Origin of the sequence: Variovorax sp. dw_308, assembly GCF_019207085.1 — a bacterium.
In the GTDB taxonomy this organism is placed as follows: domain Bacteria; phylum Pseudomonadota; class Gammaproteobacteria; order Burkholderiales; family Burkholderiaceae_C; genus Variovorax.
In genome coordinates, this window is record NZ_JAATOM010000014.1 from 112,803 (window position 1) to 158,159 (window position 45,357).

The following is a 45,357-nucleotide window of genomic DNA, read 5'->3' on the forward strand; positions in this document are numbered from 1 at the left end:
CGACTTGGTCAGCCCGATGACGCCGTGCTTCGATGCGGAGTAAGCCGCCGTGCCCACGCCGCCCTTGGTGGCCATGATCGACGCGGTGTTGACGATGGCGCCGCCGCCCGAGCGCTTCATCGCCGGGATCTGGTGGCGCATGCAATAGAAGACGCCGCTGAGGTTGATGTCGATCACACGCTGCCATTCCACGGGCGTCTGGTCCGCCGTCATCGCGGGCGCGCCGAAGATGCCCGCGTTGTTGAAGGCGACATCCAGGCGTCCGTAGTGCTCGAGCGCGCGCGCCACCAGGGCTTCGCAATCGGAGTCATGCGACACATCGGCGCGCATGGACACGGCCTGCCCTCCAGCGTCGATGACCAGTCGCGCCGTTTCGGCCGCGCCAACTTCATTGACGTCGCTGGCCACCACCTGGTGGCCGTATGCCGCCAGCAGCAGCGCGGTTGCGCGCCCGATGCCCGAGCCTGCGCCCGTGACGATGGCGACTTTCTTGTTCTCTTTCATGTTGACTTTCATTGGGTAGTGTTCAGGGGGAGCCGAGGAGTTGCGGCTTGGGAAGGGTCCACGCACCGGTGATGGCCTCGGCGCGCGGGCGATACAGACGCACGGTGTAGTTCCAGCCGTCGGTGGTCGGCAGGCAGTTGGGCGTGTCGTCCGCGCATCCGCCGAACTGGACGACCACGCGGCCTTCGGGGCTCTTCTTCGCGGTGACGTTGTTGATGGCGTAGGCGTTGCGCGCGTTGGGCTCGAAGTAGCCCTTGGCGTTGTAGACGCTGATCGACCAGAAGCCATCGGCGGGAACATCGCCGACATCGAGCCGGTAGACCGCCTTGCCGTCGTTGCTGGACGGCATGAAGTTCAGGTACAGGGCTTCCTGCTCGGGCAGGCCGCCCCACAGCGTGGCCGAGCCGATCAGGTGGCGCACCGGGTCCAGCTGGGCGGCGCGACCGCCGAACATGCGGCGCGAGTCCGGGATCGCCGAGCCCAGCACCAGCAGCGCGTCGCGAACCCTCTTCTGGCTCTCGGCGTCCCAGGACACAGCGTCGTACGTGCCCGGCGCCTTCTGGGAAACCTGCACTGCGTCCTGCAGCACATTGCCCTTGCGGATGTCCTCCGCATCGTTCGCGTCGACCAGCACGCGAATGCCGATCACGGCGTAGCGGGTGCCGACCTGCTCGCGCGTGATGGTGTGGGTGCCCGGCGCGCGGAAGGCCGGCAGCGTGTAGTGGTCCTGGCTCACGACCTGCATCGACAGGTAGCGCGCGCCGGTATCCGGCAGCGTGACTGTCACCGGGCCCGCATCGAGGTCGAAGACGCCTGCGCCGTACAGCGTGTCGCGGTTCATGCGGATCACGGTCTGCCGGCCGATCGGTGCCAGCGCGCGGGTGAACTGCAGCTTGCCGAAGCCGTTCCGGCCGGCGACGCTGGCGAAGTAGCGATCGCTTTCGGCGCGGATGAAGTTGTCGACCGTGACGAGCGCGGCCTTGGGGTTTTCGTTGCTGCCTTGCGCGTGCGCCGAGGCACCGAGCAAGGCCATGGTGGCGATGACTGCGGTCGTGGTCTTCATGTGGTTGGTCTCCTTCGTGGCGGCGGATCGTAGAGCGCGAAGCGGCCTCGTGGCGCACCGGCAAATTGCAAATCACCCGTTCGGACGAGGGACTGAACCCCGTGGGCCAAACGGGACGAATCCGACGAATCACCCGTTAAGACGATGTCCCGGGGATCACCTGCGTCGAACAATTCCGACCTGACTGAACGCGACTGCCGCCTCTTGCGGCATTCGAACGGCACACGTCGCCCGCAGGTAGCCCCATGACTCCACAACATCCAGATCTACAACGACAACCGGCGCAAGCCACGGCCATCGAGAGCCCTCGAACTGCTTCCGATTCAGGCATGCCGCGCATGCTGCGTGCGAGTCGGCCGGACCGTGCGGCGCGCGCAGTGCTGCGACTCGTCAACATGGCCCAGCGTGCCGCAAGCGCGGACGGCATGTCGTTGCGCCGGCAGCGCGAGGTGTGGCGCATCGTGGCGCTGGCCATGGGGCGCAGGCCCCCGGTCTTGCGTGTCATCGAACGCACGATCGACGGGCCGGGCGGGCCCATCGCTTTGCGCGTCTTCGTGCCGACGCGCGCTCAATCACGACGGCCTGCCTTCCTGTGGTGCCATGGTGGCGGCTTCATCGTCGGTGGCCTGGACACCGGCGATTCGATCTGCCGCCATGTCGCACTGGCCGCCGACTGCATCACGATCGCGGTGCGCTATCGCCTTGCGCCCGAGCACGATCTGCGCGCCTGCCGCGAGGACTTCCTGGCCGCCCTCGAATGGGTCGCAGGCAACGGCGCCGAGTTCGGCATCGACACGACGCGCCTTGCCATCGGCGGCGACTCGGCGGGTGGCAACATCTCCGCCGCGGTGGCGCAAGAGGCCTTGCGCCGTGGTGGCCCGGCCCTGCGCCTGCAGGTGCTGGCGTACCCGGCCACCGACCTGGTGAAGGAGTTCCCCTCGCTGGTGGAGAACGCGCACGGGTACTTCCTCACGCTCGATACGATCGAACAGATCAAGCGCCAGTTGGGCAACAGGATCGAAGTGGGCGACGATCCCTGGCTGTCTCCCAGCCACAGCCGCGACCTGCGCGGCTTGCCGCCGGCACTCATCGTCAGCGCCGGCTTCGACCCGATCCGCGACGACGGGCTGGACTACGGCGAACGGCTTCGCGCCGCGGGCGTGCCCGTGGAACTGCTGCACTACGCGGGCCAGTTCCATGGTTTCCTGAACTTCGACGCGGTGATCGATGCGAGCCGCGATGCACTGCAGCGCATCGGCGACGCCCTCGCCGCAGCATTCCGTGACGACGCAGCGGTCGACCGCACCGTCGAGATCGCCGACGTGCCAGCGGCACAGCCATCCGCGCTCACAGGCACGGTGAGCGAAGTGCTGAGCACGACGCGCTTCACATGGATCGCCCTCGAGCGCTACGCCGATACCTTCCTGGGCCTGTTGGCGCCACGCACAACCCGGGCGACGCGACACATGCTGCGGCCCCTGTTCGCGCCCGCTCGACTGGTGCGCCACACGGTGGCCCGGCGCATCGATCGCCTCGCGGCGCACCAGACGCACCCGCGACCCTGACGACGAAATCCTCACGCGACCCATGCGGGACGCGCCACACCAGCAACAGGCCTGCTGCAGAACGGCCATCAAAGAAAGCGAGACAAGATATGGATATGGGCGCAATGCTCAATGGACAGCATGTCCTCGTCACCGGCGCGTCGTCCGGCCTGGGGCAGCACTTTGCCCGGCTTGCCGCGCGCTGCGGCGCCAGCGTGGTCATCGCCGCACGTCGCAAGGATCGCCTCGACGCATTGGCTGCAGAGCTGGGCGCCCTGGGCGCAACGCAGGCGACGGCGATCGAGCTGGACGTCGCTTCGGAGGCCTCGGTGGCCAAAGCCTACGCAGAGATGGCCGAGGCAGGCGTGCTGCCGGATGTCGTCGTCAACAACGCCGGCATCGCGGCCCACACCGCGGCCATGAAGCAGTCGATGCAAGCGTTCGACGACACGATCGCGACCAACGTGCGCGGCGTGTGGATGGTTTCCACCGAAGCCGCGCGACGCTGGAAGGCTGCAGGTCGCGGCGGCGTCATCGTCAACATCGCGTCCGTCATGGGCCAGCGCGTACTGCCGGGCACCGCCGCCTATGCGGCTTCGAAGGCGGCCGTCATCCACATGACGCGTGCCCTGTCGCTCGAATGGGCGCGCTTCGGCATTCGGGTGAACACGCTGGCGCCGGGCTACATCGACGCCGGCATCGCCGAAGGCGTGGGACAGACGCCCGAACAGATCGCATTCGTGCAGCGCATACCAATGCAGCGCCTGGGCCAGGCCGAAGACCTCGATGGTGCGCTCCTGCTACTGGCCACACCCGCGTCCTCGTGGATGACGGGTGGGCTGATCACCGTCGACGGCGGGCATCTCGCCGCTTCGCTCTGATCCACGACTCACTCCTCACAAGAAAGGTCACCGCCATGGTGAGTTCCAAGATTCCCGATCCCCTCGAAATGTGGCGCAGCGCGCTCACCCGGATGGAGGCGACCGTCAACGAAATGTTCGCCCGCCAGGTCTCCAGTTCACCGCAGATTGCCAAGGTGCTCGACCGCTCCACCAAGGTCACGCTCGGCCTCCAGCACGTGACCGACAAGGCGCATGCGAAGGCACTCGCCCGGCTGGAACTGCCCAGTCGCAGCGAAGTGCAGGCGCTCGCCGCGGCCGTCCAGCGCGTCGAGGACAAGCTCGACCAGTTGATGCCTGCAACAGCCTCCCGCCCGGCGCGCCCGCCGCGTACGCGCCGCCCTGCGCCGGTTGCAGCCGTTGCGACCCTCGCGCTCGACGGAGTGAAGCCAGCGCAGGCGCCAAAGACCGCCAATGCCCCGGCGCGCCAACCGGCCGCAGAGCAGCCACGCAAGGGAGCCTGACGATGGCTGCCCAACAACAGCAACAACAACAACGCCAGGCCAAGCCTGCCGATCCGGCGCCGGGCCAGCGCCTGCGCATCGAAGTCGATCGCATGATCCAGCGCAGCCTCAAGGGCCTCGCCTTCCTGGGCTCGCCCTCGCCAGCGGTCGGCGTGAGCCCGCGCACGCTGCTGCATCGCCGCGGCACGCTCAGCCTCTACCACTACCACGCCACCAGCGCCGAGACCTACCGCGTCCCGCTGCTGCTGGTGATGGCCACGAGCAACAAGGCTGCCGTCTTCGACCTGGCCAAGGGCCAGAGCCTGATCCAGTACATGCTGGCGCGCGGCTACGACATCTATGTGATGGACTGGAACGCGCCCACGCGCGAGGAAAGCCACCTGCGCATCGAGGACTACGTGCTGGACTTCATCCCGGACTGCATCCGCCGCGTGCAGCAGGACTGCGGCGAGGACGACGTGACGGTGATCGGCTACTGCATGGGTGGCGTGCTGTCGACGATCTACGCGGCGTTGCATCCGGACGGGCCGCTGAAGAACCTGGTGCTCTTCACCACGCCCACCGACTGGCGCAAGACCCAGATGTCGATGTCGATGACCGACAAGAGCCACTTCGACGTGGACCGTCTGGTCAACTCGCTCGGCCTGATTCCGCCCGAAGCCATCATCACCGCCATGGACCTGCAACGCCCCGCGAGCCGGGTCGTCGGCCAGATCCGGCTGTGGGACAACATGTGGAACGACGACTACGTCAAGGGCTACCGCATGATGGACCGCTGGGGCGCGGACACCTTGCCCATGGCAGGCGAGTACTTCCGCCAGCTCATCAAGGAGTTTGTGTGGAAGAACGGCCTGCACGAAGGCACCCTGCGCATCGGCGGCCAGCCGGTGCTGCTGAAGAACATCAAGGTGCCGCTGCTGCACATCATCGCGCAGCACGACCACCTCGTGCCGCCCGCCTGCGCGCAGCCGCTGGCCGCCGCGGTGAGCTCGCAGGACAAGCAGGAAGTCATCCTTCCGGGCGGCCACGTCAGCCTGGTCGCCGGCCCGAACGCCGTCAAGCGGATGTGGCCCGCACTCGATCAATGGCTTGGAGAAAGATCCGTATGAATACCCCCATTTATTCGCGCCCGTACCCGCGCACCTTGTCCCTCGGCGCAGCGAGCGTCGAGATCTGCCCGATGACAGCTGCCAACGCCGGCGCGTTCGGCCGGTTCATCCAGGGCATGCCGGAGCACGACCTGCTGTTCGTGCGCCGCGACATCCGGCACCCCAAGGTGATCGCCGCCTGGATGGACGCCCTCGAACACCGGCGCTTCGTCAGCCTGGCCGCCTGGGAAGACGATGCAATCGTTGGCTGCGCCGCCATCGTGGTCGACTCGCTGTCGTGGTCCCCGCAGGTGGGCGAATTGCGCCTGCTGGTGGCGCCGACATGGCGCGGCCGTGGGCTTGGCAGAGCGCTGATCCAGGAGAGCTTTGCCGTGGCGCTCAGCCTCGGCCTGGAGAAGCTCACGGCACAGATGACGGTCGACCAGCACGCGGCGATCGCGCTGTTCGAGGAACTCGGCTTTCGCGCCGAGGCCGTGCTGCGCAATCACGTCAAGGACCGGGAAGGCAATGCGCACGACATGGCCCTGCTCAGCCACGACGTGGCCGAGGTGCAGGCGCGCATGCACACGTACGGCGTGCAAGAGGCGCTGGACCGCTGATCGCCGCTGCAAATCACCCGTTCGGACGATGGGCCTCGAGGCGATGAGCCGAACAATCAACGCATCGATCGAGGGCCGGGTCCCTGCCCCCGAAACGCGGCCCGTCAAGGCCGTTCAAATCTGGAAGTCAAAGCGAATGAGTGGTCCTTTAGAAGGCGTCAAGGTGGTCGAGATGGCAGGCATCGGGCCGGGCCCGTTCTGCGCCATGATGCTGGCCGACATGGGCGCCGACGTGGTGCGCGTGACCCGTCCCGGCGATGCACCCTTCGGTCCCGCCAACTGCGACGTCAACAGCCGCGGCAAGCGCACGCTGGTCGTCGATCTCAAGTCCGGTGAAGGCGTCGCGCAGGTGCTTGCACTGATCGAGAACGCCGACGTGCTGGTCGAGGGCTTTCGCCCGGGCGTCATGGAGCGGCTGGGCCTGGGCCCGGAGGTCTGCCTGCAATGCAACCCGCGCCTGGTGTTCGGCCGCATGACCGGCTGGGGCCAGTTCGGCCCGCTGTCGCACGCTGCAGGCCACGACCTCAACTACATCGCGCTCAGCGGCATGCTGGGCGCCATGGGCCGGCACGGCGAGCCGCCGGCACCGCCGCTCAACCTCGTGGGCGACTACGGCGGCGGCGCGATGATGCTGGCCTTCGGCATCGCCTGCGCGCTGGTCGAGGCCAGCGCCAGCGGCCAGGGCCAGGTGATCGACGCCGCCATGACCGACGGTACCGCGCTGCTGGGCTCGCTGTTCTACGGCATGAGGGGCCACGGCGCCTGGAGCGCGCGGCGCGGCAGCAACTTCCTGGACGGCTCGGCGCACTTCTACGACACCTACGAATGCGCCGACGGCAAGTACGTCGCCATCGGTTCGATCGAACCCCAGTTCTATGCGCAACTGCTTGAGGCGCTGGGCCTTGCGGACGACCCTGCCTTCGCGCGCCAGCAGGACAAGCGGCAGTGGCCGGAGCTGAAGCGCCGCGTCGCGGCGGTGCTCGCCACGCGCACACGCGCCGATTGGGTCGCGCGCATGGAAGGCACCGACATCTGCTTTGCGCCCGTGCTCGACATGGACGAGGCGCCCCTGCATCCACACAACGTGGCTCGCCGCACCTTCATCGAGATCGATGGCGTGACGCAACCCGCGCCGGCGCCGCGCTTCAGCCGCACGGTGCCCGAAGTGCGCCACGCGCCGGGGCAGCCGCACGTCGATCTCGCCGAACTTCTTTCCCAGTGGCAACCCGAGGCGAGCTGAACGCGCGCACCGGGCCCGTCGGGTCCATTCATTTCAAGTCCACAGATACAACCAGGAGAACCACATGACGCAACCAGTCGTCGTCGCCGGGGTCGGCATGATCCCCTTCAAGAAACCGGGTGCGAGCGCCAGCTACATCGACATGGGAGCCGACGCCACGCGCCAGGCCTTGGCCGATGCCGGCATCGGCTACGAGCTGATCCAGCAAGCCTACGTCGGCTATGTCTATGGCGACTCGACCAGCGGCCAGTCGGCGCTGTATGACGTCGGCCTGTCGGGCATTCCGGTGGTCAACGTGAACAACAACTGCTCCACCGGCTCGTCCGCGCTCTTCCTGGCGCGCCAGGCCGTGGAGAGCGGCATGGTCGATTGCGCGCTGGCGCTGGGCTTCGAGCAGATGCAGCCCGGCGCGCTGGGCTCGGTGTGGAACGACCGCCCGGCGGCGATGGGCAAGAGCATCGCTGTGACCGAAGCGCTGGCGGGCGACGTGGCTGGCATGCCGGTCGCGTTGCAGATGTTCGGCGGTGCGGGCCGCGAGCACATGCAGAAGTACGGCACCAAGATGGAGACCTTCGCGGCCATCCGCGCCAAGGCCAGCCGTCACGCTGCCAACAACCCGCTGGCGCTGTTTCGCAAGGTCGTGTCGGTCGATGACGTGATGAACGACGTGCAGGTGTGGCCCGGCGTGATGACGCGCCTGATGGCCTGCCCACCCACCTGCGGCGCGGCCGCTGCCGTGGTCGTGTCCGAGCGCTTCGCGAAGAAGCACGGCCTGCGCACCGACGTCGTGATCCTCGCGCAGTCGATGACCACCGACTTCCCGAGCTCCTTCGAGCCGCAATCGATGATCAAGATGGTCGGCGCCGACATGACTCGCGCCGCCGCACAGCAGGTCTACGAAAAGGCTGGTGTCGCGCCCGAGGACATCAAGGTCGCCGAACTGCACGACTGCTTCGCCCACAACGAACTGCTGACGTACGAAGCCCTCGGCTTCTGCCCCGAAGGCGGCGCCGAGCAGTTCATCCTCGACGGCGACAACACCTACGGCGGCCAGGTCGTTACCAACCCCTCGGGCGGCCTCTTGTCCAAGGGCCATCCGCTGGGCGCCACGGGCCTGGCGCAGTGCTACGAACTCACGCATCAGTTGCGTGGCACAGCAGACCAACGCCAGGTCGCGAACGCGAACCTCGCACTGGCGCACAACCTCGGCCTCGGCGGCGCCTGCGTGGTGACCCTGTACGGCCGCGCCTGATCCTTTTCCCCGATATCCAAGGAGACATCCCCATGACAGACAAGAACCTGATCGGCCAGTCGCTCGGCGGCGGCAGTGTCGAGGTCGAGAAAGGCCGCCTGCGCTTCTTCGCCAAGGCCACGGGCCAGCGCAATTCGGTGTACAGCGACGAATCCGCTGCACGCGATGCCGGCCATCCGACCTTGCCGGTGCCGCCCACCTTCCTGATGTGCCTCAACAGCGAAGTGCAGGACCTGGAATACACGTTGCGCACGCTGAAGATGGACCTCGGACGCATCCTGCACGCCGAGCAAGCCTTCGAGTACCACCGCATGGCCTACGCCGGCGACACGCTGAGCTTCGAGACCAAGGTCGCGGACGTCTACGACAAGAAGGGCGGCGCCCTGAGCTTCGTCGTCAACGAGACCCGCGTGACCAACCAGAAGGGCGAACACGTGGCCGACCTGCGCGGCACGATCGTCCAGCGCAACGGCTGAACCAGAGGAGACATCATGCAATCCCCCCGCTATCAAGACCTCAACGTCGGCGACGCGCTGCCGCCGCTCACGCTGCCAGCCATCAACCGCACCACGCTCGCGCTGTATGCCGGTGCATCGGGCGACCACAACCCGATCCACATCGACATCGACTTCGCCCGCAAGTCGCGGATGCCCGACGTGTTCGCGCACGGCATGCTGTCGGCCGCCTACGTGGCCAACCTGCTGACCGACTGGGTGCCGCAGGAGCAGGTGCGCAACCTGTCGATGCGCTTCTCGGGCATCACGCACCTGGGCAACCAGCCGACGCTGACCGGCCGCGTGGCCGAGAAGTTCGAAGCGAACGGCGAAAAGCGCGTGCGCGTCGAGATGCTGTGCGCCAGCCAGTACGGCGAACCCAAGATCGTCGCCGAAGCCGTGGTCGCCCTGAGCTGACCCCAACTTTCACCCCAACACATCGAGAGAAATACACATGAGCAAGCTCACCGGAAAAACCGCACTCATCACCGGCTCTGGCCGTGGCATCGGCCGCGCACTGGCCCTCAAGCTCGCCAGCGAAGGCGCGCGCCTCGTCATCAACGATCTGGACGCAGAGCCAGCAAACGAAGTGGTCGAGACCATTCGTGGCATGGGCGGCGAGGCTGTCGCCTGCGTCGGCAGCGTCACCGCGCCCGACTTTGCCGATCGCTTCATCAAGACCGCGGTGGACAACTACAAGGGCATCGACATCATCGTCAACAACGCGGGCTACACCTGGGACAACGTGATCCAGAAGATGACGGACGAGCAGTGGTACGCGATCATGGATTGCCACCTGACTGCGCCATTCCGCATCCTGCGCGCGGCCTATCCGGTCATCAGCGCAGCAGCCAAGGCCGAGAAGGCCGAAGGCCGCGAGGTGTTCCGCAAGATCGTGAACGTCTCGTCGGTCGCTGCTGGCGGCAACCCGGGCCAGAGCAACTATTCGTCGGCCAAGTCCGGCATCCTGGGCCTGACCAAGACGCTGTCCAAGGAATGGGGCCGCCTCAAGGTGAATGTCAATGCGGTCGCCTTCGGCTTCATCATGACGCGCCTGACCGAAGCCTCGGCCGACGGCAATGCCTCGGTCAAGATCGAAGGCCGCGACATCAAGGTCGGCGTGAACCCGCAACTGCTCGAAGCCGCCAAGCAAGGCATCCCTGCAGGCCGTCCCGGCACGCCGGACGAAGCAGCAGGCTCCATCTACCTGTTCTGCCAGCCCGAATCCGACTACGTGTCGGGCCAGGTGCTGATCTGCGGCGGCGGCCTCGGCAACATCTGACGCGGAGCGCTTCGACATGCTCGACAAGATTCGATCCCCGTGGATGGACGAAGACCTCGAAGCCTTCGCCGACACGGTGCGGCGCTTCTGCAAGGAATTCGTCGAACCCCATGACCTGCAATGGCGCGAGGACCACCAGAGTGGCCGCGAGGTCTGGCGCAAGGCCGGCGAGTTGGGCCTGATCCTGCCTGACGTGCCGGAGGAATACAGCGGCTCGGGCGGCACGCCCGCGCATGCTGCGGTGGTGGTGCGTGAACTGGGCTATGCCGGCAACACCGGCTTCGGCCAGGGCATCAGCCACATCGTCGGCCACTACCTCATGGCCTACGGCACCGAGGCGCAGAAGCTGAGCTGGCTGCCGCGCATCGCATCCGGCGAAGTCATCACGTCCATCGCGATGACCGAGCCGGGCACGGGCTCTGATTTGCAGGGCGTGCGCACCAAGGCGGAGAAGCGCGGCGACGGCTACGTGATCAACGGCGCCAAGACTTTCATCACCAACGGCCAGCTGTGCGACGTGGTGATCGTGGTCGCGAAAACCGACACCACGCAGGGCGCCAAGGGCATCTCGCTCTTCATCGTCGACGTGAACAACCCGGGCTTCCGCCGCGGCAAGGTGCTCGACAAGATCGGACAGGACGGTGGCGACACCTCCGAGATGTTCTTCGACGATTGCGTGGTGCCGGCCGACTGCCTGCTGGGCGGCCAGGAAGGCCAGGGATTTTTTCAACTCATGGGGCAACTGCCCTACGAGCGCGCGCAGATCGCCATCAGCGCCGCAGCCGCCATGGAGCGTGCCTTCGTGCTCACGCTGGACTACGCGCGCGAGCGCCGCGCCTTCGGCAAGCCGATCCTGGAGTTCCAGAACACCCGCTTCGTGCTCGCGGAAGTGAAGGCCACCGCGCTCGCATCGCGCGCCTTCGTCGACCACATCGTGCAGGAGTGGATCGAAGGTCGCCTCGACGCATCGCTGGCGTCGATGGGCAAGTTCTGGCTCACCGAGCGCCAGGGCGAAGTGATCGACAAGTGCCTGCAACTGTTCGGCGGCTACGGCTACATGCTGGAGTACCCCATCGCCCGCATGTACGCCGACGCGCGCGTGCAGCGCATCTACGGCGGCACCAACGAGATCCAGCGCGAGCTGGTCGGACGCTCGCTCTAAGCAACCCGACACACCCAAAAAAGGAGACAAGACATGTACCTCACCCAAGGCCTGCACAAGTCGATGCATGTGCGCCCCGACGCCACCGCGGTTCGCTTCATGGACAAGGAGCTGACATACGCCCAACTCGGCGACCGCGTCGCGCGGCTGGCCGGCGCGCTGCGCAAGCTCGGCATCAACGATGGCGATCGCGTCGCGATGTATTCGCTCAACTCGCTGCGCTACATCGAATACGACCTCGCCGTGCCGTGGGCCGGCGGCGTGCTCAACCCCGTCAACATCCGCTGGAGCGCGGCCGAGATCCTGTATTCGCTGGACGACTCGGGCACCACCGTGATGATCGTGGACGATGCCTTCAAGGCGGCGGCCGCGGGCATGGTCAGCCAGGCGAAGACCGTGCGCCACCTGGTCTACGCCGGTGACGGCGAGACGCCCGAAGGCATGCTGAACTACGAAGCGCTGATAGCCGAAAGCGAGCCGATCGAAGACGCATGGCGCCATGGCGGCGACCTTGCCGGCATCTTCTACACGGGCGGCACCACGGGCTTTCCCAAGGGCGTGATGCTGAGCCACGACAACCTCGGCGTCTCGGCGGTGAACGCACTCATCATCGGTTCGTGCATCGAGAAGGTTCGCTACCTGCATGCCATGCCGATGTTCCACCTGGCCGACTTCGCGCCGACGGTGTCCCTCTTCATGAGCGGTGGCACGCACATCGTGATTCCGATGTTCGAGCCCAAGCTCATGCTGGAAACCATTTCGCGCGAGCGCGTGACTGAAACGCTGATGGCGCCGACCCTGATCCAGATGACTTTAGACTGGATCGATCAGCATCCGGCCGAGGCGGCCGAGCTCGACCTGTCGTCCCTGAACCACCTGACCTACGGCGCCTCGCCGATCTCGCAGACCTTGCTGGAGCGCGCCCGCGCTGCCTTCCCCAACGTCGCCTTCTACCAGGGCTATGGCATGACGGAACTGGCGCCCGTCGGCGCGCTGCTGTTCCCCGAGCACCACCATGGCCACCTGCTGCGCGCGGCGGGGCGCGCGGCCACCACCGTCGAGATGAAGATCGTCGACCCGCAAGGCGTCGAAGTGCCGCGTGGCACCGCTGGCGAGATCGTCGCGCGCGGGCCCAACGTCATGCTCGGCTACTGGAACAAGCCCGAGGAAACCGCCAAGGCCCTGCGCAACGGCTGGATGCACACGGGCGACGGCGGGCACATGGACGACGAGGGCTTCGTCTACATCGGCGACCGGATCAAGGACATGATCATCACCGGCGGCGAGAACGTCTATTCGACCGAGGTCGAGAACGCAGTGGCTGCCCATCCGGGCGTGGCGCAGTGCGCGGTGATCGGCATTCCCAGCGAGCGCTGGGGCGAGTCGGTGCACGCGGTGCTCGTGCTCAAGGAGGGCGCAACGCTTCCGCTCGACGACTTGCGCACGCATTGCCGCGAACGCATCGCGACCTACAAGGTGCCGCGCAGCATGGAGGTCCGGACGAGCCTGCCGGTTTCCGGCGTCGGCAAGGTGCTCAAGACCGATCTTCGCAAGAGCGCGAGCCCGTCGGAGCGCGTGGACTGAGACCGCCGGCACGGGCTGGCGGAGTCGGCGTAAGCTCCGGCGTGCCTCCGAGCCGATGCCGACCACGACCCAGTTCGATGCCATCCACGCCCAACGCAGTGCTACCGGCCAAGCTGAGTGCCCCGACCCTCTCCCGCGCCCAGCTCGAGCGGCTGGAGGTGGCCGATCGCATCGGCAGCGCCGGGCCGGTGCGGCTGATCGTGCTTCGGGCGCCGGCCGGCTTCGGCAAGACGACGGCGATGCTGCAGCACGCCGCGCGCTGCGCTGCGGCTGGCATGACCACGGCGTGGCTCAATCTCGATGAATCCGACAACGACCTGACGCGCTTCCTGCTGCACTTCGAGGCGGCGATCACCAGCGCAGGGGCCATCGCGGCCGCCGACGCGCACGACGCGAGCGTGTTCGGCATGCTCGCGCGCGTCGGTGGTTCGCGGCGCGAGTTCACGCTCTTCCTGGACGACTTCGAGGTGATCCAGAGTTCGACCGTGCTCGACCTGCTGCGCCAGGTGCTCGACAACATGCCCCCGCAATGGCGCATCGTGATCGGCTCGCGCACCGTGCCTTCCCTGGGACTGGGCAGGCTGCGCGCCCACGGCCGCGTGCTCGAGATCGGCCTGGAGCAGTTGCGCTTCACCCGCGCAGAGGCGCACGACTTCCTCTGCACCCAGCGCGGGCTCGTGCTGAGCGACGCCTTGGTGGATCGGCTGTACCAGGCGACCGAAGGCTGGATCACCGCCTTGTGGCTCGCCTCGGTCGCGCTGCAGGACCACGACGATCCGGAGGCTTTCCTGCAAGCCTTCTCGGGGAACCACGCCGCCATCACCGAGTACCTGGCCGAGGACGTGCTGGCCCGGCAGGCGGAACCCGTGCGCGACTTCCTGCTGCGCACGAGCGTTCTCAGCTACCTGAGCGCGCCCCTGTGCGACGCCGTGCTCGAACGCGACGACAGCCACGCGATGCTGGCGCAACTGGAGCGCTCTAACCTGTTCCTGATGCCTGCCGATGCGCAGCGCGAGACCTTTCGATTCCATGCCTTGTTCGCCGAGTTCCTGCGCACGCAGCTGGCGCAGCGCGATCCGGAGGCTGCGTCCGCCTTGCACCTGCGCGCAGCGCGCTATTTCGAAGCGCAGGGGCGTGCAGTGCCGGCCATCGCCCACGCCTTGCGTGCACGCGATCACGCCGTTGCCGTGCAATTGCTGAAGGTGCACGGCCCGATGCTGCTGCACAAGGCCCGCTTCCGCCTCCTGTCGCGGTGGCTGGGCGGCCTTCCCGCGACGGAGCTGCAGGCGCAGCCCGGGCTCCTGGTGGTCTACGCCTGGGCACTGGCCTTCACGCATCGCCACCACGAGGCACTGGCACTGTTGCAGGACCCGCGCAACTGGACGCCGCCCGCCGACAAGGAAGAGGCCGAGAGCCTGCAAGCCCATCTGCTGGCCTTGCGCCCCATGGTGCTGACCATGATGGACAACAGCGAAGGCGTGCCGCTGGCCATCCACAACCATGCCTTGATCGACCCGCGCCACGATTTTCCCTATGGCGCCCTCACCAACACCCTGGCGATGCTCTTCGCGGCGCTCAACCGCGTCGACGAGGCCCGGGTCCTGCTGGAACAGGCGCGCCGCGCGCACCACCGGATCGACAGCACCTTCAGCCTGGTCGTGAGCGAATGCATCGAAGGCACCATCCGCTGGCGCCAGGGGCACCTGCAGGATGCTCTGGCGCGCTTTCGCATCGCGATGAACAACATGACGCTGGAGGCGTCTGGCCGTGTCGACGGCAACCCCAATGCGGCCGTGTATCTTGCCGCCGCCCTGTACGAAGCCGGGCAGCTCGAAGAGGCCGAGCGGGCGCTCGTCTCGTCGCTGCCCTTGCTGCGCGAGGTGGGCCAACTCGCCCATATCGTCGTCGGCTACATCACGCTGTCGCGCATTGCATGGCATCGCGGCGAGGCCGAGCGCGCCTTCGGCATCCTCGGCGAACTCGAATACCTGGGCCATCAGGACCAGGCGCCTCGCCTCGCTTCCAGCGCCGAACTGGAGCGCTCGCGCCTTTCCCTGCTGCGCGGCGATGTGAAGGGCGCCACCCACTACCTGGGGCGTGCGCAAGACCCGAAGCTGCTGCCGCCACACCCGGAAGATCTGGTGCCGCTGCATGACGTGGAGTCGCCCGCGCTTGCTGGGCAGCGCCTGCGCTTGCGCAGCGGCAAGGCGGTCGATGCGATCGGCGAGTTGGCGAAAGCGATCACGAGCGCGCGCGACGAGGCCAACCACCGCCTCGCATTGGTGCTGGAACTGCTTCATGCCGAAGCCTTGCAGCGCGCCGGCCAGTCGGTCGAGGCCCGCGCCGCGATCTCGCGAACGCTGGAAGCCGTCGCGGTAGAGGGGATCGTTCAGCCTTTCGCCGACGAAGGCCCGGTGGTGGCCGGGCTGGCGCAATGGTGGTGCCGCACGTTCGCGAGCAAGAAGCTGCCGGCGGGAGTCGCCGCCAACTTCGTCGAACGCCTCGAGCGGGCGTGTGCCGGCGTGACGGCGGATGACGAGGAAGACGACAGCGTCTTCGCGGCCCCAGCTGCGGAAGGGGCGAGCTTCGACGCGCTCACCTTCCGCGAGATCCACGTTCTCAAGCTGCTCTCTCGCGGCCAGGCCAACAGCGCGATCGCCGAGGCGCTGTTCGTGTCCGAGAACACCGTGCGCACCCACCTGCGCAACATCTTCTCCAAGCTGGGCGCGCACAACCGCACCGAGGCGGCGAGCATCGCGCGCAAGCACAAGCTGCTTGAGTGACTGTCTGGACGTTTCTGGCCCAGTAGCGAAGGTTCGTTTCTTGTCCCGGATTTTCAATCGATTGGGGTAATCTGGAATGCCAGTGATCTTCGACGGACTCTGGTGGGCCGACCTCACAACTCAAGGAGCTGACTTTGAAAGCATACGCATCGACCCTCATGGCCGCACTTGCCATCGGTGGTGGCTGGTCACATGCGCAGACACCCGCGCGTGATGCCTTGGTGCCCGTGACCGTCGACAACTTCATCCGTGCCGAGTCAGACCTTTACCTCAGCGCCGTCGCGCTGAAAGAGGGCGGCTTCGGCAAGTTCGAGCACCATCGCGAGTTGTCTCCGATCGATAGCCAGACCATCATTCGCCAGAACCGCGACACCCTGTATTCGGCAGCCGTGTTCGACCTCGATGCAGGCCCGGTCACGATCACGCTGCCCGACGCCGGCCGGCGCTTCATGTCGCTGCAGGCGATCAGCGAGGACCAGTACTCGCAGCCCGCCATCTACAAGCCCGGCAGGCACACACTGACACGAAAGCAGATCGGCACGCGCTATGTGATCGTGGGCGTGCGCACCTTGGTCGATCCTTCCGTGCCCGGCGACCTCGAGAAGGTCCACGCACTCCAGGACGCCTTGAAGGTCGAGCAGCAATCCGTCGGCAAATTCGAAGTCCCGAAGTTCGATCCCGTCAGCCAGAAGAAGGTGCGCGATGCGCTCATCGTGCTGGGGACGACGATGACAGACACCAGCCATGCCTTCGGACTGAAGGGCGAAGTAGACCCGGTGCAGCGCCTGATCGCGGCTGCGACCACCTGGGGTGGCAATCCCCGCAAGGATGCGATCTACCTCAATTTCACGCCGCAGCAGAACGACGGCACGACCGTCCACAAGCTGAACCTCAAGAACGTGCCGGTCGAGGGCTTCTGGTCCATCAGCCTTTACAACGCCGAGGGCTACTTCCAGAAGAACGACCTGAACGCCTACTCGCTGAACAACCTCACATCCAAACTAAACACCGACGGTTCGGTCACCATCCAGTTCGGGGGTTGCGACGGCAAGGTGCCCAACTGCCTGCCGATCATGAAGGGCTGGAACTACACCGCGCGGCTGTATCGACCGCGCGCGGAGCTGTTGAACGGCAAGTGGGTGTTTCCGCAACCTGAACAGGTGAACTGATCACCGTGACTTCATTTGGTGTTGGCGAGATCTTCCCTGGGCATTGGAGGACCGCATGCCGCAAGCAGTGCAGCCAATAGGGTGCTCGACGCGAATCTGGTTGGACCTGCGTTCATTTCGATGGCTCCTTGCCATCGCCCGGGGGTTCCAGGCGCTGCATGAGGCTATCGGAGCAAACGGAGGTGCGCGTCCCCCGCTTGGTAGTTGACGCCAGTACCTGGAACTTTGAGTGCGTTCTGGTTCTGAGCCCCCCGGGCGCGACGGCAGGCGGGCTCAGCCAATCGTCATCAGGCTCGCATTCCCGCCCGCAGCCGCGGTGTTCACGCTCAGCGAGCGCTCGACGACAAGGCTTTCCAGCGGGATGTCCGTGACGCCCGGCGCGAAAGCCCGCACGCCGACGATCGGGCCGGCGCGGTTGGCCAGCGCCAGGTTCACATCCCGCAGCGAGGCCGCGTCGCCGTGGTGCAGCACCGCATCGAAGCTGACGGTCGGGGCACGCCAGTCCTGCGCGATGGCAATCGATTGCTGCACCTCCAGCGGCAAGGACGCACGGAGTCTCTCGGTTCCTTCCCCGGCGGCCCAGACCGCCGTGCTTCCCACCGACAGCACCGCCGCGAGTTGCATCAGGCGATCCTCTTCGTTCTCGGCGAGGCACAACACGGCCTCGCGCGGCAGCAGCGTATAGACGTTGCGCTCGCCGGTGGGTCCGACCAGCGTGCGTGCATGGCCGCTGCGGGACAGGCTGGCGAATTGCCGGCACTGTCGGGCGAGCCCTGCCATTCCGACGAGTGGCGCCCATCCCGCCAGCGCGGCGAGCGCCGGGCCCATGTCGGGCGTCGAGCCTTGCGCACCGTCGTTGCCGGGGCCGGCCGCGGCAAGCGCACGCGCCATCACATCGTCCGGCCGCGATGAAAGCATGCGATACAGGTAGAGCGGACCGCCGGCCTTCGGTCCGGTGCCGGACAGGCCTTCACCGCCAAAGGGCTGCACGCCCACCACCGCGCCCACCATGTTGCGGTTGACGTAGACATTGCCGGCACGGCCGTGCTCCACGACTTGCGCGATGGTCTCGTCGATGCGGGTGTGCACGCCCAGCGTCAATCCGTAGCCGGTGCTGTTGATCTGGCCGATCAGCGTTCCCAGGTCCCGACGGCGGTAGCGCACGAGATGCAGGACCGGACCGAACACTTCGCGTTGCAGTTCGGACAGGCTGTCCAGTTCGATCAAGGTCGGCAGGACGAAAGTTCCAAGCGTTGTCGCGCGAGCGACTTCCCGCGCCTGGCGGTGCACCTTCCGGCCACGCTGCTGCATGGCGGCGACGTGTCGCTCGATGCCATCGCGCGCCTCGGCGTCGATCACGGGCCCGATGTCCACCGCCAGCGTGGCGGGATTGCCGATCCGGCTTTCGGCCATCGCACCCTTGAGCATCTCGATCACACGATCGGCCACGTCTTCCTGCACGCACAGCACGCGCAACGCGGAGCAGCGCTGGCCCGCACTGTCGAAGGCGGACGCCATGACATCGGTGACCACCTGCTCGACCAGGGCCGATGAGTCCACGATCATCGCGTTCTGCCCGCCGGTCTCGGCGACCAGCGGCACGGGTTGCCCGTTTGCGCCGAGCCTTGCCGCAAGCGTCTTCTGCAGGATGCGCGCGACCTCGGTCGATCCGGTGAACATCACGCCCTGCACGCGCGCATCGCCCACCAGCGCCGCGCCGATCGTTTCACCGCGACCCGGCAGCAACTGCACCGCGCCGCGCGGAACGCCGGCTTGCCACAGGACGCGAACGGCTTCGGCTGCAACCAGTGATGTTTGCTCGGCCGGTTTTGCCAGCACCGGATTGCCGGCGGCCAGCGCCGCCGCGACCTGTCCCACGAAGATCGCGAGCGGAAAGTTCCACGGGCTGATGCAGACGATCGGCCCCAGCGGGCGATGGGTTTCCACAGCGAACCCGTTGCGGGCCTGCGCTGCATAGAAGCGCAGGAAATCCACGGCCTCGCGCACCTCGGCGATGCCGTTGGCGTAGGTCTTGCCGGCCTCGCGCGAGAGCAGGCCTAGGAGGCGCGCCATGCCCTCTTCCAGCAAACCGGCGGCACGGTCCAGCCGATCGGCCCGCTCGCTGGGCGCCGTCGCTGCCCAGCCGGGCGCTTCACCTTGCGCGCTGGCGAGGGCCATGTCGACGTCCGCGAGCGTGGCTTCCTGCACTTCGCCGACGATGTCGCGAAGGTCCGCAGGATTGCGCACCGGTTCGGCCGCGCGCGTCGACGAAGCATCCGCCAACGGCTCGGCGAGCAAGGGCCCGGCGGTCCACGATTCGGTGGCGCTCGCCTGAAGCACATCGCGAAGCGCGCGCAGGCTGTCGTCGTTCGACAGGTCGAGGCCCCTGGAGTTGCGGCGGGCCTGCCCGTAGATCGCCGTCGGCAGCGGAATCAGGGGATGCGGCAGTCCGACGGCGCCCTCGGTCGCGGCCATCTGCTCCACCGTGGCGACGGGGTCTTCCACCAGCAGGTCGATGGCGATGCTCGGGTCGGCAATCCGGTTCACGAAGGACGTGTTGGCGCCGTTTTCCAGCAGCCGGCGCACCAGGTAGGCCAGCAGTGTCTCATGCGTGCCCACCGGCGCGTAGATGCGGCAGGGGCGTCCCAGCTTGCCATCCGCGACCGGGCCGACGACCTGTTCATACAAGGGTTCGCCCATGCCATGGAGGCACTGGAATTCATACTGGCCGGGCGCATAGCTGGCCGGGTCGGCCATCTCGTAGATCGCGGCGAGCGTGTGCGCGTTGTGCGTGGCGAATTGCGGGTAGATGGCCTCGGGCGCCGCGAGCAGCTTGCGTGCGCAGGCCAGGTACGACACATCGGTGTAGGCCTTGCGCGTGAACACCGGATAGCCTTCCAGCCCATCGACCTGGGCGCGCTTGATCTCGCTGTCCCAGTAGGCGCCTTTCACGAGCCGGATCATCAGCCGGTGATGGCTGCGGCGCCCCAGGTCGATGACGTAGTCGATGACGAAGGGGCAGCGCTTCTGGTAGCCCTGGATCACGAAGCCGATGCCGTTCCAGCCCGCCAGCGCCGGCTCGAAGCAGAGCTTCTCGAGCAGGTCCAGCGACAACTCCAGGCGATCGGCCTCCTCGGCATCGATGTTCAAGCCGATGTCGTAGCGCCGGGCCAGCAGCGTGAGTTCGCGCAACACCGGGTACAACTCGTCCATCACGCGTGCATGCTGCGCGCGCTGGTAGCGCGGATGCAAGGCCGACAGCTTGATGGAAATCCCGGGGCCTTCATACACGCCGCGGCCTGCCGATGCCTTGCCGATCGCGTGGATCGCCTGCTCATAGGACACGCGATAGCGGTGCGCATCCTGGGCCGTGAGCGCGGCTTCGCCGAGCATGTCGTAGGAGTAGCGGAAGCCTTCCGCTTCGAGCTTGCGTGCGTGCTCGAGCGCCTGCCGGATGGTCTCTCCGGTGACGAACTGCTCGCCCATCATGCGCATGGCCATGTCGACGCCCTTGCGGATCAGCGGCTCCCCTCCCTTGCCGATCAGGCGCGTCAGCGTGGTCGACAGGCCCGATTCGCTGTGCGTCGCGACCAGCTTGCCCGTCAGCAGCAATCCCCAGGTGGCGGCATTGACGAAGATCGACGGGCTGCGCCCGGCGTGCGTCTGCCATTGGCCGTCGGCGATCTTGTCGCGGATGAGCGCGTCGCGGGTTGCGGCATCGGGGATGCGCAACAGGGCTTCGGCCAGGCACATCAAGGCCACGCCTTCCTGCGAAGACAAGGCGTATTCCTGGAGCAGGCCCTGGACCAGTCCGGCCCGCCCCGACGCATTCTTGCGGTTGCGAAGCTGGCTCGCGATGCGATGCGCCAGCGCGTGCGCCGCGTCGGCAACCGGCGGCGCCAGCCGTGCAGCCTCCAGCAGTGGCGGCAGCGCCTCCGGTTCCGGGCGGCGATACGCCGCCGTGATGCCGGCGCGAAGCGTGCCGGATTCGACCAGCCCGTCTGCGAACGCGCCAAACGGCGAGGTTGACGGCAGGGTTGGCGGCGAGCTTGGCTGGCTGGAGAGTGGATTGGTGGTCATGGCGCTGCGTTTTTGGTGAATTGACCAATAATGCCGCCCTTCCCGATGCATATTTGTTCGAATATCAAGCTTATGGCAGAACAAAACACTAGTGCAAGCGACCGAATCCCTGAACTCGACCGGCTGGACCTGAGGATTCTCAAATTCCTCCAGGAGGATGGCCGGATGTCGAACCTCAAGCTGGCGGACGCCGTGGGTCTGTCGCCAACGGCGGTGCTGGCCCGGGTGCAACGCCTCACGCGGGACAACTACATCCTGGGCTACGAGGCGCGCCTCAACCCGTTGAAGCTTGGCGCGGGAATGCTGGTCTTCGTCGAGGTGCTGCTGGATCGGACCACGCCGAACGTCTTCGACGCGTTCAAGGCCGCCGTCCAGGTGCAGCCAGCCATCATGGAATGCCACATGGTCGCGGGTGGCTTCGACTACCTGCTCAAGACCCGCAGCGCCGACATGAGCGACTACCGGCAGTTCGCCGGCTCCGTGCTGTGGCAGTTGCCCGGCGTTCGCGAGACCCGGACCTACGCCGTGATGGAGGAGGTGAAGAACTCCACCCACCTGCACCTGATGTGAGGGAATCGAAGGCGCCCGATCCACTCACGCGCCGAATCCCGCCGTGCCCGAAAGCTCACGCTTGAGCGCGAAAGGCCCCTTCCCGTTCAGTTGCTCCTGAAGGAACTGGACACACACGCGCACCTTGGCCGAATGGCTCAGCCGCACCGAACTTGCGGCCCAGATGTCGGCGGGCTGCCACCACTGCGGCAAGACCGGCACCAGTCGCCCCGCGCTGATGTCGTCATGCAGATCCCACTGCGCCTGCAGCAGGATGCCGTGCCCGTCATTGCCCCATCCCCGGACGATCTCCGAATTGTTGGATGACAGCCGTCCCGTGACCTTGACCTTCTCCGTGCCTGTTGGACCCGTCAGGCGCCACACCCCGAAGGCCTGGTTGCGATCCCGCAGCACCAGGCAATCGTGCTGGCTCAACTCGGCGACCTTTTCAGGGGCGCCCCGGCGCGCCACGTAGGTGGGCGCGGCGCACAGCAAGCGCACGCTGGTGGCGATCTTGTGCGCGACGAGGTGAGGCTCGTCCACTTCCCCGACTCTCACGTCCAGGTCGATGTTCTCCCCGACCAGGTCGACGCGGCGATCCACGGCGTCCAGCGTGATGTCGAGCGCCGGATAGCGCCTGGCCAGCAAGGACAGCGCCGGTCCAATGTGCATGCGCCCCAACCGGGCGCTGGTCGTCACGCGCAGCAGGCCGCGCGGGTCGAGCTTGCCGCCGGCAACGGTTTCGCCCATGTGGTCCACGTCCTGGAAGATCTGCTGGGCTGATGCGTAGACCCGCTCGCCGTCCTCCGTGACCGTGACGCGCCGCGCGGCGCGATGGAACAGCGTCACGCCCAGCGCCTTTTCCAGGATCGCGATGCGCTTGCTCACGTAGGCCGGCGAGGTGCCCAGCTCGGTGGCGGTCGCCGCAAAGCTGGCCTTGCGTGCCGCCAGGCAAAAGACGCGCAGGTCGTCCAACTGGAATTTGAGGTTCACGATGCGTGAATCGTGCCACCACATCTGGCGCGTTGTTCGCAAACGGTGTTTTCCTTAAATTCACCGGGCCGCACGCCGATGCACCCAGTACCAGGAGACAAGCAACAGATGACCCGCCCCATTTCCCTCGCCGCCCTCACCGTCCTCGAGCTCACGCCACCCGAGATGGTGACCTGCGCCGCCGACGCGGGCTACAGCCATGTCGGCATCCGCCTGCTGCCTGCCACGCCGACCGAGCCGCAGTACGACATCGTGGGCGACACGCCCCTGCTGCGCGAAGTCGAGGCCCGCTTGGCCGACACCGGTATCAAGGTGCTCGACGTGGAGATCTTTCGCATCAAGCCCGATGTGCCCGTCGCCCAGTACGAGGCCGCGATCGCCACCGCCGCGCGGCTTGGCGCGAGCGAGCTGCTGGTCGCGGGCAACGACCCGGACGACGCCCGGCAGGTCGCGTCGTTCGCCGCCTTCTGCGAGTTGGCCGACAGCTATGGCCTGGGCGCCGTGCTCGAGTTCATGCCGTGGACCGAAGCCAGGGACCTGGCGCAGGCGGCACGCATCGTCGAACGCTGCGGCAGCAGGAACGCCGGCGTGCTGATCGATGCCTTCCACTTCAGCCGCTCGCGCAGCCGCATCGAGGACATCGCATCGGTGCCACCTTCGCGGCTGCGCTACCTGCAGCTCTGCGACGCGCCGGCCGCGATACCGGCGAGCATGGAAGAAATCCTCGACCAGGCCCGCGCCGAGCGCCTGTTCCCCGGCGACGGCGGCATCGACCTGGTCGGCCTGCTGCGCGCCGTGCCGCGCGACATTCCGCTGAGCCTCGAAATCCCGATGCACACCCTGGCGCGCACGGTCGGCGCGACCGAACGCGCACGCCGCGCACTGGCCGCGACAAGACGCGTGCTGGCCCAGCTCGACGCGTGAGCGGGACGGACATGAGCTCCCCTGCCACCCTGCCCCGCAGCAGCATCGACTGCGACCTGCTCGTCGTCGGCTCCGGCGCCGCGGGCCTCGCCGCCGCGGTGACCGCAGCCTTCCACGGCCTGAAGGTCGTGGTCGTGGAAAAGGCGCCCGTGCTGGGCGGCGCCACCGCCTGGTCGGGCGGATGGATGTGGGCCCCGGGCAATCCGCTGGCGAAGCGCGCCGGCATCCATGAAGACCCGCAGCAGCCACGCACCTATCTCAAGAACGAACTCGGTGACCGCTACGACGCCGCGCGTGTCGATGCCTTCCTCGACAACGCGCCCCGGATGGTCGCGTTCTTCGAAGAGAACACCGCGCTGCAGTTCGCCGATGGCAATGCGATCCCGGATGTGCACGGCAAGGTGGCCGGCGCCGGCACGGAGGGCCACCAGGTCATCGCCGCGCCCTACGATGCCCGCGAGCTGGGTGCGCTGAACAAGCGGCTGCGCAAGACGATGCGGGAAACGTCCTTCCTCGGTATGCCGATCATGGCGGGCGCGGACCTCGGCGCGTTCCTCAGCATGACGCGCTCGCCGAAGTCCTTCATCCACGTGACGAAGCGCTTCCTTCGGCACCTGCGGGATCTCGCGCTTCATGGCCGTGCGATGCACTTGGTGAATGGCGTTGCGCTCATCGGGCGGCTGGCGAAGTCTGCCGACGACCTGAAGGTGCAGATGATCGAATCCGCGCCTGCCAGGCGACTGCTGCTGGAGAACGGCGTGGTGCGCGGCGCCGTGGTGGGGACGTCCATCGGCGAGGTTGAGATCCGTGCTGCCAGGGGCGTGGTCCTTGCGGCGGGCGGCTTTCCGAACGACATCGCGCGGCGCAAGGCGTTGTTCCCCCGCACCCCGACCGGCAACGAGCATCTCGCGCTGCCACCCGACAGTTGCTCGGGCGACGGCATCACCCTGGGCGAATCGGCGGGCGGCTTCCTCGACACCAGCGTGGCATCGCCGGCCGCATGGGCGCCCGTCTCGCGGGTGCCGCACCCGGACGGCAGCATTGGTCACTTCCCGCACATCATCGAACGCGGCAAACCTGGGTTGATCGGCGTGCTGTCGAACGGCGCCCGCTTCGTCAACGAAGCCGACGGCTACTACGACTATGTCGCGGCGATGGTGGCGCAGGCGCCGCAGGGTGAGGAAGTGCATTCATGGCTCATCTGCGACCACCGCTTCCAGCGTCTCTACGGGCTGGGCTACGCGCGGCCCTTTCCCGTTCCCGTGGGGCGCTTCGTGCGCAATGGCTACCTCCGACGCGGCGCGACCATCGCGGAACTCGCCAGGGCGTGCGGCATTCCACCAGCGGCGCTGGCCGCAACGGTCCAGCGCTTCAACGACAACGCCCGCCAGGGCACGGACCCGGACTTCGGGCGCGGCTCCACCCCCTACAACCGCAAGATGGGCGACCCCTTGCACGAGGGCCCCAACCCGTGCGTCGCGCCGATCGAGCAAGGCCCCTTCTATGCCGTGAAAGTGCTCCCGGGCAGCTTCGGAACCTTTGCCGGACTGAAGACGAACGAGCATGCGCAAGTCACGCGCGCCAGCGGCCAGCCGATCGCCGGTCTCTACGCGGTTGGCACGGACATGGCGAGCGTGATGGGCGGCTTCTACCCTTCGGGCGGCATCAACCTTGGGCCTGCGATGACCTTCGGCTTTATCGCGGGTCGCCACGCGGCTGGCGCATGAGCAACCGGCCCATCACGGACATCGGGGTGCAACCATGGGCCAGTCGCGTCGCACGCGGCTGTGTCCCCGCAGCCCTCTCCGATCGCGCGGCATGCCAAACTGCGGCGCCAGGAGGAGACCTCGCCCGTGTACCCATTGCTGACAGGCCTGCGCATCGTCGAATGCGCCTCGTTCATCGCCGCGCCTTCGTGCGCGCTGCACCTTCGCCAGATGGGCGCCGAGGTGATCCGCATCGACCCGATCGGCGGCGGTCCGGATTTCCATCGCTGGCCACTGTCGGAGGGCGGCCACAGCTACTACTGGGAAGGACTCAACAAGGGCAAGAAGTCGATCGCCGTCGACCTGTCCCGCGCTGAAGGCCGCCAGATCGTCGCGGACCTCGTCACGGCGCCCGGCGCAGACGCCGGCATCCTGGTGACCAACTTTCCGAAGGACGGCTTTCTTGCGCATCAACGCCTGTGCGCGTTGCGCCCCGACCTCATCACGGTGCGCGTGACGGGATGGGGCAACGGCGACTCGGGGCTGGACTACACCATCAACGCGGCCCTGGGCATCCCGTTGATGACCGGCGGCGCGGACAACGGCGAGCGTCCGGTCAATCACGTGCTGCCGGCCTGGGACCTGTTGACCGGCGCCTATGCCGCCTTCGTGACGCTGGCCGCGGAACGCGACCGCTTGCGCACCGGCCGCGGCCAGGAAGTGACCGTGCCGCTGTCCGACGTCGCGCTGGCCGCGTTGGGCAACATGGGCCAGATCGCCGAGGTGCTTGCGGGCGGCGACCGTCCGCGTCACGGCAATGCGCTGTTCGGCGCCTTCGGCCGCGACTTCGTGACCTCGGACGGCGAGCGCGTGATGGTGGCCGCGATCACGCGCCGCCAATGGACCGGCCTGCTCGCCGCGTTGCAGCTCGAGCAGGCGGTTGCCCGGCTCGAGTCCGCACTTGGCGTGTCGTTCGAGAAGGACGAGGGCCTGCGCTTCGTGCACCGCGATGCGTTGTTCCCGCTAGTCGAACAGGCCATCGGCGCCCTGCCCCTCGCGTCGCTGCGCACACGCTTCGATGGCGCGGGCGTTTGCTGGAGCCCCTACATGACACTGAGCCGCGCGTTGCGGGAAGACCCCAGGTTGTCGCTGGCATCGTCGATGTTCAGCGAGCTGGACCATCCGAGCGGGCAACGCTACCCCGCGCCCGGCGCAGCCGCCACGCTGTCACGCGCCGTGCGCGAGCCCGGCGTGCGCGCGCCACGCCTGGGCGAGCACACCGACGCCGTGCTGGCCGACGTGCTCTCGCTGTCTCCATCCCGCATCGGCGAATTGCATGACGCCAAGCTGGTGGCCTGACCTCAACAAATCAGAGACCCGAACCATGAACGCCATCGCCAACGCGTCACCGCTTGTCGCGCAATTCCAGGAGGTTGCAGACGCAGCGCGGCAGTACGGCAACGAAGCGCAACGCGCCGCCGAACGCATCTTCTGCCGCGACGGCCAGACCGACGCCACTGTCCTGCACCGGGAGCAACGCGCGCTCCATGGATTCGCATGGAGCGCGACCCTCGTCGAAGCCGTGGTGCGCTCCGCGCAATGGGGCTTGCGGCTGGCCGACGAGGCGCGCCTCGGCCCGCTCGATGCGCAGGTGCTGGCGGTCGGCCTGGCCGAGTACCTGGCGCAGTTGTCCAGCGGCATCCCGATGGGCCAGAACGAGATCTTCCGTCCGCAGGAACTCGGCCTGCATGACGCAGCAGCGCGGCTCATGGCGGACGCCTCGGTGCGCGAGATGCAGGCACGCGGTGGAACGCCTGCAGCCCGCGCGGCGCTGGTCGATGCGCTGCGCAGTGGCGAGCAGCTCGGCGAATCGGCGCTGGATGAGGAGCTGGACATGATCCGCGACCAGTTCCGCCGCTTCACCGAACAGGAAATCACGCCCCATGCCCACCGCTGGCACCTGGCCGACGAACTGATTCCCGATGCGCTGGTCGCCAGGCTGGCTGAACTGGGCGTGTTCGGCATCTGCATCCCGACCGAATACGGCGGCATGGGCCTCGGCAAGCGGGCGATGTGCATCGTCACGGAGGAACTCAGCCGCGGCTGGATCGCAGCCGGCTCGCTCGGCACGCGCTCGGAGATCGCGGGCGACCTGATCGCATCGGCTGGAACGCCGGAACAAAAGGTACGCTGGCTGCCGGCAATCGCATCCGGCGCTGTGCTGCCGACAGCGGTGTTCACCGAGCCGGACAGCGGCTCGGACCTGGCCTCGCTGCGCACGCGTGCGACGCCGCAACCCGGCGGGGGCTGGCGCATCGACGGCAACAAGACCTGGATCACGCATGCGGCACGCAGCGACCTCATGACGCTGCTCGCGCGCTCGGAGCCGGGCGTCGAAGGACATGCGGGCCTGTCGATGTTCCTGGCGGCGAAGCCGCGCGGCGCGGATGCCCTGCCCTTTCCCGCCGAAGGGATGAGCGGCGGCGAAATCCCGGTGCTGGGCTATCGCGGCATGAAGGAATACGAGATCGCCTTCGACGGCTTCGAGGTGGCCGCCGATGGCGTGCTGGGTGGCGAGCGCGGCCAGGGCTTCCGGCAACTGATGCAGACCTTCGAGGGCGCGCGCATCCAGACGGCCGCGCGTGCCGTCGGCGTGGCCTGGCGCGCCTTCGACCTGGCCTGGCGCTATGCCAATGACAGGCGGCAGTTCGGTCGCCCGCTGGTCGAATTCCCGCGCGTCTCGGACAAGCTGGCCATGATGGTGGCGGAGACGGTGCTTGCGCGCCACCTGACCTCGTTTGCCGCCATGGAGAAGGAGCAGGGCCATCGCTGCGACATCCAGGCCGGCATGGCCAAGCTCTTGGCGGCGCGGGTCGCATGGGTCAATGCGGATGCCGGCTTGCAGATCCACGGCGGCAACGGCTATGCGCTCGAGTTCGAGATGAGTCGGGTGCTCTGCGACGCGCGCATCCTCAACATCTTCGAGGGTGCGGCAGAGATCCAGGCGCAGGTGATCGGGCGGGGGCTGCTGGCGAGATAAGGCCAGGCCGCACCTGGCTGGTCAAGCCGTTCGGACTGGCCGCGCTGTTGCGCGCGGTCGGTGCCGGAGCGTCGCGCCCTACTCCGCCTTGATGTTGTTGTCCTTGACCACCTTGCCCCAGCGCTGGGTCTCGGTCTTCATCCATTCGGCGATCTGCTGGCGGGTCATGCTTGTCGGCTCGGAGCCGAGTTCCAGCAGGCGCTTGTTGAATTCGGGGCGCGCCACGATCTTCTGCACCGCGTCCTGCAGCTTGTCGAGCACGGCCGGCGGCGTGTTGGCGGGCGCCAGCAGCCCCTGCCAGGAGCCCGTGACGAAGTTGGGAATCTGCGAGGCCACGGTCGGCACGCCAGGCGTGGCCGCGAAGGGCTTGGCGCTGGTGACCGCAATGGCCTTGACCTTGCCGCCCTGCACGAGCTGGTTGGTGGCGATCACGCTCGCCATGGCGCTGTCGATCTGGCCGCCCGCGAGGTCGGCCAGCGCCTGCGAGCCGCCCTTGTAGCCGATGATGTTGAACTCGAAGCCACGATCCTGCGCCAGCAGGATGCCCGCGAGCTGGCTGATGGAGGCCAGCGGGGTGCCGAAGCTCACGGGCTTGCCGCTCTTCTTGGCATAGGCGGCCAGCTCATCGATGTTCTTCACCGGAAGATCCTTCTTGACCACCAGCAGGTGCGGCGAAAAGGCCGGCATCGCGATGGGCGCCAGGTCCTTCATCGGGTTGTAGGGCAGTTGCGGAAGCACGCTCGGGCCGATGGTCAGCACGCTCATGTCGAGCAGCAGCAGGCTGTAGCCATCCGGCGCGGACTTGGCCACGGAGGCCGCGCCGATCTGGCCGTTGGCACCGGCCTTGTTCTCCACGATGACCGGCTGCTTGAACATCTCGCTCAACTCCTTGCCCAGCAGGCGCGCCAGCACGTCGGAGGTTCCGCCCGCCGGATTCGGCACCGTGATGTGGATCAGCTTGCTGGGGTAGCTCGCGGCGTCCTCCGCCGCAAGCGACGGCAGGGATGCGCCCGCCAGCATCGCCGCGGCCGCCATGCCGAGCAGTGCGCGCCTGGCCAGCGGGCGCGGAAACGGGGTGTTCGAGGTCTGGGCTTTCATGGGTATCTCCGTGGATGTGTGGACGGGAAGGCAGCGAGCGCCGGAAGGAGGTGTTCAGGCTGCGGGATGGATCACGTTGAGCAGCGGCTGCCCTTGCTGCAGGCGTTCGATGTTCCCGGCCATGAAGCGGTAGCGCCGATCGAGCAGCGCCGGCGTGATGGCCGAGATGTGGGGCGTGGCGCGCACGTTGGGCAGCTCGTGCAGCGGCCAGCGCGACGGGTCGACCGGCGGCTGCCCCTTCTTCGGGTATTGGTACCAGACGTCGAGCACCGCCCGGCCGAGCCGGTGGTCGCGCAGGGCTTCATACAGCGCCTGTTCGTCCACCACTTCCGCGCGGGCCACATTGACGAGCAGGGCTCGTGCCGGCAGCAGCGCGAGCTGGCGCGCACCGATCAGGCCACGGGTGCTGTCGTCCAGCGGGCAGCAGATCACCAGCACATGGACGCGTGGCAGCACCTCGTCTAGCGCCGACACGGCAACGTATTCATGGGCCAGTTCCGCGGAACCGTGCCTGCCGCTGCGCGTCACCGCGATCACGTGCATGCCGCAGGCGCGCGCGCGCCGCGCGATCTCCTGTCCGATGTGGCCGAAGCCCAGGATCGCGACCGTCTTGCCATCGGCCTCGTCGTGCTGTGCACGATGGGCATACGACTGCGCCCAGGCCTCCGCGTCCAGGCGCGCCGGGTACTGCCAGAGTTGCAGGAAGTGCTCCAGGATGGCGTGCAGGGCGAACTCGGCAATCGGCACCTCGTGGCCGTGCACGTTGCACACCGTGGTGCCCGATGGCAACGTGGCCACGGCGACCTGCTCCGACCCGGCCCCCGGCACGTGCACCAGGCGGCAGCGCAGGCGCGCGGCCTCGTCGGCGCTGATGCTGTTGGCGATGACGACGTCCGCCTGGATCGCGCCGGATGCGGGGAAGGCTTGCAACGCTTCGACCTCGTGCCCGGGGCCGAGAAGCTCGCGCAACCGGGGTGCGTTCGGCGCATGGAGCCCGACGATCTGGATGTGCATGGATAGCCCCCTAGCGGCTTTCCCGGACGATGAGGTCCGGCCGCTGCCTGAAGCTGTCCTGCAACCGGCTTCCGATGCCGGGCGCGACGGGCGGCTGCGCCATGCCCTCGCGGATCACCGGCAGCTCGGTCACGATGTCGCGGTACCAGGTGGCGAGCGTGGCGCGCACCACTTCCTGGTAGATGGCGGTCGGCGCATGCAGTGCCATGTGCAGCCCCGCCATCAGCGTGATGGGACCGGTGCAGTCGTGCGGGGCGAGCGGCCGGTTGTAGGCCTGGGCCAGGCCGGCGATCTTGCGCCCCTCGGTGAAGCCGCCGCACCAGGCCAGGTCCAGCATCACCACGTCGAGCGCATCGGCGGCCAGCAGGTCGCGATAGGGACGCAGGCCGCCCAGCGTCTCGCTGCCGCAGATCGGCACGCGCGTGCGGCGCCGCAGGTCGGCCAAGCCGGCGGCGTCGTCCATCTTGCACAGCGGGTCCTCGACCCAGAACACGTTGTATTCCTCCAGCGCCTGGCAGATGCGCAGGGCCGAATGCCCGCCGAACAGGCTGTGCAGCTCGCACATGACCTCGATGCGATTGCCGACCGCCTCGCGGATCTGGCGGAACGGCTGCAGGCCCTTCTCCAGGTCGGGCAGGCTGATGAGGTGGCCGCCGCTGGCAGGCGCGTAGATGTCGAAGGGCCAGATCTTCATGGCCTTGTAGCCTTCGTCGAGCAGGCTCTTCGCAAGGCCGCCGGCGTCGCGCATGAAGGCCACCTGGTCGTCATAGGGCCCCTGGGCCTGGTCGTCCGCACCGATGTCGCGACGCTTGCCGGCCGTGTTGAAGCTGTAGCCCGCGCAGGTGTTGTAGACCGGCACGCTCAGACGTGCACCGCCGCCGAGCGCCTCGTAGACGGGCACGCCCTGGCGCTGGCCCGCCAGGTCCCACAGCGCGATGTCGACCGCGCTGGCCGACCGCACCTCGACGCCGGAACTGTTGTAGCCGACGTAAGGCGTGAGCAGGTGCCGCGAGATGCCTTCGATCTGCCGCGCATCGCGCCCCAGCAGCCACGGTGCAAGCTCCTCATGCAGGCAGGTCTCCACCGACGCGGCGCCGCGAAAGGTTTCTCCCAGTCCGACGAGGCCGTCGCTCGTTTCCAGTTCGAGCCAGATCAGGCTGGGCCGGTCCGGCAGGCGGTAGGTGCGGAGGGATCGGATGGTTGACATTATTTACAGCTTTTTATATCTTTGGGGTGGAAGCGATGGCTTTCGAGGTCTGAAAAGGATTGTCCTTACGGGCCATTGGCGCGTCAATGCGACAAGACTTGTGTTTTCCCTGTCAATTGCTGTCATATGAATACATCCCAACCTGGCGAACTCGGTTCCCCCTCCACGGCAAGCGGCGCGGCCCGCCTGCTGGGCGACAAGGTCTACGAAGACCTGATGCAGCTGCTCGGCACGCCGGGCTTCGAGCCGCGGGCACGCCTGCCCGGCGAGACGGCCTTGTCGCAGCGGCTGGGGGTGTCGCGTCCGGTGCTGCGCCAGGCGCTGGCGCGGCTTCGCGACGAGGGGCGCGTCTACGTGCGCAAGGGCTCGGGCACTTTCGTCACCGATGCGCTGCCGCAGGCCAAACCCATCTCGCTCAGCACGCTGGAAAACATCGCCGACATCCGCGCTTTCCTGGAATTCCGATGCTTCATGGAAGGCGAGGCCGCGGCGCGCGCGGCGCTGGCGCGCACCACCGACCAGATGCACCATGTGCGCCTGTGCCGCGAGCGCTTCGAGCAGGCCCTTGCCGTCGGCAGCGATGCGGTCGAGGAAGACATCGCATTCCACGACGCCGTGGCGCAGGCCTGCGGCAATCGCTTCTTCGGCATGACGATGAATGCATTGGCGCCCCAGACGCGCTTCAGCATCGGGCTCTCGCGCAGCCTGGCCGGTCGGCCGCAGGGTGAGCGTCGGGCCGGCGTGTGCCAGGAGCACATGGCCGTGGAACTGGCCATCGAGCGCCAGGACGCGGCGGCCGCGCGGCAGGCGATGGAGGCGCACCTGAGAGGCGGCATCTCCCGCCTCTTCGGCCAGTAGGAGGGTGAATCGAGGACTCTTGCGCCAGATCGGAAGGCCGCACAATCCAGGACCGATCAAGCCTCGTCGCTTTCTAAAAGGACCCCGACCCATGGAATCCGTCAGCGCCGCCGCCTTCGACGCGTCCTACTACCAGCGCTATTACTTCGACAAGAAGACCAAGGTGGCGGATCCGCAGCACGTGGAGCGGCTGGGGGCCTTCGTGTGCGCCTACCTGAAGTACCTGCGCGTGCCGCTGCGCCGGGTGCTGGACGTGGGTTGCGGTGTCGGGCTCTGGCGCGACATCGTGGCGCGGCATTTCCCGCAGGCCAGTTTTCACGGCGTCGAGTTCAGCGAGTACCTGTGCGAACGCTTCGGGTGGGAGCGCGGATCGGTGGTCGACTACCAGGCCAGGAAGCCGTTCGACTTTGTCATCTGCCAGGGCGTGCTGGCCTACCTGAACCCGGTGGACCTGAAACGCGCCTTGCGCAACCTCGGCACCCTGAGCAAGGGCGCCCTCTACCTGGAGGTCGTGGCGCGCGAGGACTACGAGCGCGACATCGTGGACGAGGACCTGACCGATCCGCACCTTTTTCGCCACCGTGCCGAGGTCTACCGCAACGGCCTCTCCCGGCAGTTCAGGGAACTAGGCGGCGGCCTGTGGCTGAGCCGGCGCTCGGACGTGCCGCTGTTCTCGCTGGAGAGCGCGGCCGAGTGACCTGTAGCCTGTAGTCGCCGATTCGCCAGTGCCTGCCGGTGAATGGCGGACGGCGGGGTCGTCGAGCTGCCGGTCGCCCAGGCGAACCCCGCCGAAGTCAAAATGGGAAGCGCAAGCGCCGACCCCGGCGATGACATCCCAGGACGCCCACACCCCCATGCAGACCGACGAAAAACCCCTCCTGAAATACCCTTTCAAGTCGGCGCCCGCGCGCGGCACCCTGCTCGAAGTGGCGCCGGGTGTGCACTGGATTCGCATGCCGCTGCCCTTCAAGCTCGACCACATCAACCTCTGGGCGCTCGACGACGGTGACGATTGGGCGCTGGTGGACACGGGCATGCGCGACGACGAGACCGCCAGCGTCTGGCGCGAGTTGTTCGCCAACTATCCGAAGCACCGTGCGCTCAAGAGGATCTTCGTCACCCATATGCATCCGGACCATGTCGGCATGGCCGGCTGGCTCACGCGCAAGCTGGGAACACGCCTCTGGATGACTCGCCTGGAATACCTCACATGCCGGGTGATGGCATCCGACAGCGGGCGAGAGGCGCCGCCCGAGGCCCTGGCTTTCTATCGCGAGGCGGGCTGGAGCGAGCACGCCATCGAGTCCTATCGCGCGCGCTTCGGCAGGTTCGGAAACCAGATTCACAAGCTGCCCGACGCATTCGAGCGCCTGAGCGACGGCATGGAACTGCGCATCAACGGCAATACCTGGCGCGTGGTCACCGGCAACGGCCATTCACCGGAACACGCGTGCCTTTATTGCCCGGCGCTCAAGGTCTTCATCTCGGGCGACCAGGTGCTTCCCCGCATCTCGTCCAACGTGTCCGTCATTCCGACCGAACCCGACGCCAACCCGATGGCCGACTGGTATGCCTCGCTCGCCAAGCTGCGTCGGGAGGTGCCCGATGACGTGCTGGTGCTGCCCGCGCACAACGAGTGCTTCTACGGCCTGCATGCCCGCCTGGACTACCTGAAGTCCTCGCAGGACCGCGCCCTGGACAGGCTGGAGGCCGCGCTCGCCACGCCCCAGCGCGTGGTGGATGTGTTCACCGCCCTGTTCGGACGGCCGATCGACGAATCGCAGATGGCCGTGTTCGGCATGGCAACGGGCGAAGGCATCGCCTGCCTCAATTACCTCGTGCACGCCGGCCGCGCGGTCAAGACGATCGACGACAACGGTTGTGCGTGGTACCGCAGGACATAAACGTTATATTTCGTCAACGCCACCGCACCGCCCACCGCCCGAATGGACAACGACGAGGTCAACCAGCTGCTCGTTCGCATCGGTCGCGAAGACCAGGCGGCGTTTCGCCAGCTGTACAAGGCGTTCAGCCGCAAGGTGTACGCCTATGTCCTCAACATGCTGAACGACCACGCCCGCGCAGAGGAAGTACTGGCGGACGCGTTTTACGAAGTCTGGCGCCATCCCGATCGCTTTCGCGGCGATTCGCAGTTTTCGACCTGGGTCATCGGCATCGCGCGCCGGAAGGCATTGATGGTCTACCGTGCGCGCCGGCCCGACGAAGTGCATGGCGACCTCGACGACATCGCCGAAACCACCGCCTCCGAGACACCTGACGGCTACGCCGAGTTGGCCGAAAAGCAAAGGCGTGACGGCGTGCAGCATTGCATGGGCAAGCTGTCGGACGAGCATCGCGAATGCCTGCACCTCGTTTTCTACGAGGGCATGAGCCTGGCGGAAGTGGCAGACGTGCAGAACTGCCCCGAGGGCACGGTCAAGACCCGCCTTTTCCACGCCCGCCAGAAAATCAAGAATTGCCTGCAGGCCTTGCTGCGCAGCGAAGGCGGGGCGCCGGGCGGCAAGGGTGCGCTCGCATCCTGAAAATAAATTGAACCCTTCGACCGACTCCCGCAACCCAGGGGCGACACGGGCATATCCCGTGCAGGTAGATCGGTATCTCGATGCGGTCGGTCTCGCGCGCTATATTGCGCCGACACTCCGCCGTCAGGGGTGCCGATCGGGTCAGTCACACGCCCGCAAGGGCCGAAGAATTCTGGTGGTCACCATGGTCGAGATCCTTTCATCGTTGCGGCGCCCGAGCGGCGCCACCGGAGCGCAGTCATGAACGAACGCTTCGAAGAACTGCTCCCCTGGTATGCCAACGGCACGCTGGGCGCCGAAGACCGGGCCTGGGTCGATGCCTACCTTGAACAACATCCCGAGGCCCGCAGCGAACTGGAGTGGTACCACTCGCTGCAGGCCAAAGTGCAGGAAAACGCGCCTGCGGTGCCGGCAACGATCGGCCTGGCGCGCACCATGCGCCTGATCCAGGGCGACCGGCCGACCATTGCGGAGCGCATCGGCGCCTTCTTCGGCAATTTCGGCATGCGCCCGAGCTATGCGCTGGCCGCGCTGGCGGTCGTGGCGGTGCAAGGCGGCGTGATCGTCAGCCTGCTGGGCGACGCCCGCGACAGCGCCGACGAGATCCGCGCGCTGCACTCGATCCGCGTCGAGGAAGGCCCGATGCTCAAGATCAGCTTCACGCCCGACGCCAAGGAGGCGGACATCCGGATGCTGCTGGTGCAGGTGGGCGGCGAACTGGCTGGCGGCCCTGGACAGCTTGGCGACTATTACCTGCGCGTGCCGGCCGGCAGCGAAGCCGCGGCGCTCGCCAAGGCGAAGGCCGCCCCGATCGTGCAGGAGGCTGCACTGGCCCCGGGCGTGCCGCCCAAGGAGTAGCCGCGATGGCCACCCTGCCGACCCGTCGTCTGCTGCTTCGCGGCGCCCTGGGTGCCGCAGCCCTGCCCTTCTTCGCTCGCGCCATGGCTGCGGCGCCCAATGCCAGCGATGCCGGTTCGCGCATCGCGCTGGTGATCGGCAACGGCACCTACAAGGCCGCACCGCTCAAGAACCCGCCCGGCGACGCCAGCGCCGTCGCGGGCGCGCTGCGTGGCCTCGGCTATGACGTGACGTTGCGCCAGAACACGCGGCTGCCGGAGCTGATCGAGTCGCTGCGCGAGTTCTCGATCCGCGCGCCGAAGGCATCGGTGCGCATGCTGTTCTACGCCGGCCACGGGGTGCAGGTGAAGGGCCGCAACTACCTGGTGCCGGTCGACGCCGATCCGAAGTCGGAAGACGAGATCCAGCAGCAAAGTGCCGATGTCGGTGAGTTCGTCGACCGGCTCAGCGCGATCCGCACGGGCACCAACATCGTGGTGCTCGATGCCTGCCGGGTGAACCCGTTTGCAGGCGGCGTCATCGTCGGCCCGGACGGACGGCGCCTGAAATTCCGCGGCGCGACGCCGGGCGGCCTGGCCACGCTCGATGCGCCCGTGGGCACGCTGGTGGCCTTCTCGACCGCACCCAACGGCGTCGCGCTCGACGGCGCCAACAGCGAACACAGCGTCTATGCGCGGCACCTGCTGGCCAACATGTCGACGCCGGGGCTGCAGATCGAGCAACTCTTCAAGCGGGTGCGCATCGGCGTGGCCGAGGACACCGGCCGCGTGCAGGTGCCGTGGGAGTCGTCGAGCCTGACGGCTGATTTCTGCTTCAAGTCGGATGACAAGGGGCGTTGCGGGATTTGAGTTGCCCGCACTGCCACGCCGTAGGCGCACGGTTTCGGAGGCTGCTTCATTCACGCGTGGTCGGCGATGAATCGCTCCAGCTCGCGCGCAAAGCGCTGCGGCTCGCTCACATGCGGCGAGTGGCCGGCGTGGGGGTAGATCGAGACCTGCGCATGCTTCACCGTGTCGCGATACCAGGCATCGAGCGGCACGCCCGCATAGTGCGGGCTGCGCGCCCCGAGCACGACGAGCAGCGGCGCGTCGAGCCGGGACATTGACGCGCGAAAGTCGGCTTGCGCCATCGATTCGGCGAGGTCGAGCAAGGGCCTGACATCGATGCGTCCCAGGCGGCGCCGCAGCATCCGTCCCAGCGCCGATTCCACTCCGAGCTGGCGCCGTAGCCAGGCGCCTCCGAACGCGCCGATTTCGTTCAACAGCGTCTCGGCCAGGTCCTGGCGCGCACCTGCGATCAGCCCCGAGAGCATCGCCGCGCTGCAGCCGCCAAAGAGCCCCAGGCGCCATTCGTCGTCCGTCACGATGCGCGGCGACTGGTCGACCAGCGCCACCGCGGCCACCCGCTGCGTGCCGTGCCCCTGCAGGTATTGCATCAGCGTCAGCGCGCCCATCGAATGCCCCACCAGCACCGAGCGTTGCAGGCCGAAGTGGTCGAGCATTTCGGCGAGGTCCATCGCCAATCGGGCCAATGTGATGCTGCCGAGCACGGGCCGGCAACCGCCATGGCCGCGTGCGTCCCATGCGAGCACGCAATGACGCCGGGCCAGCTGGCGAGCCACCGGCAGCCAGTCACGGTGCGAGCAGCCGACGCCATGCACCAGCACCAGCGGCGAACCCTTGCCCAGCACGCACACCGGAACGACCTGGCCGTCGCTGGCGGTGAAGGTGTCGTAGTCCTCCGCACCGGGCGCGCCGAAACCCATCAGTCCGAAGTTGCGCAGCGCGCGCCAGGTGCCACGCAAGCCCGTCAGGTGCGATGGGTGTGGAGGCGGGTCAGGCGGAGCGCTGTCGGGCATCGCGGGCGATGCTACCCCGGCGTTTCATTTGATTGAAATTTGTTTGAACCGATTCCAAACGCGCCGCAACCCATGAGCGGGAAGGCAAGCAATACCGCAAGCCCCACCGCAAATCCTGTCACTCATCAACCTCTGGAGTTCATCATGCAAATCGTTCGTAAAGCTTCCATCCTCGTGGCCCTCGGTTTCGCCTTCAGCGGCGCGATGGCGGGCGAAATCTCCGGCTCGACCGTGCTGTCGACCGGCTCGAGCAACGCCGCATCCGGCTTCCTGTCCTCGGCTGGACAGAACGTCGGCGTGGCCGAGCAAAACGGCAAGATCACCAACAGCACGGTGATCTCCAACGGCGCCAACAACAGCGCCTCGGGCTTCCTGTCGTCGGCCAACCAGAACGTCGGCCACGCCACGCAAAACGGCAAGATCGCCAACAGCACGGTCATCGGCACGAACCTGAACAACTCGGCTTCGGGCTTCCTCAGCTCGGCCACCCAGGAAGTGGGCTTCGCCAAGAACAACGGCCAAGTGACGAACTCGACCGTGATCGCCAACGGCGCCAACAACCGCGCCTCCGGCTTCCTGTCCTCGGCAACCCAGCAGATCGGTGGCGCGCAAGGCAACGGCAAGCTGACCAACTCGACGGTCATCGCGACGACGTCGAACAACTCGGCCTCCGGCTTCCTGTCCAGCGCAAGCCAAAGCGTGGGCGTTGCCAAGTAAGCACGCGCCGGTCACTCCGGCCCGCTCGACCACCAACCTGCCCGCCTGCGCATCCGCGCCGGCGGGTTTTTTTTCTTTCGAGGCAGCAGCTGCAAATTTCCTTGAACCGATTCCGCAGCAGCCGCAACCCATGAACGGGAAGGCAAGCAGTTCCGCAAGCCCCACCTTCAATCCCCTGTCATCACTCATCACCCTTCTGGAGATCATCATGCAAATCGTTCGCAAAGCTTCCATCCTCGTGGCCCTCGGTTTCGCCTTCAGTGGCGCGATGGCCGGTGAAATCGCCAACTCGACCGTGCTGTCGACCGGCTCGACCAATGCCGCCTCGGGCTTCCTGTCCAGCGCCACCCAGAACATCGGCGTGGCCGAGCAAAACGGCAAGATCACCAACAGCACGGTGATCTCGACCAACGCCAACAACAGCGCCTCCGGCTTCCTCTCGTCGGCCACGCAGAACGTCGGTCACGCCACGCAAAACGGCAAGATCACCAACAGCACGGTCATCGGCACGAACCTGACCAACTCGGCGTCGGGCTTCCTCAGCAGCGCCACCCAGGAAGTGGGCTTCGCCAAGAACAACGGCCAGGTCGTGAACTCGACGGTGATCGCCAACGGCGCCACCAACCGCGCCTCCGGCTTCCTGTCCTCGGCGACCCAGCAGATCGGTGGCGCGCAAGGCAACGGCAAGCTGACCAACTCGACCGTCATCGCCACCAACTCGACCAACTCGGCCTCCGGCTTCCTGTCCAGCGCGAACCAGAGCATCGGCGTCGCCAAGTAAGCCAGCTCCCTCGTCTTTCGTCCCCTCCCCGCCGGCGCCACCCGCGCCGGCGGCCTTCCCCCCAGGAGATCCAACATGAACGCCACCTTCGCACGCACCACCCGCATCGTCCTCGTCGCCGTCACGCTGGGCGCCTGCGCCAGTGCATTCGCCGGGGAAGAGCTGCTGGGTGTCGACTCGAACTTCCGCGCGCGGATCGCCAAGGAAAAGATCCGCGCGAGCGCACAAGAGCGCAGGCAAGACGAACAGCAGAAGAAGCTGGGCATCAACAACGACAACCAGGGCTTCGGCCAGAACCCGACCAGCACCTGCGGCAGCCAGAACATCGGCAATGTTGACACCGGCGGGCGCATTGGCGCACAACCGCGCGAGGTGTTCGTGTTCGCGCCCAACGCGATCAACCTCGTCGGCCGCGGCGGCTGCAACTGATCCCCAACCCTTCTGAACAACGGAGATGTCATGAACTCGCCCCTTTTCGTGCGCGTCCTCGCCCTTGCCGCCGTCGCGACCCTCGCAGGCTGCCAGACGCTCGAGGTCAAGAAGCCCACGGTCGAGCAGACCGCCGAGGTCCGCAAGGGCCCCGAGGACCGGCCGCAGCGCTCCATCACCGGCTTCTCCCATGCGCTGCGCTGCATGGACACGCTGCTGCTGGACTACGGCGTTCGTGACGTCACCATGCTGACCGAGGAAATCACCGACGAAACCAAGAAGCTGAACGCCGGAACGCGCGACATGCTGATCTCGTCGGTGTCCGACATGTCCCGCCGCAGCCGGGCGGTGCGCCTGGTCGCCTTCGGCAAGGACACGCTGAACGTGGTCAGCTTCCTCGCAACGGCACAGACCACGGCGGCCTACCAGGCGGTCCCGCAATACGACATCAAGGGTTCCGTCTCGCAGTTCGACGAGAACCTGATCAAGAACCAGAAGGACCTGGGCTTCGGCATCTCGCCCTTCCTCAACCTCGGCGTGGCGCGAGACGCGGCCTCCAGCATGCTGGCGCTCGACCTCAGCGTGCTGACGACCAGCGACATGGGCGTGCTGCCCGGTGTCACCTCGCGCAATTCGGTGGTGATCCTCAAGCAGGGCAGCGGCTTCGACGGCGATGCCGCGTATCACAAGTTCGGCATCAACTACAGCATGAACCTGGCCCGTTCCGAAGGCCAGTCGCAGGCGCTGCGCGGGCTGGTCGAACTGGCGGCGGTGGAACTCATCGGCAAGCTGACCAAGACGCCCTACTGGAGCTGCCTGGGCGTGACCGACCCGAAGGCGAACGACGAGACCAAGCTCGAGATGTTCGACTGGTATCACTCGATGGCCGCGACGCGCATCGAGCTGATCGCCTACTTCCAGAACCAGCTGCGCCGCCGTGGTTTCTACGACGGCCCGATCGACGGCCAATTCAATCCGGCCATCGACGAGGCAATCTCCAACTACCGCGCCGCGCTCGGACTCAGCCGCGAGGCACTGCTCAACGAGGAATTCTTCTACGCCTTCCTCGCGGCCGACCACACGAAGATCGAGCGACCCGCGCAACCGGCGCGCTACGTTGCGCCCGCCGCGGTTGCCGGAGGGCCAGGATCGCCAGCGGCCCCAACCCCGGCCCCCGCACCCAAGGCGGCGCCGCTGAAGCTGTCGGTGTCGGCCCCGAAGCAGCAGACACGCTTTGCCCGCGGCGAGACCATCAGCCTCGCACTGCAACCGTCGCAGGACGCGCATGTCTACTGCTACCTGCAGGACGAGGATGCCAAGGTCATCCGCTTCTTCCCGAACCGGTTCGCTCGTGATTCCCGGATCGCCGCGGCCCAGCCGCTGACCTTGCCGGGGGCGATGCGCTTCCAGCTCTCGATGAACACGAAGGGCGTGCCCGAGACCATCTCCTGCTTCGCCACCCAACAGGACGTGATGGCCTCGCTGCCCCAGCAGTTGGTCGGCACCGACTTCGAACCCTTGCCCGGCGCCTCGCTCCAAATGATCCGCGCCGCCTTCGAGAAAGCCAGCGGCGGCACCCTCGCCCAGGAGAACTTCCATGTACAAGCCAAGTGATTTCATCAACGGTCGGAAGCAGCACGGCGGTCTCGTGGCCGCACTGACCGGGGTTGCGGTGGTCGCCGCGGCAGGCATCGCCCTGCAATGGCATCCCGGCGCGACGGCAGGCATCGCGACCACCCGCGGCGACGACCTTGTCGTGACCCAGGTTCCGCCTGCCCCGCTCCCGCCGCCCCCTGCACCCGCGGCGCCGAGCCGCAAGGTTGCCGGCACCTACCAGCTGCGCTGCTGGCAGTACGGCCGCCTGCTGTTCGACGAAGGTCCGGTCACCCTGGGCGCCGAGGCACGGCAAGGCGCGAAGATGGTGGGGACGGATCGCAATGGCGGGGCCCTGTTCGTCACCGCCGACCTGGGCGGGACGACCTGCCTGGCGCGGCCCTCGCCCCCGCCCCCGAACCTCGCCATGCCCCGCTGAAGGAAGGTATGAATCTTTCTACCGCGGACGCCGACCTCGACGCCCTCGCTACGAAATCCTCACACCTTTGTTCGGGCATCGCCCACCTCGAAAGGAGCCGCACCATGAACCATCTTTCTCCCGCGTTCCCGGTGCGGCGCTTGCCGCGAGCCGTGGCCCTGGCGGCCGCCTGCATCACGGTGATCGCCGCCACCTTTTCCGGGCCGGCGAAGGCGGAAACCGAAAGCCGCAACGTCGCCGACTTCGACGAGGTGGTGTTCGCGGTGGCCGGCGAGGTCAGCATCGAACAGGGCGCGGGTGAATCGCTCTCCATCGAAGCCGAACCCAAGGTGCTGCGCAAGATCACGGCCGAGATCCACGACCGGCGCCTGGTCATCGGCCTGTCGCCCGGCAAGGTCGAGACGCAGCAACCGATCCGCATGAAGCTGAGCGTGCGCAACCTGCGCGCCTTCGAGTCGCGCACCACTGGCACGATCGGCATCGGCGCGCTGCGCGGCGACACGCTTTCGCTGGTGCTCGCGGGCGGCGGCTCGATCCGCGTCGACCGCCTGGAGAACGCGCGCAGCCTGGATGTGCGGATCTCGGGCTCAGGCGAGGTCACGATCGGCGGCGGCAAAGTGACGGCGCAGAAACTTTCCATCACCGGCAACGGCAGCTATTCGGCGCCGCGGCTCGCCAGCGAGCAGGCCGACGTCACCATCAGCGGCAACGGCGAAGTGCAGCTCGCCGCCAGCGCCACGCTGGCCGTGCGCATCAGCGGCATCGGCAATGTGCGCTACCACGGCGACCCGGCCGTGACACGTTCGGTCCAGGGCATCGGCTCGATCGAAAAAGATTGAACCGGCCAGGCGGCACGCGCAACCCATGGGTGTTGACGAAACCACCCCCCAAGGAGTCCGCAATGTTCCGCTACCTCAGCACCCTCACCCTCGCCCTTGCCGCCGCCGGCCTTCTGGTCGCTATCCCGGCGAAGGCCGAGAAGGTCATCGTCTACCGCGAGGGCCAGATCGTGAATCCGCAGGAAGTGGCGGACGTGCTGGGCAAGACCCGCTCCATCCGCCTGCTCGACGATGCGCCCGCAGCCCCGGCTTCGGCCCCGGCCGCAGCGTCAGCCCCAGCTTCCGCTTCCGCCTCGGCAAAGCCCACCCTCGTGGCCTCGGCCTCCAAGCCCAAGCCCTCGGCGCGTCCCGCCGCCCCCGCGGCGGCTGCGCGCCCCGAGCAAGCTGCACACTCCGAGCAAGCTGCACGCGCCGAACACGCCGCACGCCCCGCCGCCGTCGCGCATGAGGACCCCAGCTCCGAAGCCCCTGCGGCCCTTTCCCTGCCGGTGCAGTTCGGCTTCGGCTCCGCCGAGATCCTGCCGATCGCGCGCACCCAGCTCGACGCACTCGCCGAAGGCATCAAGCTGCTGGCTCCGGGCAGCATCATCATGATCGAGGGCCACACCGACGCCGCCGGCAGCCCGGCCTACAACCTGCAACTGTCGCGGGTCCGCGCCAACGCCGTGCGCGACTACCTGGTCAACCACCACGACATCGACGCCGCACGCCTGAAGACCGTCGGCTACGGCAAGGAACGCCCGATCGAGGGCTCCGACCCGAACGCCGCCGTGAACCGCCGCGTGCAATTCCGCGGCGCCTGAAAAGCCCGGCCGGGGCTGCCCCATGGCATAGACCATGGGGCCAGCCCGCTCCCCTTGTGCCACCGCGGTGCACAGCCCAGAATGGCACGCGATCTGTCAGGGAGTCCAGCCGGTCCGCAGCACACACTCCTCCCGCCGCACCATGAGTCGCCGTCGCCTGCTCGCCTGCCTTGGCCTCGGCCTGCTGCCCCTGGGATGGAGCGCCGCCTGCCCGGCGCAGGTCCAAGCCCCACCCAAGGCCAAGGTCGACGCTCCCGGACAACGCCGCGTCGCACTCGTGATCGGCAATGGGCGCTATCCCGAGATGCCGCTCAACAACCCCGAGCATGACGCCCGCCTGGTCGCGCAGACCTTGCGCAGCCTCGACTTCGAGGTGGGCGAGTACCTCAACCTCAATGCGCGCGACTTCAAGCGGGTGCTGCGGGAATTCGCGCGACGCATGGACGACGACCAGGTCGCTTCGGTCTTCTACTACGCCGGCCATGGCGTGCAGATCGGCGGGCGCAACTTCCTGCTGCCGGTGGACATCGCGCTGCGCGACGAGGCCGAGGTGCGCGACGAGGCGATCGACATGCAGGAGGCGCTGCTGTCGCATGTCGAGCGGGTGCGCCCGCGCGCCCGCATCTTCATCATCGACGCCTGCCGCAACGACCCCTTCGCGACCCGCGGGCGCGGTCCGCGCAATACCAACGGCCTGGCCGAGATGGCGGCGCCGGGGGCGCTCATCGCCTTTTCCGCGGCGCCGGGCCGCGTCGCTGAGGACGGCCCGATCGGCGGCAACAGCGTCTACACGCGCCACCTCGCCACCGAGCTGCGCACGCCGGGCGTGGATGTCGAGGAAATGATGAAGGCGGTGCGCATCAAGGTGCTGCGCGACACGGCGGAGCGCCAGATCCCGTGGGTCAACACCTCGATGGTGGTGAACTTCATGTTCAACCCGGCGCCGGCGCCGGCATCGGCCGGGCCCCGGCGCAATCTCCAGTTGCTGGTGCAGGCGCAGCGCAGCCTCAACACCGATGACCGCAATGCGTCGGCGTCGCTGGCGCTGCGGATCTATGTGCTGCGCGACGCGGGCAGTTTCGAGAAGGCCAGCTTCGACAGCCTCTACGACGACGACGAGGCCACGCTGGGCTCGAACGTGCTGGTGCGCGAGAAGCTGTACCTGCGCCCCGGTGAAGCACGCGAACTGGCCCTCGAGATCGCCGGTGATGCGCGTGCCGTCGCCGTGTTCGGCGCATTCAGGCAGATCGAGCAATCGCGATGGCGAGCGATCCTGCCCTTGCCGGCCGGCACGCTGGCGCCGCGCGCACGCATCGACGCGCAGGCGCGCCAGCTGCAACTGGAGTGGGCCCGGTGAGCCGATCCGGCGCCGCGCTCGCGTCGCCGGCTGACGGCGCGGCGAATGGGGTCGATGAGGTCGATGCCGTCGATGAGCCGGCCACCGTGCGTGCGCTGCGCGTCGAGGCCCTTCCGCTCGTCGCATTGATCGCACGCCTGCGCGATGGGACGCCTGCCGACACCGCCGAGCTGCGCCGCACGCTGTCCGCGGCGGTGGCCGGCTTCGAGGCCGATGCGCGCGTCGCGGGCGTCGACGAGCCCAGCGTCGCGGCCGCGAGCTACGTGCTCTGCGCCTGGGGCGACGAGCAATTTGCCGCTGCCCCGTGGGGAACGGGCGGCGCCGGATTGCTGCAGCGTTTTCATGGCGATGCCAGCGGCGGCGACAAGCTGTTGCGCCTGCTGTCGCGCCTCGCCGAGAAGCCGCAAGAGCACCGCGCCTTGCTCGAGCTGTTCCACACCTGCCTGAGCCTGGGCCTGCGCGCACGCATCGGCCCCGACAACCGCGACCACGAAACCCTGCGCGCCCGCGTGCAACTGGCGCT

At 67.3% G+C, this 45,357-nt stretch carries 42 protein-coding genes (1 of these 42 cut by a window edge); 34 read left to right on the top strand and 8 right to left on the bottom strand.

Translation table 11 applies throughout. The features are described 5' to 3' along the window. Positions 1-504 carry the 5' portion of an SDR family NAD(P)-dependent oxidoreductase gene (locus HCU76_RS24150; protein ID WP_218510800.1) on the bottom strand. The gene continues 255 nt to the left of window position 1, outside the view, so only the first 504 of its 759 coding nucleotides appear in the window; it begins with the start codon at positions 502-504; its stop codon lies off the left edge, out of view. A 22-nt stretch (positions 505-526) separates the two neighbouring features. Beyond that, positions 527-1,567: a DUF1214 domain-containing protein gene (locus tag HCU76_RS24155; protein WP_218510801.1), complete on the bottom strand. Its 1,041-nt coding sequence runs from the start codon at positions 1,565-1,567 to the stop codon at positions 527-529. 338 nt (positions 1,568-1,905) lie between these two features. On the opposite strand from HCU76_RS24155, the gene HCU76_RS24160 reads away from it, so the two are divergent. The 14 genes from HCU76_RS24160 to HCU76_RS24225 all read left to right on the top strand — a co-directional run bounded on the left by HCU76_RS24160 (position 1,906) and on the right by HCU76_RS24225 (position 17,148). Further along, a complete protein-coding gene (locus tag HCU76_RS24160) occupies positions 1,906-3,132 on the top strand; it encodes an alpha/beta hydrolase (protein ID WP_218510802.1) in 1,227 nt (408 codons plus the stop codon). 89 nt (positions 3,133-3,221) lie between these two features. After that, complete coding sequence (locus HCU76_RS24165) at positions 3,222-3,992, top strand: SDR family NAD(P)-dependent oxidoreductase (RefSeq protein ID WP_218510803.1); 771 nt, start codon at positions 3,222-3,224, stop codon at positions 3,990-3,992. Between the two features lie 35 nt (positions 3,993-4,027). Then, the gene (locus HCU76_RS24170) at positions 4,028-4,474 is read left to right on the top strand and encodes a hypothetical protein (RefSeq protein WP_218510804.1); all 447 of its coding nucleotides are present in this window, start codon (positions 4,028-4,030) and stop codon (positions 4,472-4,474) included. A 2-nt stretch (positions 4,475-4,476) separates the two neighbouring features. Beyond that, on the top strand, positions 4,477-5,583 hold the full coding sequence (locus tag HCU76_RS24175) for an alpha/beta fold hydrolase (protein ID WP_218510805.1): 1,107 nt from the start codon (positions 4,477-4,479) through the stop codon (positions 5,581-5,583). Beyond that, on the top strand, positions 5,580-6,182 hold the full coding sequence (locus HCU76_RS24180) for a GNAT family N-acetyltransferase (protein WP_218510806.1): 603 nt from the start codon (positions 5,580-5,582) through the stop codon (positions 6,180-6,182). Before HCU76_RS24175 ends, HCU76_RS24180 begins: the two co-directional genes overlap by 4 nt. 136 nt (positions 6,183-6,318) lie before the next feature. Next, positions 6,319-7,422, top strand: coding sequence for a CaiB/BaiF CoA-transferase family protein (locus HCU76_RS24185; RefSeq protein ID WP_218510807.1), 1,104 nt, complete (start codon positions 6,319-6,321; stop codon positions 7,420-7,422). A 64-nt stretch (positions 7,423-7,486) separates the two neighbouring features. Continuing rightward, the gene (locus HCU76_RS24190) at positions 7,487-8,674 is read left to right on the top strand and encodes a lipid-transfer protein (RefSeq protein ID WP_218510808.1); all 1,188 of its coding nucleotides are present in this window, start codon (positions 7,487-7,489) and stop codon (positions 8,672-8,674) included. A 32-nt stretch (positions 8,675-8,706) separates the two neighbouring features. Further along, entirely contained in the window at positions 8,707-9,150 is a 444-nt protein-coding gene (locus HCU76_RS24195; protein WP_213955868.1) for a MaoC family dehydratase N-terminal domain-containing protein, read from the top strand. Between the two features lie 15 nt (positions 9,151-9,165). Then, on the top strand, positions 9,166-9,585 hold the full coding sequence (locus tag HCU76_RS24200; protein WP_218510809.1) for a MaoC family dehydratase: 420 nt from the start codon (positions 9,166-9,168) through the stop codon (positions 9,583-9,585). A 37-nt stretch (positions 9,586-9,622) separates the two neighbouring features. After that, entirely contained in the window at positions 9,623-10,450 is an 828-nt protein-coding gene (locus HCU76_RS24205) for an SDR family NAD(P)-dependent oxidoreductase (RefSeq protein ID WP_213955870.1), read from the top strand. A 16-nt stretch (positions 10,451-10,466) separates the two neighbouring features. Beyond that, positions 10,467-11,612, top strand: a complete 1,146-nt coding sequence (locus HCU76_RS24210; RefSeq protein ID WP_256354399.1) for an acyl-CoA dehydrogenase family protein — start codon at positions 10,467-10,469, stop codon at positions 11,610-11,612. Between the two features lie 33 nt (positions 11,613-11,645). Further along, positions 11,646-13,196 (top strand): long-chain fatty acid--CoA ligase, encoded by a 1,551-nt coding sequence (locus tag HCU76_RS24215; protein ID WP_218510810.1) that lies wholly within the window; start codon positions 11,646-11,648, stop codon positions 13,194-13,196. Positions 13,197-13,273: 77 nt separating this feature from the next. Next, on the top strand, positions 13,274-15,979 hold the full coding sequence (locus HCU76_RS24220; RefSeq protein WP_218510811.1) for a LuxR C-terminal-related transcriptional regulator: 2,706 nt from the start codon (positions 13,274-13,276) through the stop codon (positions 15,977-15,979). Positions 15,980-16,113: 134 nt separating this feature from the next. Continuing rightward, positions 16,114-17,148 (top strand): DUF1254 domain-containing protein, encoded by a 1,035-nt coding sequence (locus tag HCU76_RS24225; protein ID WP_256354400.1) that lies wholly within the window; start codon positions 16,114-16,116, stop codon positions 17,146-17,148. A gap of 273 nt (positions 17,149-17,421) precedes the next feature. Here HCU76_RS24225 and putA read toward each other — a convergent pair whose 3' ends face one another. Beyond that, complete coding sequence (gene putA / locus HCU76_RS24230) at positions 17,422-21,228, bottom strand: trifunctional transcriptional regulator/proline dehydrogenase/L-glutamate gamma-semialdehyde dehydrogenase (RefSeq protein WP_218510812.1); 3,807 nt, start codon at positions 21,226-21,228, stop codon at positions 17,422-17,424. 72 nt (positions 21,229-21,300) lie between these two features. Here putA and HCU76_RS24235 point away from each other — a divergent pair, with 72 nt between their 5' ends. Continuing rightward, positions 21,301-21,798, top strand: a complete 498-nt coding sequence (locus HCU76_RS24235) for an Lrp/AsnC ligand binding domain-containing protein (RefSeq protein ID WP_218510813.1) — start codon at positions 21,301-21,303, stop codon at positions 21,796-21,798. Between the two features lie 24 nt (positions 21,799-21,822). Here the strand turns inward: HCU76_RS24235 and HCU76_RS24240 are convergent, their stop codons facing one another. Further along, positions 21,823-22,770, bottom strand: a complete 948-nt coding sequence (locus tag HCU76_RS24240) for a LysR family transcriptional regulator (protein WP_371319894.1) — start codon at positions 22,768-22,770, stop codon at positions 21,823-21,825. A 108-nt stretch (positions 22,771-22,878) separates the two neighbouring features. Here HCU76_RS24240 and HCU76_RS24245 point away from each other — a divergent pair, with 108 nt between their 5' ends. The 4 genes from HCU76_RS24245 to HCU76_RS24260 all read left to right on the top strand — a co-directional run bounded on the left by HCU76_RS24245 (position 22,879) and on the right by HCU76_RS24260 (position 28,440). Next, positions 22,879-23,694: a sugar phosphate isomerase/epimerase gene (locus tag HCU76_RS24245; protein WP_218510814.1), complete on the top strand. Its 816-nt coding sequence runs from the start codon at positions 22,879-22,881 to the stop codon at positions 23,692-23,694. An 11-nt stretch (positions 23,695-23,705) separates the two neighbouring features. Further along, the gene (locus HCU76_RS24250) at positions 23,706-25,421 is read left to right on the top strand and encodes an FAD-dependent oxidoreductase (protein ID WP_256354401.1); all 1,716 of its coding nucleotides are present in this window, start codon (positions 23,706-23,708) and stop codon (positions 25,419-25,421) included. Positions 25,422-25,547: 126 nt separating this feature from the next. After that, positions 25,548-26,759, top strand: coding sequence for a CoA transferase (locus HCU76_RS24255; protein WP_218510815.1), 1,212 nt, complete (start codon positions 25,548-25,550; stop codon positions 26,757-26,759). A gap of 25 nt (positions 26,760-26,784) precedes the next feature. Further along, positions 26,785-28,440, top strand: a complete 1,656-nt coding sequence (locus HCU76_RS24260; protein ID WP_218510816.1) for an acyl-CoA dehydrogenase family protein — start codon at positions 26,785-26,787, stop codon at positions 28,438-28,440. A gap of 78 nt (positions 28,441-28,518) precedes the next feature. On the opposite strand, the gene HCU76_RS24265 is transcribed toward HCU76_RS24260, so the two are convergent. Genes HCU76_RS24265 through HCU76_RS24275 form a run of 3 tightly spaced genes read right to left on the bottom strand, consistent with a single transcriptional unit; the run spans position 28,519 to position 31,759 of the window. Beyond that, positions 28,519-29,538: a tripartite tricarboxylate transporter substrate binding protein gene (locus HCU76_RS24265; protein ID WP_218510817.1), complete on the bottom strand. Its 1,020-nt coding sequence runs from the start codon at positions 29,536-29,538 to the stop codon at positions 28,519-28,521. 54 nt (positions 29,539-29,592) lie between these two features. Next, positions 29,593-30,552, bottom strand: coding sequence for a 2-hydroxyacid dehydrogenase (locus HCU76_RS24270; protein WP_218510818.1), 960 nt, complete (start codon positions 30,550-30,552; stop codon positions 29,593-29,595). Positions 30,553-30,562: 10 nt separating this feature from the next. Then, a complete protein-coding gene (locus tag HCU76_RS24275) occupies positions 30,563-31,759 on the bottom strand; it encodes a mandelate racemase/muconate lactonizing enzyme family protein (protein WP_218510819.1) in 1,197 nt (398 codons plus the stop codon). Between the two features lie 126 nt (positions 31,760-31,885). Here HCU76_RS24275 and HCU76_RS24280 point away from each other — a divergent pair, with 126 nt between their 5' ends. The 6 genes from HCU76_RS24280 (at position 31,886) to HCU76_RS24305 (ending at position 36,866) form a co-directional block, all read left to right on the top strand. Beyond that, positions 31,886-32,617, top strand: coding sequence for a FadR/GntR family transcriptional regulator (locus tag HCU76_RS24280; RefSeq protein ID WP_218510820.1), 732 nt, complete (start codon positions 31,886-31,888; stop codon positions 32,615-32,617). A gap of 91 nt (positions 32,618-32,708) precedes the next feature. Further along, positions 32,709-33,314, top strand: a complete 606-nt coding sequence (locus tag HCU76_RS24285) for a class I SAM-dependent methyltransferase (protein ID WP_218510821.1) — start codon at positions 32,709-32,711, stop codon at positions 33,312-33,314. A gap of 130 nt (positions 33,315-33,444) precedes the next feature. Further along, positions 33,445-34,521 carry an MBL fold metallo-hydrolase gene (locus HCU76_RS24290; RefSeq protein WP_218510822.1) on the top strand — a complete coding sequence of 359 codons (1,077 nt, stop codon included), beginning with the start codon at positions 33,445-33,447 and terminating at the stop codon, positions 34,519-34,521. A gap of 42 nt (positions 34,522-34,563) precedes the next feature. Continuing rightward, on the top strand, positions 34,564-35,160 hold the full coding sequence (locus HCU76_RS24295) for an RNA polymerase sigma factor (protein ID WP_218510823.1): 597 nt from the start codon (positions 34,564-34,566) through the stop codon (positions 35,158-35,160). A gap of 240 nt (positions 35,161-35,400) precedes the next feature. Then, positions 35,401-36,018, top strand: a complete 618-nt coding sequence (locus HCU76_RS24300) for an anti-sigma factor (protein ID WP_213955885.1) — start codon at positions 35,401-35,403, stop codon at positions 36,016-36,018. Positions 36,019-36,023: 5 nt separating this feature from the next. Then, complete coding sequence (locus tag HCU76_RS24305; protein ID WP_213955886.1) at positions 36,024-36,866, top strand: caspase family protein; 843 nt, start codon at positions 36,024-36,026, stop codon at positions 36,864-36,866. Positions 36,867-36,916: 50 nt separating this feature from the next. On the opposite strand, the gene HCU76_RS24310 is transcribed toward HCU76_RS24305, so the two are convergent. Then, the gene (locus HCU76_RS24310) at positions 36,917-37,876 is read right to left on the bottom strand and encodes an alpha/beta fold hydrolase (RefSeq protein ID WP_218510824.1); all 960 of its coding nucleotides are present in this window, start codon (positions 37,874-37,876) and stop codon (positions 36,917-36,919) included. A 144-nt stretch (positions 37,877-38,020) separates the two neighbouring features. Between HCU76_RS24310 and HCU76_RS24315 the strand changes: the two genes are divergently transcribed. From HCU76_RS24315 to HCU76_RS24355, 9 genes are all read left to right on the top strand, one after another. Further along, a complete protein-coding gene (locus HCU76_RS24315) occupies positions 38,021-38,593 on the top strand; it encodes a hypothetical protein (protein ID WP_213955888.1) in 573 nt (190 codons plus the stop codon). Between the two features lie 208 nt (positions 38,594-38,801). Further along, a complete protein-coding gene (locus HCU76_RS24320) occupies positions 38,802-39,374 on the top strand; it encodes a hypothetical protein (RefSeq protein WP_213955889.1) in 573 nt (190 codons plus the stop codon). 75 nt (positions 39,375-39,449) lie between these two features. Beyond that, positions 39,450-39,803 (top strand): hypothetical protein, encoded by a 354-nt coding sequence (locus tag HCU76_RS24325; protein ID WP_213955890.1) that lies wholly within the window; start codon positions 39,450-39,452, stop codon positions 39,801-39,803. 30 nt (positions 39,804-39,833) lie between these two features. Beyond that, positions 39,834-41,417: a DUF4384 domain-containing protein gene (locus tag HCU76_RS24330; protein WP_218510825.1), complete on the top strand. Its 1,584-nt coding sequence runs from the start codon at positions 39,834-39,836 to the stop codon at positions 41,415-41,417. Next, complete coding sequence (locus HCU76_RS24335) at positions 41,401-41,835, top strand: hypothetical protein (RefSeq protein WP_213955892.1); 435 nt, start codon at positions 41,401-41,403, stop codon at positions 41,833-41,835. The genes HCU76_RS24330 and HCU76_RS24335 overlap by 17 nt, the downstream gene beginning before the upstream one ends. Positions 41,836-41,939: 104 nt before the next feature. Further along, positions 41,940-42,674, top strand: coding sequence for a head GIN domain-containing protein (locus tag HCU76_RS24340; RefSeq protein ID WP_218510826.1), 735 nt, complete (start codon positions 41,940-41,942; stop codon positions 42,672-42,674). 62 nt (positions 42,675-42,736) lie between these two features. Next, a complete protein-coding gene (locus HCU76_RS24345; protein WP_218510827.1) occupies positions 42,737-43,477 on the top strand; it encodes an OmpA family protein in 741 nt (246 codons plus the stop codon). Positions 43,478-43,619: 142 nt separating this feature from the next. After that, positions 43,620-44,834 (top strand): type VI secretion system lipoprotein TssJ, encoded by a 1,215-nt coding sequence (gene tssJ / locus HCU76_RS24350; protein WP_213955895.1) that lies wholly within the window; start codon positions 43,620-43,622, stop codon positions 44,832-44,834. Next, on the top strand, positions 44,831-45,357 hold a 527-nt coding region (locus HCU76_RS24355), incomplete at its 3' end, for a DotU family type IV/VI secretion system protein (protein WP_218510828.1). The genes tssJ and HCU76_RS24355, both read left to right, overlap by 4 nt.

Bases quoted from the DNA above. Each gene is read 5' to 3' on its own strand.
- HCU76_RS24155 (WP_218510801.1), bottom strand. From the start codon at position 1,567: ATGAAGACCACGACCGCAGTCATCGCCACCATGGCCTTGCTCGGTGCC.
- HCU76_RS24160 (WP_218510802.1), top strand. From the start codon at position 1,906: ATGCTGCGTGCGAGTCGGCCGGACCGTGCGGCGCGCGCAGTGCTGCGA.
- HCU76_RS24165 (WP_218510803.1), top strand. From the start codon at position 3,222: ATGGATATGGGCGCAATGCTCAATGGACAGCATGTCCTCGTCACCGGC.
- HCU76_RS24170 (WP_218510804.1), top strand. From the start codon at position 4,028: ATGGTGAGTTCCAAGATTCCCGATCCCCTCGAAATGTGGCGCAGCGCG.
- HCU76_RS24175 (WP_218510805.1), top strand. From the start codon at position 4,477: ATGGCTGCCCAACAACAGCAACAACAACAACGCCAGGCCAAGCCTGCC.
- HCU76_RS24180 (WP_218510806.1), top strand. From the start codon at position 5,580: ATGAATACCCCCATTTATTCGCGCCCGTACCCGCGCACCTTGTCCCTC.
- HCU76_RS24185 (WP_218510807.1), top strand. From the start codon at position 6,319: ATGAGTGGTCCTTTAGAAGGCGTCAAGGTGGTCGAGATGGCAGGCATC.
- HCU76_RS24190 (WP_218510808.1), top strand. From the start codon at position 7,487: ATGACGCAACCAGTCGTCGTCGCCGGGGTCGGCATGATCCCCTTCAAG.
- HCU76_RS24195 (WP_213955868.1), top strand. From the start codon at position 8,707: ATGACAGACAAGAACCTGATCGGCCAGTCGCTCGGCGGCGGCAGTGTC.
- HCU76_RS24200 (WP_218510809.1), top strand. From the start codon at position 9,166: ATGCAATCCCCCCGCTATCAAGACCTCAACGTCGGCGACGCGCTGCCG.
- HCU76_RS24205 (WP_213955870.1), top strand. From the start codon at position 9,623: ATGAGCAAGCTCACCGGAAAAACCGCACTCATCACCGGCTCTGGCCGT.
- HCU76_RS24210 (WP_256354399.1), top strand. From the start codon at position 10,467: ATGCTCGACAAGATTCGATCCCCGTGGATGGACGAAGACCTCGAAGCC.
- HCU76_RS24215 (WP_218510810.1), top strand. From the start codon at position 11,646: ATGTACCTCACCCAAGGCCTGCACAAGTCGATGCATGTGCGCCCCGAC.
- HCU76_RS24220 (WP_218510811.1), top strand. From the start codon at position 13,274: ATGCCATCCACGCCCAACGCAGTGCTACCGGCCAAGCTGAGTGCCCCG.
- putA (WP_218510812.1), bottom strand. From the start codon at position 21,228: ATGACCACCAATCCACTCTCCAGCCAGCCAAGCTCGCCGCCAACCCTG.
- HCU76_RS24235 (WP_218510813.1), top strand. From the start codon at position 21,301: ATGGCAGAACAAAACACTAGTGCAAGCGACCGAATCCCTGAACTCGAC.
- HCU76_RS24245 (WP_218510814.1), top strand. From the start codon at position 22,879: ATGACCCGCCCCATTTCCCTCGCCGCCCTCACCGTCCTCGAGCTCACG.
- HCU76_RS24250 (WP_256354401.1), top strand. From the start codon at position 23,706: ATGAGCTCCCCTGCCACCCTGCCCCGCAGCAGCATCGACTGCGACCTG.
- HCU76_RS24260 (WP_218510816.1), top strand. From the start codon at position 26,785: ATGAACGCCATCGCCAACGCGTCACCGCTTGTCGCGCAATTCCAGGAG.
- HCU76_RS24265 (WP_218510817.1), bottom strand. From the start codon at position 29,538: ATGAAAGCCCAGACCTCGAACACCCCGTTTCCGCGCCCGCTGGCCAGG.
- HCU76_RS24270 (WP_218510818.1), bottom strand. From the start codon at position 30,552: ATGCACATCCAGATCGTCGGGCTCCATGCGCCGAACGCACCCCGGTTG.
- HCU76_RS24275 (WP_218510819.1), bottom strand. From the start codon at position 31,759: ATGTCAACCATCCGATCCCTCCGCACCTACCGCCTGCCGGACCGGCCC.
- HCU76_RS24280 (WP_218510820.1), top strand. From the start codon at position 31,886: ATGAATACATCCCAACCTGGCGAACTCGGTTCCCCCTCCACGGCAAGC.
- HCU76_RS24285 (WP_218510821.1), top strand. From the start codon at position 32,709: ATGGAATCCGTCAGCGCCGCCGCCTTCGACGCGTCCTACTACCAGCGC.
- HCU76_RS24290 (WP_218510822.1), top strand. From the start codon at position 33,445: ATGACATCCCAGGACGCCCACACCCCCATGCAGACCGACGAAAAACCC.
- HCU76_RS24295 (WP_218510823.1), top strand. From the start codon at position 34,564: ATGGACAACGACGAGGTCAACCAGCTGCTCGTTCGCATCGGTCGCGAA.
- HCU76_RS24300 (WP_213955885.1), top strand. From the start codon at position 35,401: ATGAACGAACGCTTCGAAGAACTGCTCCCCTGGTATGCCAACGGCACG.
- HCU76_RS24305 (WP_213955886.1), top strand. From the start codon at position 36,024: ATGGCCACCCTGCCGACCCGTCGTCTGCTGCTTCGCGGCGCCCTGGGT.
- HCU76_RS24310 (WP_218510824.1), bottom strand. From the start codon at position 37,876: ATGCCCGACAGCGCTCCGCCTGACCCGCCTCCACACCCATCGCACCTG.
- HCU76_RS24315 (WP_213955888.1), top strand. From the start codon at position 38,021: ATGCAAATCGTTCGTAAAGCTTCCATCCTCGTGGCCCTCGGTTTCGCC.
- HCU76_RS24320 (WP_213955889.1), top strand. From the start codon at position 38,802: ATGCAAATCGTTCGCAAAGCTTCCATCCTCGTGGCCCTCGGTTTCGCC.
- HCU76_RS24325 (WP_213955890.1), top strand. From the start codon at position 39,450: ATGAACGCCACCTTCGCACGCACCACCCGCATCGTCCTCGTCGCCGTC.
- HCU76_RS24330 (WP_218510825.1), top strand. From the start codon at position 39,834: ATGAACTCGCCCCTTTTCGTGCGCGTCCTCGCCCTTGCCGCCGTCGCG.
- HCU76_RS24335 (WP_213955892.1), top strand. From the start codon at position 41,401: ATGTACAAGCCAAGTGATTTCATCAACGGTCGGAAGCAGCACGGCGGT.
- HCU76_RS24340 (WP_218510826.1), top strand. From the start codon at position 41,940: ATGAACCATCTTTCTCCCGCGTTCCCGGTGCGGCGCTTGCCGCGAGCC.
- HCU76_RS24345 (WP_218510827.1), top strand. From the start codon at position 42,737: ATGTTCCGCTACCTCAGCACCCTCACCCTCGCCCTTGCCGCCGCCGGC.
- tssJ (WP_213955895.1), top strand. From the start codon at position 43,620: ATGAGTCGCCGTCGCCTGCTCGCCTGCCTTGGCCTCGGCCTGCTGCCC.